This window comes from Pseudoalteromonas sp. SG44-17, from assembly GCF_014164235.1.
GTDB lineage: Bacteria > Pseudomonadota > Gammaproteobacteria > Enterobacterales > Alteromonadaceae > Pseudoalteromonas > Pseudoalteromonas rhizosphaerae.
In genome coordinates this window covers 1-57,671 of sequence record NZ_JACJEV010000027.1, presented here as the reverse complement: position 1 = coordinate 57,671, position 57,671 = coordinate 1, and the positions used below count along the sequence as shown (strand labels likewise).

At 40.2% G+C, this 57,671-nt stretch carries 52 protein-coding genes and 2 tRNA genes; 21 read left to right on the top strand and 33 right to left on the bottom strand.

Translation table 11 applies throughout. The features are described 5' to 3' along the window. Nucleotides 1–39: 39 nt before the first annotated feature. Nucleotides 40–124 (bottom strand) — tRNA-Tyr (locus H5182_RS16830). Between the two features lie 49 nt (nucleotides 125–173). Next, nucleotides 174–258, bottom strand: a tRNA-Tyr gene (locus H5182_RS16825). Between the two features lie 112 nt (nucleotides 259–370). Between H5182_RS16825 and H5182_RS16820 the strand changes: the two genes are divergently transcribed. The 3 genes from H5182_RS16820 (at nucleotide 371) to H5182_RS16810 (ending at nucleotide 2,505) form a co-directional block, all read left to right on the top strand. Next, complete coding sequence (locus H5182_RS16820; RefSeq protein WP_182760353.1) at nucleotides 371–892, top strand: VC2046/SO_2500 family protein; 522 nt, start codon at nucleotides 371–373, stop codon at nucleotides 890–892. A gap of 159 nt (nucleotides 893–1,051) precedes the next feature. After that, on the top strand, nucleotides 1,052–1,354 hold the full coding sequence (locus H5182_RS16815) for a DUF6172 family protein (RefSeq protein ID WP_145241408.1): 303 nt from the start codon (nucleotides 1,052–1,054) through the stop codon (nucleotides 1,352–1,354). Between the two features lie 206 nt (nucleotides 1,355–1,560). Beyond that, nucleotides 1,561–2,505, top strand: coding sequence for a general glycosylation pathway protein (locus H5182_RS16810; RefSeq protein ID WP_145241406.1), 945 nt, complete (start codon nucleotides 1,561–1,563; stop codon nucleotides 2,503–2,505). Nucleotides 2,506–2,550: 45 nt separating this feature from the next. Here the strand turns inward: H5182_RS16810 and H5182_RS16805 are convergent, their stop codons facing one another. Together H5182_RS16805 and H5182_RS16800 are read right to left on the bottom strand one after the other, a co-directional pair. Then, nucleotides 2,551–4,170 carry a M28 family metallopeptidase gene (locus tag H5182_RS16805; protein WP_182760352.1) on the bottom strand — a complete coding sequence of 540 codons (1,620 nt, stop codon included), beginning with the start codon at nucleotides 4,168–4,170 and terminating at the stop codon, nucleotides 2,551–2,553. A gap of 233 nt (nucleotides 4,171–4,403) precedes the next feature. Further along, nucleotides 4,404–4,643, bottom strand: a complete 240-nt coding sequence (locus tag H5182_RS16800) for an RNA-binding protein (protein WP_145241401.1) — start codon at nucleotides 4,641–4,643, stop codon at nucleotides 4,404–4,406. Nucleotides 4,644–4,776: 133 nt separating this feature from the next. Between H5182_RS16800 and H5182_RS16795 the strand changes: the two genes are divergently transcribed. From H5182_RS16795 to H5182_RS22190, 3 genes are all read left to right on the top strand, one after another. Beyond that, nucleotides 4,777–5,304 (top strand): YdcF family protein, encoded by a 528-nt coding sequence (locus tag H5182_RS16795; RefSeq protein ID WP_220497102.1) that lies wholly within the window; start codon nucleotides 4,777–4,779, stop codon nucleotides 5,302–5,304. A 187-nt stretch (nucleotides 5,305–5,491) separates the two neighbouring features. Continuing rightward, a complete protein-coding gene (locus H5182_RS16790; RefSeq protein WP_257325537.1) occupies nucleotides 5,492–7,156 on the top strand; it encodes an esterase-like activity of phytase family protein in 1,665 nt (554 codons plus the stop codon). Nucleotides 7,157–7,777: 621 nt separating this feature from the next. Next, entirely contained in the window at nucleotides 7,778–8,089 is a 312-nt protein-coding gene (locus tag H5182_RS22190; RefSeq protein ID WP_220493532.1) for a hypothetical protein, read from the top strand. Nucleotides 8,090–8,201: 112 nt separating this feature from the next. Here the strand turns inward: H5182_RS22190 and lipA are convergent, their stop codons facing one another. The 13 genes from lipA to leuS all read right to left on the bottom strand — a co-directional run bounded on the left by lipA (nucleotide 8,202) and on the right by leuS (nucleotide 20,958). Then, complete coding sequence (gene lipA, locus H5182_RS16780) at nucleotides 8,202–9,167, bottom strand: lipoyl synthase (protein WP_145240533.1); 966 nt, start codon at nucleotides 9,165–9,167, stop codon at nucleotides 8,202–8,204. Further along, nucleotides 9,164–9,817 carry a lipoyl(octanoyl) transferase LipB gene (gene lipB / locus H5182_RS16775; protein ID WP_145240535.1) on the bottom strand — a complete coding sequence of 218 codons (654 nt, stop codon included), beginning with the start codon at nucleotides 9,815–9,817 and terminating at the stop codon, nucleotides 9,164–9,166. The genes lipA and lipB overlap by 4 nt, the downstream gene beginning before the upstream one ends. 19 nt (nucleotides 9,818–9,836) lie before the next feature. After that, nucleotides 9,837–10,115 carry a DUF493 family protein YbeD gene (ybeD, locus tag H5182_RS16770; protein WP_145240537.1) on the bottom strand — a complete coding sequence of 93 codons (279 nt, stop codon included), beginning with the start codon at nucleotides 10,113–10,115 and terminating at the stop codon, nucleotides 9,837–9,839. Between the two features lie 221 nt (nucleotides 10,116–10,336). Further along, nucleotides 10,337–11,497: a serine hydrolase gene (locus H5182_RS16765; protein WP_145240539.1), complete on the bottom strand. Its 1,161-nt coding sequence runs from the start codon at nucleotides 11,495–11,497 to the stop codon at nucleotides 10,337–10,339. A 54-nt stretch (nucleotides 11,498–11,551) separates the two neighbouring features. Further along, complete coding sequence (locus H5182_RS16760) at nucleotides 11,552–12,325, bottom strand: septal ring lytic transglycosylase RlpA family protein (RefSeq protein WP_145240541.1); 774 nt, start codon at nucleotides 12,323–12,325, stop codon at nucleotides 11,552–11,554. Then, nucleotides 12,325–13,431 (bottom strand): rod shape-determining protein RodA, encoded by a 1,107-nt coding sequence (gene rodA, locus H5182_RS16755; RefSeq protein WP_145240543.1) that lies wholly within the window; start codon nucleotides 13,429–13,431, stop codon nucleotides 12,325–12,327. Before rodA ends, H5182_RS16760 begins: the two co-directional genes overlap by 1 nt. Then, nucleotides 13,428–15,296: a penicillin-binding protein 2 gene (gene mrdA / locus H5182_RS16750; protein WP_145240545.1), complete on the bottom strand. Its 1,869-nt coding sequence runs from the start codon at nucleotides 15,294–15,296 to the stop codon at nucleotides 13,428–13,430. Before mrdA ends, rodA begins: the two co-directional genes overlap by 4 nt. A gap of 9 nt (nucleotides 15,297–15,305) precedes the next feature. Next, nucleotides 15,306–15,776 carry a 23S rRNA (pseudouridine(1915)-N(3))-methyltransferase RlmH gene (rlmH, locus tag H5182_RS16745; protein WP_145240546.1) on the bottom strand — a complete coding sequence of 157 codons (471 nt, stop codon included), beginning with the start codon at nucleotides 15,774–15,776 and terminating at the stop codon, nucleotides 15,306–15,308. A 36-nt stretch (nucleotides 15,777–15,812) separates the two neighbouring features. Continuing rightward, nucleotides 15,813–16,130 (bottom strand): ribosome silencing factor, encoded by a 318-nt coding sequence (gene rsfS / locus H5182_RS16740; protein WP_145240548.1) that lies wholly within the window; start codon nucleotides 16,128–16,130, stop codon nucleotides 15,813–15,815. A gap of 53 nt (nucleotides 16,131–16,183) precedes the next feature. Continuing rightward, nucleotides 16,184–16,819: a nicotinate-nucleotide adenylyltransferase gene (gene nadD / locus H5182_RS16735; RefSeq protein WP_149980732.1), complete on the bottom strand. Its 636-nt coding sequence runs from the start codon at nucleotides 16,817–16,819 to the stop codon at nucleotides 16,184–16,186. A 16-nt stretch (nucleotides 16,820–16,835) separates the two neighbouring features. Then, nucleotides 16,836–17,873, bottom strand: a complete 1,038-nt coding sequence (holA, locus tag H5182_RS16730; RefSeq protein WP_145240552.1) for a DNA polymerase III subunit delta — start codon at nucleotides 17,871–17,873, stop codon at nucleotides 16,836–16,838. Next, entirely contained in the window at nucleotides 17,873–18,367 is a 495-nt protein-coding gene (gene lptE, locus H5182_RS16725; RefSeq protein WP_145240554.1) for an LPS assembly lipoprotein LptE, read from the bottom strand. The genes holA and lptE overlap by 1 nt, the downstream gene beginning before the upstream one ends. A gap of 2 nt (nucleotides 18,368–18,369) precedes the next feature. Next, on the bottom strand, nucleotides 18,370–20,958 hold the full coding sequence (gene leuS / locus H5182_RS16720; RefSeq protein ID WP_182760351.1) for a leucine--tRNA ligase: 2,589 nt from the start codon (nucleotides 20,956–20,958) through the stop codon (nucleotides 18,370–18,372). Nucleotides 20,959–21,133: 175 nt separating this feature from the next. Between leuS and H5182_RS16715 the strand changes: the two genes are divergently transcribed. From H5182_RS16715 to H5182_RS16705, 3 genes are all read left to right on the top strand, one after another. Next, entirely contained in the window at nucleotides 21,134–21,592 is a 459-nt protein-coding gene (locus H5182_RS16715; RefSeq protein ID WP_145240558.1) for a zinc ribbon-containing protein, read from the top strand. 81 nt (nucleotides 21,593–21,673) lie between these two features. Continuing rightward, complete coding sequence (locus H5182_RS16710) at nucleotides 21,674–24,082, top strand: Lon protease family protein (RefSeq protein ID WP_145240561.1); 2,409 nt, start codon at nucleotides 21,674–21,676, stop codon at nucleotides 24,080–24,082. A 2-nt stretch (nucleotides 24,083–24,084) separates the two neighbouring features. After that, a complete protein-coding gene (locus H5182_RS16705; protein ID WP_149980730.1) occupies nucleotides 24,085–24,561 on the top strand; it encodes an FKBP-type peptidyl-prolyl cis-trans isomerase in 477 nt (158 codons plus the stop codon). A 45-nt stretch (nucleotides 24,562–24,606) separates the two neighbouring features. Here H5182_RS16705 and H5182_RS16700 read toward each other — a convergent pair whose 3' ends face one another. The 3 genes from H5182_RS16700 to H5182_RS16690 are packed head-to-tail and all read right to left on the bottom strand — an operon-like array spanning nucleotide 24,607 to nucleotide 27,751. Beyond that, nucleotides 24,607–26,046 (bottom strand): sugar porter family MFS transporter, encoded by a 1,440-nt coding sequence (locus tag H5182_RS16700; RefSeq protein ID WP_220493069.1) that lies wholly within the window; start codon nucleotides 26,044–26,046, stop codon nucleotides 24,607–24,609. Between the two features lie 30 nt (nucleotides 26,047–26,076). Beyond that, nucleotides 26,077–27,186: a FecR family protein gene (locus H5182_RS16695; protein ID WP_145240565.1), complete on the bottom strand. Its 1,110-nt coding sequence runs from the start codon at nucleotides 27,184–27,186 to the stop codon at nucleotides 26,077–26,079. Next, nucleotides 27,179–27,751 (bottom strand): RNA polymerase sigma factor, encoded by a 573-nt coding sequence (locus H5182_RS16690; RefSeq protein ID WP_145240567.1) that lies wholly within the window; start codon nucleotides 27,749–27,751, stop codon nucleotides 27,179–27,181. Before H5182_RS16690 ends, H5182_RS16695 begins: the two co-directional genes overlap by 8 nt. Before the next feature lie 516 nt (nucleotides 27,752–28,267). Between H5182_RS16690 and H5182_RS16685 the strand changes: the two genes are divergently transcribed. The 4 genes from H5182_RS16685 to H5182_RS16670 all read left to right on the top strand — a co-directional run bounded on the left by H5182_RS16685 (nucleotide 28,268) and on the right by H5182_RS16670 (nucleotide 34,690). After that, nucleotides 28,268–31,558, top strand: coding sequence for a TonB-dependent receptor (locus tag H5182_RS16685; RefSeq protein WP_182758048.1), 3,291 nt, complete (start codon nucleotides 28,268–28,270; stop codon nucleotides 31,556–31,558). A gap of 78 nt (nucleotides 31,559–31,636) precedes the next feature. Then, entirely contained in the window at nucleotides 31,637–33,193 is a 1,557-nt protein-coding gene (locus H5182_RS16680) for a tryptophan halogenase family protein (RefSeq protein WP_145240572.1), read from the top strand. A 35-nt stretch (nucleotides 33,194–33,228) separates the two neighbouring features. Then, the gene (locus tag H5182_RS16675) at nucleotides 33,229–33,975 is read left to right on the top strand and encodes a SapC family protein (protein WP_145240574.1); all 747 of its coding nucleotides are present in this window, start codon (nucleotides 33,229–33,231) and stop codon (nucleotides 33,973–33,975) included. Next, nucleotides 33,968–34,690 carry a DUF6445 family protein gene (locus H5182_RS16670; protein ID WP_259398325.1) on the top strand — a complete coding sequence of 241 codons (723 nt, stop codon included), beginning with the start codon at nucleotides 33,968–33,970 and terminating at the stop codon, nucleotides 34,688–34,690. Before H5182_RS16675 ends, H5182_RS16670 begins: the two co-directional genes overlap by 8 nt. Nucleotides 34,691–34,855: 165 nt before the next feature. Here the strand turns inward: H5182_RS16670 and H5182_RS16665 are convergent, their stop codons facing one another. Together H5182_RS16665 and H5182_RS16660 are read right to left on the bottom strand one after the other, a co-directional pair. Further along, complete coding sequence (locus H5182_RS16665) at nucleotides 34,856–35,485, bottom strand: response regulator transcription factor (protein WP_182760350.1); 630 nt, start codon at nucleotides 35,483–35,485, stop codon at nucleotides 34,856–34,858. Next, nucleotides 35,482–36,645 (bottom strand): sensor histidine kinase, encoded by a 1,164-nt coding sequence (locus tag H5182_RS16660; RefSeq protein ID WP_182760349.1) that lies wholly within the window; start codon nucleotides 36,643–36,645, stop codon nucleotides 35,482–35,484. The genes H5182_RS16665 and H5182_RS16660 overlap by 4 nt, the downstream gene beginning before the upstream one ends. Nucleotides 36,646–36,880: 235 nt before the next feature. Here H5182_RS16660 and H5182_RS16655 point away from each other — a divergent pair, with 235 nt between their 5' ends. From H5182_RS16655 to H5182_RS16645, 3 genes are all read left to right on the top strand, one after another. Then, on the top strand, nucleotides 36,881–37,294 hold the full coding sequence (locus tag H5182_RS16655) for a DUF2141 domain-containing protein (RefSeq protein WP_145240580.1): 414 nt from the start codon (nucleotides 36,881–36,883) through the stop codon (nucleotides 37,292–37,294). 10 nt (nucleotides 37,295–37,304) lie between these two features. Further along, the gene (locus H5182_RS16650; RefSeq protein ID WP_182760348.1) at nucleotides 37,305–38,801 is read left to right on the top strand and encodes a carotenoid oxygenase family protein; all 1,497 of its coding nucleotides are present in this window, start codon (nucleotides 37,305–37,307) and stop codon (nucleotides 38,799–38,801) included. 224 nt (nucleotides 38,802–39,025) lie between these two features. Beyond that, nucleotides 39,026–39,484, top strand: a complete 459-nt coding sequence (locus H5182_RS16645) for a hypothetical protein (protein ID WP_182760347.1) — start codon at nucleotides 39,026–39,028, stop codon at nucleotides 39,482–39,484. A gap of 103 nt (nucleotides 39,485–39,587) precedes the next feature. Here H5182_RS16645 and H5182_RS16640 read toward each other — a convergent pair whose 3' ends face one another. Next, nucleotides 39,588–40,100: a CIA30 family protein gene (locus tag H5182_RS16640; RefSeq protein WP_182760346.1), complete on the bottom strand. Its 513-nt coding sequence runs from the start codon at nucleotides 40,098–40,100 to the stop codon at nucleotides 39,588–39,590. Nucleotides 40,101–40,187: 87 nt separating this feature from the next. Here H5182_RS16640 and H5182_RS16635 point away from each other — a divergent pair, with 87 nt between their 5' ends. Continuing rightward, nucleotides 40,188–40,925, top strand: a complete 738-nt coding sequence (locus H5182_RS16635) for a hypothetical protein (protein ID WP_145240588.1) — start codon at nucleotides 40,188–40,190, stop codon at nucleotides 40,923–40,925. A 174-nt stretch (nucleotides 40,926–41,099) separates the two neighbouring features. Further along, complete coding sequence (locus H5182_RS16630; RefSeq protein WP_404936221.1) at nucleotides 41,100–44,342, top strand: PDZ domain-containing protein; 3,243 nt, start codon at nucleotides 41,100–41,102, stop codon at nucleotides 44,340–44,342. 132 nt (nucleotides 44,343–44,474) lie between these two features. Here H5182_RS16630 and H5182_RS16625 read toward each other — a convergent pair whose 3' ends face one another. The 4 genes from H5182_RS16625 to H5182_RS16610 form a co-directional block, all read right to left on the bottom strand. Further along, nucleotides 44,475–45,128, bottom strand: coding sequence for an NAD-dependent epimerase/dehydratase family protein (locus H5182_RS16625; protein ID WP_182760344.1), 654 nt, complete (start codon nucleotides 45,126–45,128; stop codon nucleotides 44,475–44,477). Between the two features lie 111 nt (nucleotides 45,129–45,239). Further along, nucleotides 45,240–45,911, bottom strand: coding sequence for a hypothetical protein (locus tag H5182_RS16620; RefSeq protein ID WP_145240594.1), 672 nt, complete (start codon nucleotides 45,909–45,911; stop codon nucleotides 45,240–45,242). Beyond that, entirely contained in the window at nucleotides 45,908–46,651 is a 744-nt protein-coding gene (locus H5182_RS16615; protein WP_259397362.1) for a hypothetical protein, read from the bottom strand. The genes H5182_RS16620 and H5182_RS16615 overlap by 4 nt, the downstream gene beginning before the upstream one ends. 26 nt (nucleotides 46,652–46,677) lie before the next feature. Further along, nucleotides 46,678–47,262, bottom strand: a complete 585-nt coding sequence (locus tag H5182_RS16610) for a hypothetical protein (RefSeq protein WP_145240596.1) — start codon at nucleotides 47,260–47,262, stop codon at nucleotides 46,678–46,680. Between the two features lie 227 nt (nucleotides 47,263–47,489). Between H5182_RS16610 and H5182_RS16605 the strand changes: the two genes are divergently transcribed. Next, nucleotides 47,490–48,206, top strand: a complete 717-nt coding sequence (locus H5182_RS16605; RefSeq protein WP_145240598.1) for an enoyl-CoA hydratase/isomerase family protein — start codon at nucleotides 47,490–47,492, stop codon at nucleotides 48,204–48,206. 51 nt (nucleotides 48,207–48,257) lie between these two features. Further along, the gene (locus tag H5182_RS16600) at nucleotides 48,258–49,244 is read left to right on the top strand and encodes an RDD family protein (RefSeq protein WP_182760343.1); all 987 of its coding nucleotides are present in this window, start codon (nucleotides 48,258–48,260) and stop codon (nucleotides 49,242–49,244) included. Nucleotides 49,245–49,329: 85 nt separating this feature from the next. Here H5182_RS16600 and H5182_RS16595 read toward each other — a convergent pair whose 3' ends face one another. The 6 genes from H5182_RS16595 to miaB all read right to left on the bottom strand — a co-directional run bounded on the left by H5182_RS16595 (nucleotide 49,330) and on the right by miaB (nucleotide 56,123). After that, complete coding sequence (locus tag H5182_RS16595) at nucleotides 49,330–50,556, bottom strand: hypothetical protein (RefSeq protein ID WP_182732194.1); 1,227 nt, start codon at nucleotides 50,554–50,556, stop codon at nucleotides 49,330–49,332. Nucleotides 50,557–50,637: 81 nt separating this feature from the next. Continuing rightward, nucleotides 50,638–52,218: an apolipoprotein N-acyltransferase gene (gene lnt / locus H5182_RS16590; protein ID WP_145240604.1), complete on the bottom strand. Its 1,581-nt coding sequence runs from the start codon at nucleotides 52,216–52,218 to the stop codon at nucleotides 50,638–50,640. Then, the gene (corC, locus tag H5182_RS16585; RefSeq protein ID WP_149980717.1) at nucleotides 52,199–53,080 is read right to left on the bottom strand and encodes a CNNM family magnesium/cobalt transport protein CorC; all 882 of its coding nucleotides are present in this window, start codon (nucleotides 53,078–53,080) and stop codon (nucleotides 52,199–52,201) included. Before corC ends, lnt begins: the two co-directional genes overlap by 20 nt. Before the next feature lie 22 nt (nucleotides 53,081–53,102). After that, nucleotides 53,103–53,561 (bottom strand): rRNA maturation RNase YbeY, encoded by a 459-nt coding sequence (gene ybeY / locus H5182_RS16580; RefSeq protein WP_145240621.1) that lies wholly within the window; start codon nucleotides 53,559–53,561, stop codon nucleotides 53,103–53,105. A gap of 4 nt (nucleotides 53,562–53,565) precedes the next feature. After that, the gene (locus H5182_RS16575) at nucleotides 53,566–54,627 is read right to left on the bottom strand and encodes a PhoH family protein (RefSeq protein WP_182760342.1); all 1,062 of its coding nucleotides are present in this window, start codon (nucleotides 54,625–54,627) and stop codon (nucleotides 53,566–53,568) included. Nucleotides 54,628–54,677: 50 nt separating this feature from the next. Next, nucleotides 54,678–56,123, bottom strand: a complete 1,446-nt coding sequence (gene miaB, locus H5182_RS16570) for a tRNA (N6-isopentenyl adenosine(37)-C2)-methylthiotransferase MiaB (protein WP_145240625.1) — start codon at nucleotides 56,121–56,123, stop codon at nucleotides 54,678–54,680. A 253-nt stretch (nucleotides 56,124–56,376) separates the two neighbouring features. Here miaB and H5182_RS16565 point away from each other — a divergent pair, with 253 nt between their 5' ends. Beyond that, nucleotides 56,377–57,546, top strand: coding sequence for an FAD-dependent oxidoreductase (locus H5182_RS16565; RefSeq protein ID WP_182735560.1), 1,170 nt, complete (start codon nucleotides 56,377–56,379; stop codon nucleotides 57,544–57,546). Nucleotides 57,547–57,671 lie beyond the last annotated feature (125 nt).

Below are 57,671 nucleotides of genomic sequence, written 5' to 3'. Positions count from 1 at the left end.
AAGTTCGAAGAATGAAGTTTTGCTGATAGATAAGAAAAGTGGTGGAGGGAGCTGGATTCGAACCAGCGAAGGCTGAGCCGTCAGATTTACAGTCTGATCCCTTTGGCCGCTCGGGAACCCCTCCACACTAATTTTGTCGCATTTGGCCCCACTTAACTTAGCGGTAAGAAAAGTGGTGGAGGGAGCTGGATTCGAACCAGCGAAGGCTGAGCCGTCAGATTTACAGTCTGATCCCTTTGGCCGCTCGGGAACCCCTCCAATGCAACGGCGCTGATAATAGCAAAGTGAGCATTTAAGTAAAGAAAAAAGCTAAAGAAATATTAAATAAAGCCGATAAATATCTATTACTAACTGCAATCGGCTAAAGTCTATGCAAATCGATGATTTGTTAATCACAGAGAGTCAACTTAACAATCGTCTTGCCAAAAGTGTCTCAGAACACCGTCGTGGCGAGTTTGCATTATTATTGGCAATGCTTTCTCATGACGTGTTAGATTTTAGTCAATTTCATCTCCCTAAAACCCCATTTGATGCACATGCTTCAACACCAACTGAAGCGCAATTACGTGAACAATTAGGGGCAGGGCCTGAGCAAGCATTGGCTCCAGATGAATTTGATATGCTCATTGGCCAACATAATGCACAGCTATTACAACAAGGCAGCATGGCAGATATCCGTTTACGCTCGTGCCTTGCGCCGGAACCATTAGTGATCAGAGATGATAAAAACCATATTCCACTAATGGTGATTGATAATTGCGAACTTGTCGTGCGAAAGCGTCATTTAGATAAAGAAACACAGCTGGATCATCCGCAAATGGATGCGACTGCATTTTACGATAGCCTTAATAATGCTGATCTTCATCAACCCTTACACCTTGCCCAAGCGTGATATTAAGCTGTAATAATTATCGGTAAAAATATTTTATTTATTTTAGTGTAAAAAAAGCATCCACAAACTAAATGCAATTGCTATAATGACCCCAAATGGCATTTCCAATTTACTTGGTATTATTGCCATCATCATTAAATCAAGGTAATTAGGAACGTAATGAAGAAAACATTCACGCTGAATCACGAGAAAATCAAATACCCTCGCATGGTAGATGCTGCAAAGCATGAAGTAAAAAAGTATTTGAAAAGAGAGCGTAACAAAACGTTGCCAATTGATGCTGATTACTGGGCATTTGATTGTAAATTTGGTAACACAGCTGAAGATGCCCAAGTGGTGCACGTTGCTGAAATTAGCAACTCAATCAGCGAAATTGAAAAACAAGGCTTAGAGTCGTTTTATGTTGAAATCATTGCTAGAGCTGCACAACGTCAAGTGCAAGACTCTGATGATGAAATTTAAAAGTAATTGATTTAATGAAAGAATGGGCTAAGTAGCCCATTTTTTGTGCTTGCAAAAAAGTAAGTCCAGCAGTTTATTTTGCACCTGGTTGGTGCGAAATAGATTTTTTATTTTATTTAAATAATGCAACCAATTGATTTATAAGTTTTTGTAAAGTTGGTTCTGTAATTGCTATTACTTTTAATTATGCAGTTAGGAGCAAACACATGGCAAGAATGAGTTATATCAGTAGCGTCGAACGTTACCAAGAATATCAAACCGTGATCCACGACTTACTTGACTCAGTGCTAGCAAGCTTAGAAGACGGTGTTAAAAAACAACAAGATAATCGTTATTTAATCGCTCAATACCCATTTTTAGAATTACAATACTGTTTAGATAAAAATGGCGTGCAGCTAGGTAACAATGTCTGCTTTAAACGTCAGTATATGAAGACCTTAAATAATCGTGGCGATTCACAGGATTTGAGTGAACGGCCGTATTTTCAAGGTATCCAACAACAGCAACATACTCGTTTTACGCCGCCCTATATTTCGATCGCGACCAATCACTTATGTATTTCAGCAATAAAATCGTTACATGCTTCATATGGCGAAAATCGCTATTTAGTGATTGATGTATGTCTAACGCAATTAATCGAATTTATTATGGGGGATCGTACTCGCGCCACGATGACGCCATTTTTTAAAGCGGGTTATGGCATTATTGTCAGTTGCTTATTTATCTTAGTGTTATTTTTACTTGGTAGGGTGTTTGGTGATATTTATAGCTTACTGTTTGTCCGCTCTATAGAAAATGATCCGCTCGAACCGTTTACGATCATCATTTTTATCACCCTCGCGTTAGCAATATTTGATTTAGGTAAAACGATTCTCGAAGAAGAAATTTTAATGCATAAAGATATCTTTAGGCACAGTTCAACGCGGCGCACTATCACACGGTTTATTTCAACTATTTTAATTGCAGTGTCTATTGAAGCGTTATTAACGATGTTTAAGGCAGCGCTGGGGCAGTCGCAGTATTTATTACCGGCAATTTATATGATGTTGGCGGTTGTAGGGCTATTGATTGCGTTGGCTATTTATGTGTATTTAGGGGCAAAAGCCGAAACCTTATTATTGAGCGCACAACGCAATAAGAAAGGGCATTAATAAAAATGGGGTAGGCGATGAATGCCTACCCCAACTCAACTTAATTTATTCTGCGCGGTCTTGGGCGCGACGAGTTTTAAAATCTGAATCGGCTTGCCATTTTGGCCAATCACCGTTGTTTGCCAATTGTGATGCGATATCAACAATTAACTCGATGTCTTGTTTTACACCACCTAATGACCACTGAGCAGAGTAATCATCAGCTTCTTTATGGTATTTATGAGCAATATAATCTGGATCTGTATCACCTAAACTCATAAACAGTAAACCAGGTACGCCTTGTTTAGCTAGTGAGAAGTGATCTGATCGGAAGAATAGGCCGTTTTGTGGCACGGGATCCATTTTTACATGACGGCCTTGTTTGCTTGCGGCTTTGCTAAGGTAGTCTTCCATTTGTGATAAGCCTTTGCCGTATTGCAGTATGTAATCGGTGCCATCTAGCACATTCATACCATCAATATTTAACAGAGCGACCATCTGCTTGGTAGGGATAAGTTCGCCACTGGCAAATTGCTCTGAGCCAATTAACCCTGTTTCTTCGGCGGTAAAGTTCGCAAAAATAATCGAGCGCTTAAACGGTTTTTGTTTATGCATGTTACTTAATATACGAGCGATTTCAATTGTGGCAGCACTGCCTGAGGCATTATCAACTGCACCATTATAAATTTTTGGCCCGCTATCAGTTTGCTTAGTGCCAAAATGATCCCAATGTGCGCTGACCACAATATATTCATCAGGCGCTTCACTGCCCGTTAATTTTGCAACAACATTGTGTGATTTAGCGTGTGACACTTCGTTTTTAAATGCAAGGTTTGCTGTTAAATTAAGCGCAGTAGCTTTAAAGTCGTCGTTAAGTGCTTGTTGCTTTAATTGTTGATAGCTCAAGTTTGCTGATTTAAATAGCTGCTCGGTTGCATCGAGTGTTAGCCAACCCATAACCGGTAGTTCTGATGCGTTTAGGTTGTTATCCATCAAGGTATATTTTGTGCCTGTATTTGAGCTTTCAACTACGCCCCAAGGATATGCAGCTGGCGCTGTTTCGTGCACAATAAATACTGCGGCTGCGCCTTGGCGAGCGGCTTCTTCGTATTTGTAAGTCCAGCGACCGTAGTAGGTCATAGCGTTGCCGGTAAATAGCGCATCGTTTTGCGTAGCAAACCCAGGATCATTTACTAACACAACAACCGTTTTACCCGTTACATCAATATTCTTATAATCATTCCAATTATACTCGGGCGCATTAATGCCATAACCAACAAATACTACCTCTGAATCACGAACATCAATAAGTGGCTGTAATTGCTTCGTTCGCGCCGTAAAATCTTTACCAGCGGTAAAGCTCAAGTCGCCAATTTTTAATTGCATGTTTTGATCAGCGGTTACCATCGCCATTTTTACCGGCTGTAAAAACTTATCATTATATGCACCAGTTAATCCAAGCGCTTGGTATTGGTCACTTAAGTAACCCACAGTTTTTACTTCACCGCGCGTTAATGGACCGCGTCCTTCAAATTCGTCTGAGGCAAGGGTTTTAATATGTTGTTTAATATTGCTTAAATTTACACTGGTTGTATTGTCAAGCGTTGCCTGTTCTTGAGTAGGCTCTGAACAGCCAGTTAAGCCCAATAATAAAGTTATACTGAGTGATTTAAAAAGAGGAGACATAATTGCAGGTTTTTAAGGATACATACTGTGACTATATGGGGTGTCGGTTTTGCTGTCTAGTTTTTTGCCATGAAGCGCAGATATTTTTATAAAATACAATTAGTTGATTTTGGATACTATGATTTAGTGATTGAATTAAATTTCGTTGGGTGAAAGGGACTGGCGCAGAAGTTGTGTGGGGAAAAGCTAAAAGCCAGCGAAGAGTGCTGGCCTTTTGCAACAAAATAACACGTTTAAGCGTCAGCTTTCTTTACGCGGATCTTGCTTTTATCAACAGTACTTTGATTCAATGCTTTTATTGCTACAGCAGCTTCTGCATCGTTTGGCATTTCTACAAAGGCAAAGCCTTTCGATTGGCCGGTTTCTTTATCTAGTACTAAATTACAATCGGCTACTTTACCGTGTTCAGTAAAAAGTACGCGGATCTCATGTTCAGTGATAGTACGTGATAAGTTTCTAACTAATAGTTTCATAAAGAACCATGTTTTAAAAATAACAGTGTGGATTGTCTCAAGGAAAAGCCGTTTGACCTAATGATTAATTGCAAACCGCAAAAATAGTTTTAAGCTGATAGCCAAAGAATAAAAAACAATTGAGAATCGCGTAATGAGAGCAGCGACGAATAGCGAAATTAAAACGGCACTGATTGTTTTAGGTGGGCCAAATAACAACGATGGTAGTTTATCAGTAATAGCAAAAAGCCGTTGTCAGCGAGCTTATCAAATATACCAAGCAAACCCCTCTGTTAAGGTATTGTGCACCGGCGGGTTTGGCGCACATTTTAATACCACTAACCACGCCCATGGTGAATATACTAAAAGTTACTTAATTGAACTTGGCATACCCGAATCTGCTTTTTTACCGGTGGCACTAAGCCGCTTTACCTTTGAGGATGCGTTACTCACTAAGCCAATACTTATAGCGGAACATATAACCGCGGCCATTTTAGTCAGTTCAGAATTTCATATTGCGCGAGTTCATTATGTATTTAGTCATGTGCAGCCTAATTTAGAGCTAACTCTGGTAAGTGCTAAAACGCCATTGTCAGAGATTAAATTAGCGCAGTTGTATGCCCATGAACGTCAGGCAATGCAGCGTGAGGAAGCGAATGTGTTTAAGCTGCTCAGCGCTTAAATAAGTCCGTTAGTTACTTGTAATCGATTGAAGAGCCTCTTTATTTGATGTTTATTCATAATCAACTATGAATTTGTCATGCAAGTTTCATTGAAAGTTCAAGTTAGTAATTATTAGGCATTAATTGCTGTCATTTTTACTGCTTACTATGACCACTCTAATTATAAAAAGTATAAATGGAGTTGTTGTGAAAAAATTTAAACTAAACCTATCGTTCGTTTTAGTAACAGTATTACTAGGCGCATGCAGTGATGGTAAAGACGGTGCTAATGGGACAGATGGCACGAATGGTAATGGCGGTATAGACGGTGCTGTTGGATTAAACAGCTTAGTTATGCAAACAGAGTTGAATATGGGCGATAGCAACTGTTGGATGGGCGGCATAAAAATTGATTCGGGTTTGGATGCCGACCGCAATGGTGCTTTAGCCACAACAGAGGTTACAAGTACGTCCTTTCTTTGTAACCCTGATAATTTTGGGACTACCGGTGAGCGTCTATCTTATACCGTAATGCGCAACGAACTAGAAAATTATTATTACCCAGGATCTACTTTTGAGGTACGCAATGGTGGTTACGGCTCTGATATGGATGGTCACCCGATGAATACGACACAATTTTATGCTTTAACTGATCGTGGTCCTAATTCTAATTATCGAACCTCTCAAGAGGGCGCACCTCACGGTAATGGTAAGAAGTTCCCAACACCTGACTACACGCCGCGTATTGGTTTATTTGCAGTTCAGTCAACGGGTGATATCGCTAAGATTAAAGATATTTTGCTCAAAGATCGTGATGGTAACAATATTAGTGGCCTACCAAATTCAGCTGCATTAGGTGGAACAGGTGAAGTACCGTATACGACTGATGGCGAAGTTATTCGCGCAGATATGACGCAGCCGTATGACGAAGTTACTAACCCTGCAGTTTATGATGATTATGGTTTGGATGCCGAAGGTTTAGCTGCTTTAAAAGATGGTACTTTCTGGGTTAGCGATGAGTATGGTCCACACATGGTGCATTATGATGCTAACGGTAAAGAAATTGGCCGTATTAATGCATTTACCGCAGACATACGTACAGATGCTATTAATACTGATTACGGTTTGAAGATTAACTTACCAGCAGAGTTTGCTAATCGATGGGCTAACCGTGGTATGGAGGGGTTAGCGATCACACCTGATCAGAAAACATTAGTCGGCATTATGCAATCAAGCTTGGATAATCCGAGTAAAAACCGTACAGATTTAACTCGTATTGTCACTGTTGATTTAGAAACTGGCAATATTTCGCAATATTTGTATCGACAGGTTAAAGGGTCGAATTCTAACTCAGCAATTAAAGCGCTGAGCAACACGAGCTTCTTAGTACTTGAACGTGACGGTGCTTTTTATAACAAAGGTGATGAGACAGCACAAAAGCATGTTTATAAGATTGATATCAGCGGTGCGACCGATTTAGAAGCAGTTGCAGCAATGGGGGATATTGAACAAAATAGCAATTTAGGTTTAATCATTGCAGGTAAAACAATAGAGCAAGTTATAAATGATGCAGTTGATTATGATGCAGGTTGGGCTGAACTAGCTGCAAAGAATATCTTACCAGTGACAAAAAGCACATCGCCAGTTGTTGATATGGTTAACGAAGTTTCTTACCCACATGACAAGATGGAAGGTTTATGGCTTATCGATAATACGCGTTTGGGGGTGATTAATGATGATGACTTTGCTACTTGGTCTGAAGCCACTATTGGAGGGCCGTTAGGGCAAAAGTATTTAGATACTAATAATACTGTCGTTGATGGTAATACCTTGTATATAGTTGATGGTCTGGATTTATCACCTATTCAATAATCATAATGAATTCAAGCCGATTCACGTCGGCTTTTTTTATTACAATTTATAAAGGTTAGTGATGAAACATAAAAGCGAATGTCAGTGGTTTGTCATTATTATTAATTTGTAGCGCTGTTAGTGCCGATAATCCTGATGTGATTTCTCGATAGTATAAGGGTTTACTCGAGCCTAGCAAACTCACTTATAGTAATGAGTCGGCTAACGTAGACAGTTATTTTAGTGCATTTAAAGCCATAGTAGAGGCGGCAATCTTACGATGTAAATGGCTCATTATCACTTGATAAGAACCGTACAGTTAAGTTTTTCGATACTCTAGGTAGCTGTCAGCTGCAAAATTTAGGTTATTCGTTTCGTGAACGAATCGAAAATGGTAATTCAGAAGTGACATTGAAATTTCGCAGTCGGGATCGCTATATCGCTAATTTCGAAGATTTATCATCAGCGACTAACGGCACCAAGACTAAGCTAGAGGCTGACTGAGAAATAACCAATTCTGATTACCAAGTAGTTTATAGTCATTCAACTAAAGCACCAAATACTCGTACAATCAATGACTTTAAAGATATAAATACGCATGACTCTGGCTTTGAATCAGAGTTTAGTTTTAATGATAATTTGATGCTGGCACAAGTCGGCAACTTAACTATTTACGAGCGTGTTTATAAAGGAGCACAAATTGACTTAGGCTCAATTGATGCACAAGTCAGTGTAACACTATGGTACAGCGGTATTCCCTCGGCTGGTCAACAGCTAATCATCGCGCAGCCATCGTTTAAATATGAAGACTTCATGGCTAATTATACGCAAAAAGTAGTGCAACGAGCTTTGATTGCGTTCGATGGTATGAATAGTTTAAGTAGTTGGAACCTCACAGGGGGGCTGACTAAATCACAAGCCGTTTATCAATATAATCCTAGCTTTAGTAATTAAAGACATGCGAGATGAGTGTCGGTATCGATATAAATTGCACGTGATTAAGAAAACAAAAAGCCGTTAGTGATTTAATCCATTACTAACGGCTTTTTCAATTTTGTAAAAATGATTACTTCACTTCTTTACCCGCAGCTTGTTGATCAGCATGGTAGCTTGAACGAACAAATGGACCTGATGCGGCATGAGTAAAGCCAATTTCATCAGCGTACTCTTTAAGCGCGTCAAACTCTGCTGGTGGCACGTAGCGTTTTACAGGTAAGTGATGCTTTGATGGCTGTAGGTATTGGCCAACCGTTAGCATATCGACATTATGCGCGCGTAAATCACGCAGTACTTCTTCGATTTCGCTAATTTCTTCGCCAAGACCAACCATTAGACCTGATTTAGTTTTCACTTCAGGGTGTGCTTCTTTAAAGCGACGCAGTAATTCTAATGACCATTTGTAGTCAGCACCTGGGCGCGCAAGTTTATATAAACGCGGTGCAGTTTCAAGGTTATGATTGAATACATCTGGTGGCGTTTCTATTAAGATTTCAAGCGCTCGGTCCATGCGACCACGAAAATCAGGCACTAAAATTTCGATGGTGATTTTTGGGTTATACTTACGAATTTCACGAATACAATCAGCAAAATGTTGTGCGCCGCCATCACGTAAATCATCTCGATCCACTGAGGTGATCACTACATAGCTTAATTTCATATCGCGAATAGTAAGAGCCAACTTTTCAGGCTCTGCGGCGTCTGGTGTTAACGGACGGCCATGGGCAACATCACAAAATGGGCAACGACGAGTACAAATTGCGCCTAAAATCATAAAAGTTGCTGTACCGTGATTAAAGCATTCTGATAAGTTAGGGCAAGAGGCTTCTTCACACACTGAATGCAGTCCGTGCTTACGCATGGCTTGTTTAATGCCGTCGATCCGCTCGGTTGATTTAGGTAAGCGAATTTTTAGCCACTCTGGCTTGCGTAACATTTCGTTTTTTTCAGTGGGTAATACTTTTACTGGGATCAACGCCATTTTTTCAGCGTCGCGTAGTTTTACCCCTGGTTCCATCTTGACTGGTTTATTCATTCGTTTTCAAACCCTTCAGTATACTTAACCTGTGTCGCATTAAGTTTTTTAATCATATGTTTTACGAGCCCAGCACCTGCTTGCGCAAGGTTTTCTGGGCCGTTCAAGTCGGTTGTTTGCACCATGTTCATACCGGCGTAACCACATGGGTTGATACGTAAAAACGGGCTCATGTCCATGTTTACATTCAATGCTAGACCATGAAAAGAGCAGCCACGGCGAACACGAAGTCCTAATGATGCTATTTTGCTATCGTTAACATAAACCCCCGGGGCATCTGCTTTTGCGTAGGCTTTAATACCGTAATCATTGAGTGTATCGATAATACACTCTTCAAGCCATGTGACCAATTCTCGTACGCCAATTTTCAAGCGACGTAAGTTAAATAATACGTACATCATTTGCTGGCCCGGTCCGTGATAGGTTACTTGACCACCTCGGTCAACCTTGATCACTTCTATGTCGCCAGGGGCAAGTAGGTGTTCATCTTTACCTGCTTGGCCTTGCGTGAACACTGGCTCATGTTCAACGAGCCATATTTCATCCGCATCATGCTCAGTTCGAACATCAGTATAGTTTTGCATTTGTTGCCAAATTGGCATGTAACGCTGTTTACCAAGTTGACGGACGATTAAGGTATTTTCGCTCACAGCTTACTCCGCTTAGCGTTTAAAGCATGTGTCGTACGTCATCAATCGCACTTATCACGTTATAAATTTCTTCAATATGAGTGCCGCTGGTCACAGTAACGACTAAGCTAACTGACTCATAATTACCTTTGCTGCTAGGTTTAACTTTTGGCGCGTAATCGCCAGGGGCAATAGGTTGTAACTTAGTTAGAATTTGGTCAGTTAAGTTGACGTTTGCCAACCCCATTACTCTAAATGTAAAAGGGCAAGGGTATTCTAAATATTCATCAAATTTAGTATTTTTTACCGGTGTAGCCACGACGTTGACTCCTCATACTTATGTGCGTTTAGTACTATTTTACTAAACAATAAACCGATTAGATAACCTGTTCTCGACCTTTATAGCAATTGAATTAATCGCTTACGTAAGACAATTGGTATTCTGGCTATTTGCGGGTTAGATATGGGGCGCATTCTACCATCTTTAAAGCAAAAAAAAACGCCTTGCTTTGCAAGGCGCTTATATTATTTGGTAGCGTTTTACATTATTTGTAAACGTAGGTAATCATAAATTTTACTAAAGAAGCTACCTTCTTCAACTTCTTCAAGCGTTACCAGAGGATACTGAGCAATTACTTCGCCTTCAAGTTGTAAAGATAAAGTACCTACGGTAGAGCCTTTCGCTAATGGCGCCTCTAAAACTTTATCAAGTTTAAAGTCGGCTTTTAAATTTTTACGTTGGCCACGCGGAATAGTGATCGGCGTATCAACTAAAATGCCTAACGATACATTTTCTTTGTTACCCATCCAAATACGTTGCTCGGCAAAACTGTCGCCGGCTTTGTAAGGTGTGATTGTTTCAAAAAAACGAAAACCATAGTTAAGTAATTTTTTACTTTCTACTTTACGTGCACGTTCACTCGAAGTACCCATAACCACTGCGATTAAACGCATATCATCTTTAGTCGCTGAACTTACTAAGCTGTAACCGGCTTCCGATGTATGACCGGTTTTTATACCATCAACGTTTAGGCTTTCATCCCATAACAGTGAGTTACGGTTGTATTGCTTAATGCCGTTAAAAGTAAATGATTTTTGTGCGTAAACTGCATACTCGTCAGGCACATCACGAATAAGTGCTGCACCTAAGGTGGCCATATCTCGAGGGGTTGTGAAGTGTTCGTTGGTATCTAAGCCATGGCTGTTAATGAAGTGGCTGTTACTCATACCTAATTTCTCAGCATGGGCATTCATTAAGTCTGCAAATGCGCTTTCGCTACCGGCAATATGTTCTGCCATAGCCACACAGGCATCATTACCTGATTGAATAATTATACCGTGGTTTAAATCATCGACAGTGACCTGCTTACCGACTTCGATAAACATTTTTGATGATTCAGGAAAGTTTTTAGCCCACGCTTTTTCGCTCACTGTGACCATATCGGTTGGGGCAATGTTACCCGCTTTGATTTCGGTACCAATGACATAGCTGGTCATCATTTTAGTTAAACTGGCAGGTGCTAGGCGAGTATCAGGTTCACCTTCAGCTATAATTTTACCTGTAGTAAAATCAACAAGAAAATAACCTTTTGCATTAACTTGAGGTGGGGCTGGGATGATTTGGGCGGTCGCAGAAAAAACGGCAGCAGAGCAAACAACGCTACACACACCGCTAATAATTTTGGATTTAATAGATTTCATCATACTCATTAATGGTTAAAGTTAAAGATTCGCGTTTACCTCATTCTAAAGGTGTTATTCACTATAAAGCAAGAACGCGTTTTGAAATTGATCCTGTTTTAATTTTTCAAGTACTTGCTGAGCTTGCTCAGCATTTTTAATTGGCCCTAAACGCAGCCTATAAATAGCATCTTTTTCCACAATATTAGTGGGTAATTGATATTGCTGGCGTAGGGTGTACGCTAATGCTTCAATATTTTCTAAGGTACTGCCTGCAGCGACTTGAATATAACTCAAACGCGCAGTCGAATCGGGCATTGTGATAGCCTCAAGCTTAACCTTGGCTGTACCATGATGATAGTAACCAAGTTTATACGCTGCTGCATAGGATAAATCGATTAAGCGGTCATCATGAAATGGGCCACGATCATTTACACGGACAATCACAGACTTGCCATTACTGGTGTTGGTTACTTTTACAAAGCTTGGTAAGGGTAACGTTTTATGAGCGGCAGTCATCGCGAACATATCATATATTTCGCCATTTGAGGTGTGGTAACCATGAAATTTGCGCCCATACCATGAGGCGATACCTTCTTCGCTATAGCCAGTTTCATCCAGCATCGGAGTATAGTTTTTGCCATTAACGGTGTAAGCGCGGCCAGCACTGGCACTTTTGGTAACTTTAGTGACTATGGCATCTTGCATTTCTAATTCAGTTGGCGCGCGAAGTGGTGCAGAATCATGGCGCATACTATACCGGTCACTGTGATTTATGCCTGAGGAACTACAAGCGCTTAAAACAATCATTAACCATGAACAACTGAACAACTTTAGACAGTAACGCATTACTTTAATAGCATCCTTTTATCAGTTGCGATAGACATAATAATGCCAAATCCAGCCATTAAGGTAACCATCGATGTACCGCCATAACTTATTAATGGCAATGGTACACCCACTACAGGCAGTAACCCTGATACCATGCCAATATTTACAAATACATAAACAAAAAAAGTCAGGGTCAGTGCACCTGCCAGTAATTTACCAAATGCATCTTGGGCATTAACCGCGATATATAAACCGCGACCAATGATGAATAGATACATGCATAATAAAACACATACACCAAAAAGACCAAACTCCTCACTAAGTACAGAGAAGATAAAATCAGTATGGCGTTCGGGTAAAAATTCTAATTGTGATTGGGTGCCTTGCAACCAACCTTTACCTTCAATACCACCGGAGCCGATAGCTATTTTTGATTGAATAATATGGTAACCAGAGCCAAGAGGATCGCTTTCTGGATTGAACAAAGTTAGTACCCGCTGTTTTTGATAGTCATGCATACCGTAATGCCAAAAAGGCCACGCAGCTAAAGCAACCAAAGCGCTCAAAAAGCCGATTAATCGCCAGCTTAGACCAGACAAAAATAATACAAATATCCCTGAACTGGCGATTAAGATAGATGTGCCTAAGTCGGGCTGCTCTTTGATCAGGAGTGTGGGAACCATAACAATGGTAAAACCAACAACTAAGTGTAGTGCTCTAGGCGGTAAATGATTACGGCCAATATACCAAGCCACCATCATAGGCACGGCTATTTTCATTAATTCAGCAGGTTGAAAACGGGTAATACCTAAATCTAACCAGCGCTGAGCGCCTTTGGAGCTGACGCCAAATAACAGCACCGCAACTAGCATCAGTAATCCAGCACAATATAAAGGAATAACTAAACGCTTTAAGGTCGCTGGTGAAAATTGCGCCAAAATAAGCATGCCTAAAATTGCGCCGCCCATCCTGGTAATATGGCGGATCATCATTGCCGGGTCTTGACCACTGGCGCTATAAACAACGGTTACACTGCCTGCCATCATTAATAGCAATGCCAGTAGTAGCGGCAAGTCAAGATGCATACGCACCCAGATTGAACGACCATCATGTAGAGTAGTCATGGTGTGTTATTCCTGGCAAGATTAACGGGATTTGCAGCAAAGTAGTAATCCATTAGTTGGCGAGCAATTTGCACACCGCCATGATTGTTTTCTAGAACAACAGAAACAACGATTCTGGGATCCTCATAAGGTGCAAAGCCTACATAGATAGTGTTATCACGTTGACGCTCTTTGAGGGATTTTGCATCGTAGCGTTCACCTTGAGCAATACTGACTATTTGTGCGGTGCCTGTTTTACCTGCTGAATCGTAATTTGTTCCTTTAAATGCTTTGTGAGCGGTACCAGAGGCTTTTTGTACTGTGTTATGCATAGCATCTAAAGCGATTTGCCAATGGTGAGGTTCTTTTAAAAAAATCGGGGGTTTTTCTTCATTATTGATTTGTGTAACTTCATCGTCTTTTTTCACAACTTGTACTAAGTGTGGTGGGTGGTTAATTCCACGGTTCACTAATATATTCATCGCGTTTGCGATTTGTAGGGGGGTTGCGGTCCAATAACCTTGGCCAATGCCAACTGAGATTGTATCGCCACGCCACCATGATTCTTTAAAACGGCCTTCTTTCCATTCTTTTGAGGGCAAAATAGCCGTGGTTTCTTCATGAATATCAATGCCGGTTAAATCACCGTAGCCAAACTGTGCCATAAAATCACTGATTTTCGTGATCCCTAATCGATAAGAGACATCATAAAAGTAGGTATCGCACGACTCTTCAATGGCTTTGTAAACATCAACATGACCATGGCCCCAACGTTTCCAATCTCGCCATTTATGATCAACATTCGGAATTTGAAAGAAGCCAGGATCCCACATTGACGTTTGCTCGGTAACGAGACCTTCTTCAAGAGCAAGAACTGCCATGTGAGGTTTTACCGTCGATGCTGGTGCATAACGTCCTTGTGTGGTTCTATTTATAAGAGGTCGGTCAGGGTTTAATAGGGCTTTATAGTTTTTACTGCTAATACCGTGAACAAATAAGTTCGGATCATAACTGGGATTAGAATACAGTGCTAACACGCCACCGTCTTTAGCGTCCATGACGACTACAGCGCCACGCATATCTTTAAGTGCATGTTGGGCAATCTGCTGCAAGCCAACATCAAGGGTGAGCACTAAATCATTACCTGGTTGCGGAGGAGTCATGCTTAAGGTACGAATGACACGACCACGATTATTGACTTCAACCCGCTGCGAGCCTACTTGGCCATGCAGCAGTTGTTCATAATATTTCTCAATACCGAGTTTACCAATATCATGGGTTGCACGGTAATTAGTACCTTGCTCTTGTGATTCGAGCTGAGCCAGTTCTTTTTTATTGAGTTTAGCGACGTAACCTAACGCATGAGTTAGGGTGTCTGCAAACGGGTAGTAGCGTGCCAAACGTGCTTCGATACTAAACCCAGGGAATTTATACTGATTAACTGAAAAACGCGCTACTTCTTGTTCGTTTAAACGTGCTTTTAATACTTGGCTCTTAAAGCGACGGTTATGCTTTATATCATCAAGAAAATCGTTTTTTTGTTGCTCTGAGATATCAATAAATTGTGTCAGTGCTGACAGTGATGCATCAAGATCGTCAACTTCTTCAGGAATGACTTCTAAATTATAAACCGGTTTATTTTCAGCAAGCAACACACCATTGCGGTCATAAATAAGGCCTCGGTTAGGAGCAATAGGAATCACTTTAATGCGATTGTCGTTAGAACGTGTTTGATAATCTTGGTGATCATCAACTTGAATGGTATATAAATTGGAAAGTAAAACCGCGACTAAAATAGTAACAAATACAAACCCCACAAAGGCGCGACGAGCAAATAGGTTAGCTTCTGCTGAGTGGTCTCTAATTGTGGGTCTGTGTTTGCGCATGAGTAAATGTTACTCGCGATGATACGGGTGGTTATTGTTTAAGCTCCAGCCTCTATATAGACTTTCAGCAACAATAATACGCACCAATGGATGTGGTAGGGTCAAATTTGATAATGACCATTTTTGCTCTGAGGCAGCAATACATTCTGGTGCTAAGCCTTCAGGGCCGCCAATTAGCAAACTTACATCGCGGCCATCCAGTTGCCACTTCTCCATGTCTTTTGCTAATTGGTGAGTATCAAGCGCTTTGCCTGTTACCTCAAGCGTAACAATACGATTGCCTTTAGGGATAGCGGCTAAGGTTTTTTCGCCTTCAATATGCAAAATACGTTTAATATCTGCATTTTTACCACGTTTACCTGCGGGAATTTCAATTAACTCCAGCGCCATATCTTTTGGAAAGCGGCGCTGATATTGTGCAAAACCCGTTTCTACCCACGCTGGCATTTTGGTGCCAACGGCAATCATCTGTATTTTCACGTGTTACATCCAAGCTCTAGTAAAATTAGTGAGCAATTAGCTCCATAGTTTTTCGAGGTCGTAATAGCTACGTGCTTGATCTTGCATTACGTGTACGATTACATCGCCTAAATCAACCAGTGCCCATTCACCATCGCTTTGGCCTTCATAACCTAGAGGCTCTTGACCTGCGTGACGAGCTTCTTTTGCTAAATGATCAGCAATTGACAATACATGACGTTTCGAAGTACCAGAGCACACGACCATAAAATCGGTGATGTCTGAGCTTGCGCTTACATCAATATTAACCACATCACGTGCTTTCATATCGTCAATTTTGTCTATTGCAAAGGCGAGTAGTTGTTTCGTATCCAAGGTGTTATCTCATTTAAAAGTGAATAGCTGTTATTTTATCACGCAACTGGTATTTATTCATCACTTAGATAAAGTTGCTGTGATTGAATATACTGACTCACGCCAGTAGGAAGAAGTTCATTGTAATCTATGGCATTTTTAATCGCCTTGCGAATATCGCTTGAGGCAATAGCCATTTCTTCGCCAGCTAAAAAATATAATTTTCCACCAGCTTGCGTTGTAAGCTCTGCGCTATTACTACATTCTGCGGCTTGTTGGTATGCGAGTAACTCGCCATGGGCAGTGCATTTTAGGCCCGGGCGTTGAAATACCACAATATGACAAAGCTGAGTAATTGTTTGCCACTCAAACCATTTATCTAAGTTATTAAACGAATCCATGCCAATTAAAAATAATAATGGTTGATCTGGAAATTGTGTGCGGATCTCTTGCAGGCTTAATAATGAATATGACGGGCCACTGCGATTGAGTTCGCGTAAATCGAGTTGAAAATATGGGTAAGGTGCAATCGCTGCATTGAGCATTGCGATGCGATGCTGCGTACTTATCCCAGGTGCAGTCTTATGAGCTGGAATAGCACAAGGCATAAAGTATAAAGTCGCTAAATTAAAGTGTTTTACACAGTGCTTCGCCATATTTATATGGCCTAAGTGAACGGGGTCGAAGGTGCCACCAAACAGTGCAATCATTATAAACGCCTAATAATTAGTTAAGTGGGTGCGCAGGCAGTGGGATCACCAATGGCTGACAAAACACCAAACAAATATGTGCCAAAGCTTGATAAGGCTTGATTAAGTTACCTTGTTTATAGCTGGCATCAAATTGTGCGAGCAACTGGGTGATTTGCTCTAAAGTATGTATCGACAAACGATTAAGTGCTTGTTGAATCGGCCCTTGCTGATTTTTCCAGATGGCTTTTTGTTTAAATAGCGTTGCCAGTTGTTCACCTTGTTGTAAGCCTAATTGTAGGCTTAGTAAGGTATTTGCTTCTTTAGTAATGGTCCATAAGATACTCACAGCTTCAGTGTTATCGCCAGCGAGTTTATTTAATACTTTAATTGCTTGGCGACTATTACCTTGTAGCAGTGCATCACTTAAATCAAAAATATCAAACTTGGCTTGATTAAGTAGGCCTTGTAAAACCTGCTGTTGATCGATCATAGCAGTGCCATGCAATAACGACAGTTTTTCGAGCTCTTGAAAACACGCTAACAAATTACCTTCAGTAGCATCAATTAGGGTGCGTTTGGCATCTGCTTGCATATTGATTTTTAAGCGCTGGCACTGCTCATCAAGCCAACGGCTTAAATGATTGCCGGTCAGGGGGTAGCAGGGTACAAATACGCCCAGTTTATCTAACGACTTAAACCAAGCACTGCGCTGAATATCTTGACTGGCCTTGGCCCCTTTTACAATAAGTACGGTGTCGGGGTTGTTTAGTGCTACGAGCTGTTTAAACGTTTGGCTACCAACAATACCTGGCTTTTGAAAATTAAGGTCTAGCTCGATTAAAGTACGAGCACTAAATAACGACATACTTTGATATTGCGCTATTAGCTCTTGCCAATCAAAACCGGGCATTAAGGTAAATTTAACAACCTCATCAAAACCTTGCTGTTTCGCAATCTGACGAATTTGTTGAGCGCATTGTGCTACTTGAAAGGGTTCTTCACCAAATACTAAATAAAAAGGCTGTAAGCCTTTTTTTAATTCATTGGGTAATTGATTCGCATAACAGCGCATTATAGTTGCGACAGCTCTCTAACAATACGACGACTAGCTTGCATGCGAATTTCATTCAGTAGCAACTCTAACTCTTTTGCTTTTGCTAAAGCGTTATCTGGGTCGTCTTGATAATTACGATAAAGCTCAAAACGTTGTTCAATTGCTTCTTTGCCTGGGCGCTTGAGTAAGTAGCGAACACTATAAGCTAACTCGTACTCGGCAACCTGACCATTTTTAAATAATGATAAGGTTTGGCGTTCAAGACGATCTTTATATAAATACAGCTGAGCGACGTTTTTCTTAGGCGTGTCGAGTAACTCAACTTTGCTCAATGTGAGTTCTTTGCCAAGCATCGCAAATAACGCTGATTTTTCATCATCACCGTTTAAAGTTAAGGTGGCCAAGTCATCAGGCAGACTTGAGGCTTTTTTAAGGTGAAAGCCGCAGCTAGATAACAAAAAACAGACTAGCGCTAAGGCTAGTCCGTTTTTAATGGCATGAATAGCAGCCATAATTAGTTAGCAACCACGTTAAGTAGTTTACCTGGTACGTAAATAACCTTACGGATTGTTACGCCATCAGTGAACTTAGATACGTTAGGTTCAGCAAATGCTAGTGCTTCTACTTGCTCTTTAGTAGCATCAGCTGGCACCGTTAATTTTGCGCGTAGTTTACCGTTAACTTGCACGATGATCAGTTTTTCATCTTCAACAAGGGCAGACTCATCAACTACGGGCCAAGACGCATCTAAAATATCGCCTTCTTTACCCAATTCTTGCCACAATTGATGTGACAAATGCGGCGTAATTGGTGCAAGCATAATTAGCAGCGCTTCAAGCGCTTCGTTGGCAATCGCTACATCTTGTTTGTCAGCTAAAGGTGCTTTTAACAATTTGTTTGAGATTTCCATGATTGCCGCAATGGCAGTGTTGAATGTTTGACGACGTTCAACATCATCAGTCACTTTTGCAATTGCTTTGTGCAGCTCACGACGAAGCACTTTTTGCTCGTTATTTAATGCTGATTTGTCTAATGCTTGGAAACCAACAGTGTTTACATCAACCGCATATTTCCATACACGTTTAATGAAACGATGTGCCCCTTCAACACCTGAATCAGACCATTCAAGCGTTTGCTCTGGCGGTGCGGTAAACATCATAAATAAACGTACCGTATCAGCGCCGTATTGAGCGATAACTTGTTGCGGGTCGATACCGTTATTTTTTGATTTAGACATTTTGCTCATGCCTGATGAGAATACTGGCTCGCCGTCAACTTTATGCCATGCTTTAGTCACGCGGCCTTTGTCGTCTGTTTCAGTATTTACATCACTAGGGGAAATCCAAATGTCGCCACCTTTTTCATCTTTACGATAAAATGTTTCGGCAAGTACCATACCTTGGCATAGTAAGCGCTCAAATGGCTCATCTGAATTAACTAAGCCAAAATCACGTAATAATTTATGGAAAAAGCGCGAATACAATAAATGTAAAATAGCGTGCTCAATACCACCAATGTATTGGTTTACTGGTAACCAGTAGTTTGCCGCAGCTGGATCTAGCATACCTTTGTCATGGCGTGGACTACAGTAACGTGCGTAGTACCAAGATGATTCCATAAACGTATCAAAAGTGTCAGTTTCATGAAACGCAGGTGCGCCATTAACTGTGGTTTTAGCCCATTGTGGATCTGCTTTGATTGGCGATGTTACACCGTTCATTACCACGTCTTCTGGTAAGCGCACCGGCAGCATATCTTCAGTCGCAGCAAGTTCGTTACCGTTTTCATCGCTTAACATTGGGATTGGTGAACCCCAATAACGCTGACGGCTAACACCCCAATCACGTAAACGGAAGTTTACTTTACGCTCACCAACACCCAGAGCTTCAAGTTTGTCAGCAATAGCCTTAAATGCGCCATCAAAATCAAGGCCATCAAATTCAGCTGAATTTACCAGCACACCTTTTTCAGTGAATGCCGCTTCATTTAGGTTTACTTCAAGATCTGAACCTGCGACAGGTGCAATGACTTGTTTGATGTCTAAACCGTAAGCGGTAGCAAATTCAAAGTCCCGTTGGTCGTGCGCGGGTACGGCCATTACAGCACCTGAGCCATAATGCATTAATACAAAGTTGGCAACCCAAATTGGTACTTGCTCACCGGTAAGTGGGTGAGTAGCAAAAAAGCCCGTTGCGATGCCTTTTTTCTCCATCGTCGCCATATCAGCTTCAGCTACTTTGGTGTTTTTGCATTCATCAACAAAGCGTGCCACAGCGTCGCTATTTTTAGCTGCTTCTTGTGCGATAGGGTGTCCGCCTGCAACAGCAACATAAGTCACACCCATAAAGGTATCAGGGCGAGTGGTATAAACGCTGAATGTTTCGTTGTTATCGGTGCGTTTAAACTCAATATCTACCCCTTCAGAGCGACCAATCCAGTTGCGCTGCATGGTTTTAACTTGCTCTGGCCAATCTTCTAACTTGTCTAAGTCGTCAAGTAGCTCTTGCGCGTAGTCAGTGATTTTAATAAACCACTGTGGAATTTCTTTTTGTTCAACTACAGCACCTGAACGCCAACCGCGACCATCAATAACTTGCTCGTTAGCAAGTACTGTTTGGTCTACTGGATCCCAGTTTACCGTTGACATTTTTTTGTACACTAGGCCTTTTTCGTAAAGCTTAGTGAAGAACCACTGTTCCCATTTGTAATATTCTGGATGGCAAGTTGCGATCTCACGATCCCAGTCATAACCAAAACCTAATTGCTTAAGTTGGGTACGCATGTAATCGATGTTCTCGTAGGTCCATTTTGCTGGCGCAGTTTTATTTTTAATTGCCGCATTTTCAGCCGGTAGACCAAACGCGTCCCAACCCATAGGTTGCATTACGTTTTTGCCTTGCAAGCGTTGGAAACGAGAAACAACATCACCAATCGTGTAGTTACGCACATGACCCATGTGGAGTCGGCCGCTTGGGTAAGGGAACATAGAAAGGCAATAATACTTTTCTTTGCTCTCGTCTTCAGTGGCTTTAAATACTTGGTTTTCTTCCCAGTAGGCTTGGACTTTTGACTCTATGTCTTGCGGGTTATATTGCTCTTGCATCTACGGTTCCAGACTTCTTGCAAACTAATAAAAAATTGCCGTTAGGATACCCCAAAAAAAGCACTAATCACAGCGTCAAATCAGTGGATTTTATATGAAATTAGTTTTCAGGGCAGGTTAACCTATACTTGTGTAAGGTATAGGTTCGCTAAACACAGTTCTGAAGGAGTAAACAATGGCTGATTATAAGACGTGGTTAACAGATTTGAGCACATGGTTAAAAGACGTAAAAGATCATGAGCTAAAAGATGCGATGGATAAGTTTATTGAATCTGAACAAGCGCTAAAAGATTTAGGACAAGAAAAATTAACTTTATACAGTGAATATTTAAAGCGCGATATTGAACACATCCAAGAGCACGATCAACACTATGGTTCCCTTGCATGGCAAGAGCTTAAAGAGTCTTTGTGGTTTGAACTTTCACATATCGAAGACAAAACTCAACTTGAGTGGCAAGCATTAAATCAAGATTTTAAGCACAATGGGGTATATCACCAAGGCGAATGGATAGCCATGGGCACATTAGTATGTAAGAATTGCCAATATAGTTATGATATTTACCACGCTACGCAAATTACAGCGTGTTCGCAATGTGATGGTATCTACTTTAGCCGCAAGGCACTACAACCTTAAATAGTTAGTGAACAGTGCCTTTTAGTGCACTGATGCCACCTTACAAAATCAACGAATATGTTGGTATAAAAAGAAGTTAGAATGACGAAGAAACTGCTGCCTTTATCTGTGTCGGCCCTTGCGCCGACAATTTCACTTAATCATGTACAAACGTGCATGAACAATCCATATCCTGAAACCTTGACTTTCATCGGTCAACAGCGGGCGCAAAGTGCGCTTGATTTCTCGTTAGGGATGGAATTACCTGGTTACAATGTGTATGTAATGGGGGAGGCCGCGCATGGTCGGTTTACCTTAGTCAAAGATAAACTTCAAGCACACAGCAAAGGCCGGCCAACACCAAATGAGTGGTTATACGTTAATAATTATGACGACCACCGCGAGCCTATCGCAATGTTTTTACAAGCAGGTCAAAGTAAACAGTTAGCTGATGATATTGACTCATTTATTGATGAAGTACTCGACACCTTTCCTGCAGCGTTTGATAACCCAGCGTACCAGCGTAAAAAGAAAAAAATCGACCGTGAATTTAACGACGCTTACGATAGCGCAATTACTGCTGTGGAAATTGCCGCGCTTGAGCAAAGTGTTGCCTTAATTGAAGAAAAAAGTGTGGTTGGATTTGCCCCGCTGATTGATGGCAAACAACTAAGCGATGCTGAATTTGCTGAGCTTGATGATGAATTGCGTGAACAATTTTATGAAGTAATTGAAAAACTCGAAGATGCACTCATTGAGGCACTGATTGAGTTGCCTCGTTGGAAACGTGAATCATCTGAAAAACTCCGTAATTTAAAAAAATCCACCGCAGAGCTGGCTACTAAGCCATTACTAAAAGATCTTGAACATAAATATGCTGCGCACATTGGAGTATTACGCTATCTAAAAGACATCCGCGTGGAAATTATTGATGCGGTACTTGAGTGGCTCGATGATGAAGATGTTAGCGACGAAAACAAAGAAGATTTTGACCGTAAAGGGATGCTTACCGACTTTTTTGCACCTAATATATTAGTTGAATTTAAAGAAGGTGATGCTGCCCCTGTGGTGTATGAGCCAAATCCTACCTTTGGTAATATTTTTGGCAAAATTGAATATGCTACTTCACAAGGCTCATTGATCACCAGTTATCGATCGATTCAGCCGGGGGCACTGCATCGCGCTAACGGTGGTTATTTGATTATGGACGCTGAAAAAGTGATGGCTAATCCACAAGTGTGGGATGGTTTAAAGCTGTCATTAAAAACTCATCAAATCAAAAATGATTTACCGTATCAAGATAGTGCTGTTGGCAGTAGCTTTACCTTGCGTCCACAGTTGATCCCGCTTGATGTAAAAATTATTTTACTCGGCTCGCGTGAGTTGTATTACACCATCGGTGAATATGACGAAGAGTTTGCTGAGCTGTTTAGAGTGTTAGCCGATTTTGATTATTACCTGCCAAGCAGTGATAAATTACAGTATCAATTTATCACTAAAGTGATTGAGTACTGTGAGCAGACGCTAAAGTGTAGTCTAACTGAGTCAGCGATGGCACGATTACTGAAATTTAGCTACCGCCAAGCAGAACATCACAATAAGCTTTCAGCTCGTTTTGCTGATGTGTTAGAGCTAGTGGCAGAAGCCAGCTTTTATACCAAGCAAGATAACTTAACTTTAATTGATGCCCATCATATTGATGAAGCGATTGAAGGCAAGCAATATCGTACTGGGCAAATTAGCGAAAATATGCTCAGCGATATCAAAGAAGGGCATACCTTAATTGCCACCGACGGTCATGCTGTAGGTAAAGTAAACGGTTTAACAGTATTACACATTGGCGATACTTCTTTTGGTACTCCGGCACGGATCACCGCCACGGTTTACGCTGGTGCGGATGGGGTAATTGACGTTGAGCGCGAAGCTGAGCTGGGTAAAGCCATTCACTCCAAAGGTGTCATGCTACTGACTGGCTATTTAGGTAATAAATATGCGCAGCAATTTAGTTTAACGCTCAGTGCTAATATCGCCATTGAACAAAGTTATGGCTACATTGATGGCGACAGTGCGTCATTAGCTGAGTTGTGTGCGCTTATTTCTGCAATTACTAGCTTACCTATTAGCCAGTCAATTGCACTGACTGGTTCAATTAACCAGCACGGTGACGTGCAAGCCATTGGCGGTGTAAACGAAAAAATTGAAGGGTTTTTTAAGCTTTGCAAAATGCGTGGTTTAACGTCTGCGCAAGGAGTAATTATTCCTAAATCAAATCAAGTAAACTTAGTGCTTGATGACGAGATCCTCAATGCAGTAGAGCTTGGCAAGTTTCATATTTATGCAGTTGAAACGGTTGACCAAGCGCTTAATTTACTGATGGATATTGCAGCAGGCGAGTTGAGCGACGGGCAATATCCTGAAAACTCAGTTAACGGCATTGCCTTAGCCCGTTTAAGTGAAATTGCAGATATCGTTAATGGCGATAACGACGAAAAAGAACACGAGAAAGAATAATCATGATCAACATTATTTTGGCGATTATCATCGCCATTTTATGCTTTTTGATTTTTCAAAATAGCAAAAAAGTAAAGCAACAAGCGGTCGCTAATGCGCAAATCGAAGCCGACTTTTTAGTGGCAAACAGCAAGGTTGAAGGGGTTATTGAGACCGCATCTGGTCTGCAATATAAAGTTGTTAGCAGCAGTGGTAGTGAGGCAAGACCAAGCCCAACTAGCATGGTGAATGTGCATTATCACGGTACTTTGCTAGATGGCAGTGTATTTGACAGTTCTGTTGAGCGTAATAGCCCAATCAGTTTTGGTTTAAATCAGGTAATAAAAGGCTGGACTGAAGGCTTGCAACTGATGAGTGAAGGCGATAAATACACCTTTTATATCCCTCATCAATTAGCTTACGGTGAAAAACGTGTTGGCAGTATTCCTCCAGCCTCTTTACTTATATTTGAAGTTGAATTACTTAAAGTAGAGTCTTAGTTGAAAAAATGGCGAAATAAATACATTCGCCATTTTAAACAACTTTTACATGGCTTCTAGCTTGATACCACGTGTTTCTTTTATATATTTAACAATAAAAAATACGCTAATAAAGGCCGAAATAGCATAAAACCCATAGGCACCAGCTAAACCAATACTACCGAGCATAATCGGGAAGGTCATGGTAATTGTAAAGTTGGCAAGCCATTGCGCACTTGCTGCAACAGCTAAAGCAGCCCCTCGAATACGATTATTGAACATTTCGCCTAATAGTACCCATACAACAGGTCCCCAGCTTAAGCCAAAAAATACCACAAAGAGATTAGCCATGATAAGTGCAAACGTGCCCATACTGTCAGTTAATGCAAGTTTACCTGCCGCATCGAGGCCTGCGCTACCAAAGGTATAAGTTAATGCACTTAAACTAATAAACATACCAATACTACCTACTAGTAATAATGGTTTTCTGCCTACTTTATCGATAAGCGCAATTGCTATAAAAGTAGATAAAATATTGGTAGTACCCGCTAATACATTGATGAATAAAGATTGTGATTCATCAAAACCCGCTGCTTGCCAAAGCTCAGAGCCGTAATAAAAGACCACATTAATGCCTACAAATTGCTGAAAAACAGACAAAGCGATACCAACCCATACAATTGGGTGTATTTTCTTTTTACCGTCAATAAATAAGTCACGAATACTTGGTTTTTTATCGCCATGAAGTGACTGCTTAACATCGTTTATTTGTGATTGGGCATCATCATTAGATATTTTTTTAAATACAGCTTTGGCTTTTTCTAATTGGCCTTGGGCAACTAAATAACGCGGCGACTCTGGTATAAATAATACTCCCAACAGAAATAATCCTGCAGGTACAAGTTCTGCCCAAAACATCCAGCGCCAAGCCGCCAGCTCAAGAATAAAAATACCTTCAGCGCCGTTTGCCGCCGAAGCGATCAGGTAATTACTTAAAAAAGCAGCAAATAAGCCAAGTACAATCGCTAATTGTTGCAGTGTTGCTAATCGTCCACGCAAAGCCGCAGGTGCGACTTCAGCAATGTAAGCGGGTGCCAATACAGATGCAGCGCCAATACCGAGACCACCAAATAGACGATAAAAAATAAATTCAGCGGAGCTGTCTGCAATGCCTGAACCAAACGCGCTAATGGCAAATATTACTGCAGTGATGATCATAATTGAGCGGCGGCCAAATTTATCAGCAAGCGGGCCCGCAATCAGCGCACCAAGAGCACAACCCAGTAAAACCGACGCAACATTAAACCCTGTTGCGACGCTGCTTGAGTTAAATGTTTTGCCAAGCGCCGACACAGTTCCGTTGATAACCCCGGAGTCAAAGCCAAATAAAAAGCCACCAATTGCTGCAACGCCAGATATAAATATAACGTAAAGTAGAGAATGGGTGTTTGTTGATAAAGAGTGATTCGGGCTATTAATCTTGCCCGACGATAAAGGTGTTGTCATGGTGATATACCTGGTTATTGTTGTAACGAATTATATAGTAGTGTGAGGCGACGCATATTTTAACATGATTTTATCGGGGCTGACTCTTTCATAACTAATATTAAAGTTATTATTAAGCACTTCGAGTAGACCTTTAACGTCGCCAGTTTTGAACATGCCTGCAACGTGTACTTGCTTCAAACGTTCGTCATCAGCAAGCTCAAAGTTAATATTGGTATAGCGGCTAATTTCGGTCATTGCGTCGCTAAGTGATTCGCCTCTGAAAATGATACTCCCTTGACGCCAAGATAAGTTTGCTGCCACATCAATCGCGTCAATTTTTTCAACTTTTTTGGTAATTTCACCCTTAAAGTCTAAATTGAGTTTCTCACCCTTTGATACCGGCGTGGAATGCAGCGATACATCTTTTGCAACTCTAGAAGTGCCATTATTTGAGAGGTTAGGTACAGCGGTTGTATACTGCTGAGCAACTAATACTTTTCCATCGGTAACAATAAGTTCTATTTGTTTATTGTTTACCTCTACATTAAACGCAGTTCCAACGGCTTGGATTATTTTATTACCAGTGACGACACTCAAAGGCCGTGAGGTATCATGTGCGACATCAATATGGATCTCACCACGAAGAAGATTGATTACTCGGGCTGATGGAGTGTATTTAATATGGACAAAACTATTTGTATTGAGTGTTATTTTACTTTGGTCAGGCAAAATAATATCTTTACTTTCTCCAATCGCAGTTTGAAAGTTTAATTGTTTTGCTACTACCGCAGATTTATTCGCTTGGTTAAACAGCGAAAAATTAAATGTTTCTTGAAAAAAGCTAAGCGCAACAGCCAATAAAATGGATGCTGCTATTGCGCCTAACCACACAGGGAGTTTTTGTTGTTGTTTTGATGCTTGTGGAAATAAGTCTGATAAACGACTTAACTCACTCATTTTATCCCACAATTGTGCAACTTCTAGCAGAACCTCAACATTTTTGTAAGAATCTCCAAGCCAAGCTTTAAGTGCTTCTTTTTCATCGCTGCTAAGGTTTCGGTCAAGTTTGGCTAGCCACTCACTCGCTTGATCTAAGCGTTCATCTTCAACTTGATTACTATCTTGGGAAGATTGATGGATCTGATGAATGTTACTCATATTTGCCTCCTGCACTGAGGTTTGCTGAAGGGGCTGGCTCATTATAGGTGCTTTTATTTGATTGACGCATAAACAGCGTACATCTTTTCATGCCTGTTGCAATATGCTTTTCCACGGTACTTTCACTAAGCTCCAATTGTGCAGCTATTTCACGCTGCGAATAGCCATACACTTTTTTTAATACAAATACTTTTCGACACTGTATCGGAAGCAATCTTACTGCTTCACAAAAATTCGAAAATTCATTATCGGTAAGTGTGCTCTCATACATCTCATCTTTGTATTGTTCACACAGAAGTTGCTCAAGCGCTTCCATATTATCAATACCGTCGACCAAGCGTATATTGGCCTGTTTTTGATAATCTAATGCTAAATTACGCGCAGTTTTATAGATAAATGACTTGGGAGAGTTAATATTGTCGCTGTTTTCAATTTTGCATATACGCACATACGTTTCTTGCACAATATCTTCAATTTCATGAGGTGGCACAATTTTAGCCACAACTCGCGAAATGCTTTTTCTTGAGACTAAATAAGCCTTGTGAAGTAGTGTGTCTTTCGTCATTAACGTTTTCTCATCGGATTTAGCTCTGCTGTTATTATTTTTATGCCAATACTTAGTAAGACGATTGAGATAAAAAAATCCACTAGGCAAAAACCATTTAATCGCATTTTTTTAATATAACGTTACCCATTGCCCTTTACCGGTCCATTTCTCGTTTTGCTTAAAGCTTGTAATTACAGTGTTAATTGTACTACAGTTTTTAGCAATCAAGAGTTCGGGTCTAGGCGCTAAGCTACTTAGCATCGTATGGTGCTTCTTTGGTTGTTAAAAAAACAGCGTACAAATTATCTTAATTTACATCACTAAGTACTTAGATATTTACACCCAAATAGATACTTTAAATACGATTTAAACTTTTTAATTACTTGTTCTAATTGACGATATGCAGCAATTTTAGAAATGGGTTTAGCGGATAAAAACAGCAATTACTTTGCAAGCGAAACATTATTCAAAATTGAATATTTCGCCGTTGTATTTTAGTAATAATAAAAACAAAAAGGCTTAGCAATTTTCAGTATGACTAGTCAAAAATATATATTATTTGTAAATAATCGAAAATATTTATGGGGGAAAATAAAAACTCACTCGTCTTTGTTTTGTGTATGGCGAAAAACCATGCACATGAAATATCAAACATCTCAGCTTCATTTTTGTGTACTGGTTTTGGTTTTTACTTTGTTTAATACAGAGGCTCAAGCAAATACCAAAAATGGCAAGATTATGTTTGATATTCCAAGACAAAGGGCTGATCTATCGCTGATTAATTTTGCAGAGCAAGCTGATATTACCTTGTTGTTTCCGTTGGATAAAATCCAACAGTTGCAGACTAATAATATTACTGGTGAGTATTCAATAATAACTGCATTAAATAGTTTACTTGCAGGGACAGGCTTGCAATCACATGTCAGCGAAGATGGGCAAATATCTATTTCGATAGATCCACGCTTCGAGAGAAATGACAACATGACTAATTATAAAAAAAACGGGGTGGCGAGTGCCGTACTCGCAGTGCTTAGTAGCGTTACACTACCTGCAGTAGCCGATACCGCAGAACAAGGACCTGAAATAATTGAAGTAAGAGGAATAAGAGGATCACTTGGACGCGCAATGGATGCTAAACGTGAAGCGGGTGGAGTCGTCGATTCTATTTCAGCAGAAGATATTGGTAAATTCCCAGATACTAACTTAGCTGAGTCATTGCAACGTATCACCGGTGTTTCGATTGACCGTTCCGGCGGGGAAGGGCAATTAATCACGGTACGGGGATTCGGCCCGCAATTTAATACCGTGTTAGTCAATGGCCGCCAAATGGCATCTGAAAACCAAAGCCGAGCATTTAGTTTTGATACTATCGCGTCGGAGCTGGTAAAGAGTTTAGATGTATTTAAAACATCAACCGCAACAAAGCAGTCAGGCGGTATAGGCTCAACAATCAATGTAAATACCGCTCGTCCATTTGCTATTAATGGCTTTAAAGTAGCCGGCAGCATAAAAGGTATTTATGACGACAATAGTGAAGAAACAACGCCAGAGGTATCAGGATTAATTAGTAATACATTTAATGACGATACCCTAGGTTTGTTATTCGCTGTTTCACGTCAAGAACGTAGAACCCGGTTAAATCAAGCACAAGTAGATGGCTGGTTAGAAAATGTTGGCGTGCCTAAGCCGCAAACACAAAGCGGACAAGCTTATACTGGCAATATTTTTTCTCCCCGTAATTATGATCATAAAGTAACCACAGAGACGCGCACTCGCACCAATGCTAATTTAGTTATTCAATATGCCCCGTCTGATGATGTAGTGATTACTGGCGATGCACTGTATTCTGATTTTGATGTTGAAGCCGATACAACGTCTTATGGACACTGGTTTACTGCACCCAATTTAGAAGGGTTTGGTAATGCTGATGGACCAACTGTTGACGAAAATGGCACGGTGATTGATCTTTATCAAGAAGTCGGGCTTGCAACGGATATGCACGCTAAAAAATTCGATCGTTTAACAAACTCCAGTGCGCTTGGGCTTAATTTACAATGGCACGTAAACGATAATTTAAAAATGAATTTTGATTTAAGCCATTCAAAGGCTGAGCGTGAAGCAAATAATGGCCGAGGTGATCAGTTATCTTTGATTGGTTATGCAAACCGTGTGCGCTTTCAAGTTGATCAAGGGATCTTACCTTATGCGAGTGAGTTTGCATCGGCTGATGACAGTATTTACAGTGGTCAACAGGAGCTAGATGGCAGCGCATATAACCCGGCAATTAGCCCTGATGGGGTCTCAAATCATTTAGATCCGGCAAATAGCCGAGCTCATGTTATGTTGCGTCGTGGCTGGGCGGTCGAAGATACCGTTGATCAATTTCGTTGGGATAGTACATGGTACAACGATGGTTATACGGGTCTTGTAGCCGTAAAATTTGGCGCAATGTATTCATCCGAAACTAAAAGTCTTGAACGTTGGGATAATGAAGGTGTAGGTATACATTGTACTTTCTGTGGTTACCCAGATATGCCTAGTATGGACGGACTCGCACAGTTTGTATTTGATGCCGGCGATGACTTTTTAGATAACGTCAGTGGCAGTGGTCGTATGCCAACATCTTGGCTTGCACATGATGGTGAAGCAAACTTTGCTTATCTTGAGCAATATGCCGCTGCAAATGGGCAGCCAATTAGCTTTGATGCAGTAAAGCGTAATAAGTCATTTGAAATAACAGAAGACACAATTGCTTTATATAGCGAATTTGATTTTGAATCAGAGCTTGCGGGTATGCCCTTGTTTGCCTCAGCTGGGTTTAGGTATGAAACGACTGATGTTGAAGTGAACGGAAGCGATGAACCAGTTAACTCATTGTCAATTTTAGATAAAACAGAAATGTTAGCTAATTATGGCAATGTTCAATCTATTTCAGCTAATTCTGACTATGAAGCCATTTTACCTAATTTTAGTCTTAAGCTCGAAATCAATGATGACTTAATTGCCCGTGCTGCGGTATCACAAACAATCACTCGACCGACGCTCGATAGTATGTCACCGGTAACAGTGATAGAAACAACGCGGCAAGGTGGCAATTTAACATCCAGCTCTGGTAATCCAGCGTTAGCTCCTTTTACTTCTGATAACTTAGATCTATCTCTTGAATGGTACTACGGCAATGCAAGTTATGTATCGGCAGGTTATTTTAGAAAAAATGTTGCTAATTTTATTATCAATACCACTGAAGACTTAACCTTTGAACTGCCCGGTGGCGGTCTACTTACTGATCCTTCCACAGGTAATGATGTTGATAGTCCAGATCCAGCAGACACCACGGCGGTGTTTACCAATACCATACCAAATAACAGTGAATCAGCAATTGTTGATGGGTGGGAGGTTGCTCTACAGCATACTTTCGACAGTGGCTTTGGTTTTATGGTTAATGCCACTATTGTAGATAGTAACAAAGAGTTAGATGCTGCAGATATTACTCAAGTGTTTGCTCTTACAGGCTTAAGTGATTCATATAATGTGGTAGGTTTTTATGAAAATGATTCTTTTCAAGCTCGCTTAGCTTACAACTGGCGAGACAGCTTTGTGCAATCGTTAAGTCAACTTAATGGTGATGGTGTAACTATTGTAGAAGACTATGCACAGCTTGATGCGAACATTAGTTATGATTTAACAGAACACGTCACAGTCTTTATTGAAGGCATTAATCTAACTCAAGAGTATGTTCACAAACGAGGTCGTTTTGCTAATCAAATGCTACAAATTGAAGACAGCGGTCGACGTTTCATGTTCGGTATTCGCGGTAATTTCTAGGCATTAATCGGGTAAATAAAGTGACTTTTATGTATTGATTAAAAGTCACTTTTAATTGTAATCCACGCGAGTATTAAAATGAAACAACAAGAAAAAAGCATAAACACAGTGATTGTCGTGGGTGGTGGTATTGCGGGTTGGTTAACTGCGGGGCGATTGGCTGCAGAGCATAAGAGTAATACGGACGTTGGCGTCAAGGTCACGTTAGTCGAATCGCCAAACGTACCAATTATTGGCGTTGGTGAAGGTACTTGGCCAACAATGCGCAGCACTTTAATCGCTTTGGGTATTAGTGAAACCGACTTTATCCGTGAGTGTGACGCTAGTTTTAAACAAGGTGCTAAGTTTGCACAATGGGTGGATGGTGGCGAAGATGATTATTATTATCACCCATTGGTTTTACCGCAAGGATTCACTAAAACAGATATGGCAGGATATTGGTTAAACGATGGCGAGCAATCATCATCGTTTTCTAATGCGGTATGTTTTCAAGAAGCACTTTGCGAGCAAGGTCTTGCGCCAAAGACGATCAGAACGCCTGAATATGGCGCTGTCGCCAATTACGCTTATCATCTAGATTCAGCTAAATTTGCAGTGTTTTTACAAAAACACTGCATCGAAAATTTAGGTGTAACCCATATTTTAGCTGATGTTACTAAAGTTAACAGCATCGAAAATGGTGATATAGGTAGTTTAACAACAAAGCAGGCCGGAAATATAAGTGGCGATTTATTTGTTGATTGCAGTGGTTTTTCATCGTTATTGCTCGGAGGTCATTATCAAGTGCCGTTCAAATCCTATCGTGATGTTTTATTCATAGATACGGCTTTAGCAGTACAGGTACCCTATGAAAATGACAGTAGCCCAATCGCTTCACATACCATCTCGACGGCGCAAGAAGCAGGTTGGATCTGGGACATAGGTTTACAACATCGCCGTGGTGTTGGTTATGTGTATTCGAGCAAACACAGTACTGAATCGCAAGCAAGGGCAAGACTTGCCGACTATATAGGCGATAAGATTGATTCACTGACAATCAGAAAAATTCCGATAGAAAGTGGCCATCGCAGTCACTTTTGGCAAAATAATTGTGTTGCTGTTGGATTGTCTGCTGGCTTTTTAGAGCCACTTGAAGCGTCTGCTCTTGTGTTAGTTGAGATGTCAGCGCAAATGATTAGCGAGCAATTGCCACCGACTCGCGAGGTAATGGATATTACAGCGAAACGCTTTAACGATACATTTCTCTACCGCTGGGGGAAAATAATCGACTTTTTAAAGCTGCACTATATTTTGAGTAAGCGCACCGATAATGCGTTTTGGATAGATAATCGCGATCCACAAACGATCCCACAAAGCTTGCAAGATTTAATGCAACTTTGGCAATATCGCGCTCCTGCTGATTATGATTTTGCGAGTAATAATGAAGTGTTTCCTGCTGCAAGCTATCAGTATGTCTTGTATGGAATGGGCTTTAAAAGTGATTACAGCAACTCACCTCACTTATTAAATGATAAAACATTTGCACAGAGTCAATTTGCTAAAAATAAACATATGATTCAGCAAGCAGTTTCAACATTACCTAGTAACAGAGAGTTACTTGATAAAATTAAGCTGCATGGGCTTAGTGCAATTTAATTGTGCTGTGAAATATAAAGAATAAAGAGAACAATATGACTAATTTAGTTGCAATTAATTACAGTGCTCACAAACATTTAAAAATTGATATCGCGAAAACTCAAGAACACAGTGCCACGCAAAATATGCTTCCCGTTGTGGTTGCTGAATTTAGCCAAGTATCTGTGCAACATCCGATCGTACTTGCTAAGAGTGGTGAAACAGGCGAATTTACCTTAACGGCATTATTAGGTTTTGAGCAACATGAAAATTTATTTTCGAAAGACGGTCAATGGCAAGGAGTTTACATACCATTACAGTTACAAAGGCAGCCATTTTTTGTCGGTGATATACAAGCTGAAGAAGCGGGAGATTATGCGGTTTGTATAAACTTAGACAGCCCATCGATAGTTCGCGACTCAGCGCAAAATAACGTCAATGACATCCAGGTATTATTTACTGACAGCGGTGAAGATAGTGATTATTTTGTTAAAATGAAACAATGCTTAGGGTATTTATTGCAAGGCGAAATAGAAAATAAAGCACTGATCGACACATTGTTAGCACTTAATTTAGTGCAGCCTCTTTCCCTTGACGTTACCTTTTGCAATAAGCAAAGTTCACGTTTAAACGGTCTATATACGGTAAGTGAAGAGAAAGTTGTGGCACTAGATCCTGAACAAATAGGGCGTTTACATAAAGCCCAACAGCTTAAACCAATCTACACGATGATCAATTCATTGGGTCAACTGTATCCACTTATTGAACGTAAAAATCAGCAGTTAGTTAGTGTACATGACTAGTGCTACTTTTTTAAACCCGGCAATGAAAGTTACACGCTTAGTTGTTGGTAATGAGCGCATACCTGTTTTAGTGATTGATGATTTAAGTTTAAACTATAATGAACTCATCGCCTGTGCTTGTAAAAACGTTAATCATAGCTCGGCATTTACTGCATCTAATGGAGATTTATACCCAGGGGTTCGCAAACCATCACCGGCTAACTATAGTGAGCAACTTAAAGAGTTACTCCCTATCTTAAAGTCGTCGTTCAATTTTATCGATAGCAATGACATGAAAGTGGTTTTTTCTGCGTTTTCAATTGCCACAACACCGGTAACAAAATTAAGGCCCATTCAAATGTTGCCTCACTTTGATACTCCTAGTGTTAACCAGCTTGCTGCTGTGCATTTTTTATGTGCAAAAGCATATGGTGGAACGTCCTTGTATCGGCATAAAGCATCTGGCTTTGAACGTATAACACAGCAGCGACTCGCACCGTATCGTGCAATGATCAAACAGCAAGCCATTGCTCAAAGGCTCCACGAACGTCCTAGTTATATTTCCAGTGATACAACATTGTTTGAGCAAATAGCCTCACTAGAGGCGAAACCGAATAGGCTTATTGTATATCCAAGTAATGCCTTGCATTCTGGTAATATTAATCCTGATTTAGGACTATCTAGTAATCCATCAACAGGCCGTTTAACCATTAGTAGCTTCCTAGCCTTTGGGTAATAACAAAGGCTAGGAAGCTAAAGTAACCTGAGCGCAGATTTAGTATTTTGATTGAATGGCTGAGTTTGTAGATGTTATATCTAAAGTAGAAATATAAGTTATATCGTTTGTTTATTGGTAATACTGTAAAATAAACATGTACTTAAAAAGCTTGTGTAAGATAATTCATATAATTTTCGCGCTCAATGCTTTAAGTACTGCGCGGGTTCTATCGCGGGTATTGAGCTTTGCCAGTAAGCTTGATACATGATTCTTAACGGTTCCTTCGGCTAAAAAAATGGCTTGAGCTATTTCTTTATTAGATAGTCCAGCTGCGATCAGTTTTAAAATACCAGTTTCGCGTTCACTCAGCGGTTCAATTTCATTATCCCCAAAGGTCGACAGCTGTGCTGCATTTAGCTGATTTAATAACACTGGCTCTGCTAAGGTTTGTCCGTTGTACACACGATGGACTGCATGATGAAGCTTTTCGGTGTCGACATCCTTGAGTAAGAATCCATTAGCTCCTGCTTGCATTGCATCGACAAATAACTGCGGATCATCAAAAGTTGTTAAGATAATTACCTTGCAATCAAAATGCTGTTTGCGAAGTTGGGTTAGTGCTTCGATACCATTGACGCCAGGCATCCTAATATCCATTAATAGTACATCAATGGGATCAGAGGATAGCTGCTCGCATACTTTGATGCCTGAGTCGAGTTGCCAACAGACGGTAAATTCGTCCGCTAAAGAGAGTAAATTGGCGATCCCCTCGCGGATCAGTGCTTGGTCGTCGACAATGGCTAGTCTGATCATAATGTGTCCTTAAGGGGGAGGGTGACATGTAAGCAAAAACGCTCTGGCGTTTGCTTGATTTCCATACAGCCTTGATATTCACTTACCCGCTCTTTGATTGAGTTTAAACCACAGCCGAAATTCAAATCACTTTGTTGGGATTGCTGATTAATAATATCTAAGGCTAACATTTTGTTGGTCTGTGATAGTCGCACTTCAATGTGTTTAAATTGGCTATGCTTAATCGCATTGGTAATTGCTTCTTGACACACTCTTAATATACATTCGGCTTGCTTATGGGAATGGATCTGCAGCGCATTGTCGATGCTAACAGCAAAATTGTAACCAGGTAACCGATCTGCAATTTCATTGAGTGCTGTTTTTATATCAATATCACCGTCGGTACGAATACTGCGAACCATGTTGCGGATCTCACTCAGTAATGCTTTTGCTAAGTCGCGTGATTGGATCAATGTCGCATGAGAAGAGTCATCTTTTGAGTTGGCTGTTTGCTGTGCGGCAAACTCTAAATTTAAAATTAATGCGGTAAGTTGATGGCCACAAATATCATGCAGGTCACGACTAATCTCAAGGCGCTCACCATGACGAATACTATCGGTTAGTAAACTTCGTGTAGAAGCAAGGTGTGCATTCATCAGTGTTAATGCTTTATTTGTTGCAGCTTCTTTGACGGCAACTTTACTGGCGGCAAACGAAAAAATCTCAAAAGCCAAGTAGACACTACTTAGTGTTAATTCATGCCACAGAGAAATAGCATTTTCTTTACTAAAAAAGAGCACCAGCACAAGTGAGCTATGAGCAGCAACCATCGGGACTAAAGCGTATCTCGAGCTAAAAATGAAAGGCAGTTGCCCTGCTATAATCACCAATAAAATATAAATTAATGGGGTGTGTAATATCCAGCCTAATATTAAAGTTGCCAGTATTTGTAAAAATATAAAACAGCTTAAACTGCGAGGATTTTGGTTTACACCATTTGTCAGTGTAATCACTAAAAAGCTTAGTATATACAGCATATAAGCGAGAAAACTGCTTAATAGCGATGTGGCTTGACTAGTTACTAAAGTAAGCGCCATAACTGTGGCGCAGCCTAGTAAGCCCGCTAATGTTAGTTGCCAGTTAATAGGTTTTTTTAGTGTCAATAAAGAGGGCGACTGCATTTCGCTTCCAGCAAAAAAACAAAGTGCTTTAGTTTACGTTAGCTTGTCTTTAAATAGCAATAAAACAGTATGCGGGTTTTTAAACGCGATGTTAATAAATTTGCTTAATACTAAGACATAAACAAACTAATTTCAAAAAACATGACTTTTGGCACCTGTATTATATGTGGGACTTTTCTACAGTAGCTACATCAGCTTAGCAATAGGTGTTAAGCCACATTAGAAAGAGCTTGTTATGTTTAAAAAATTAGTTTTTACCAGTGCATTTGCAATCAGTAGCTTAGCTGCACAAGCTGCCGAATTAACGGTCGATATTGCGGGGATCACACAGCTTGAAGGTGATATATATGTGGTGCTTTATGACTCAGTCTCTGCTATGGAGTCAAATAAAGCCACGCTAGCATATAAAGGGGCCGTGACTAAGTTACAGACTACAGTAACATTTAGCGATTTAAGCGCCGGTGATTACGCCATTTTGGCTTACCAAGATTTAGATAATAATCAAAAGCTCAATCGTAATATGATTGGTATTCCTAATGAGCCATATGGTTTTAGTAATAATCCTCGTTTAATGGGGCCGCCAAGTTTTGACAAATTACGCTTTGCTGTCGGTGATGTTGATCACACTATTCAAATTTCGATTGATTAAGGATATTGCTATGTTACGTCGTGAATTTTTAAAAAAATCAACATACTTAGGCACATGCGCAATTATCGCTAGCCAATGCCCTGCGGTATTTGGAGCAAATGCAAAGCCACAGCCAAGTCATTCTTCTGCTATACAGTCTTCTTTTTTAGGTTGGCAAGGGGTAACGGATAATATTGATCCACATTTTGAACCTTGGCAAGGTGAGCTACCCGTTCAGTTACAAGGTATGACATTTTTCCGCAATGGCCCGGGTATGCAAGAGCGGGCAGGGCAGCGTTACAGCCATTGGTTTGATGGCGATGGGTTTGTTAATCAATTTAAATTTTCACAGCACGGTGTCACTCATCAAGGAAAATTTACACAAACACAGAAGTTTGTCGAAGAGAGTAAAGCAGGAAGGTTTCTATATAATGGTGCAGGCTCAATAATTACTAATGCAAAACCGGCAAAAAATACCCAAGTATTCAATACTGCAAATACGGCATTGTTACCAATGGCCGGTGAGCTTTGGGCTATGTGGGAAGCGGGTACGCCGTATCGCCTTGATCAAGAAACACTCGCAACCAAAGGACAGGTTGATTTTGGGTCTGAATTAAATGGGGTTCCTTTTTCAGCTCATCCTCATGCTGATAGCGATGGTACGATTTGGAACTTTGGTGATATTTCTTTTACAGGTAAACCTTGCATTGTAGTGTATCAACTGACGGCGCAAGGAGGCATAAAACGCTATAAACTTTTACCACTGCCACATCATAGTTATATTCATGATTTTGCAGTGACAGAGCAGTATTTAATATTTTATTTGCCGCCCATGTTACAGCAACTGGGAGAAACTTATATAGAACGATTTAAATGGCAAAAACAATTAGGCAGTCGGGTATTAGTGGTTGATAAGCATAGTTTGCAAGTAGTTAACCAGATGGAGCTTGAAGCTGGATTTGTTTTTCATTTTGGAAATAGTTGGCAACAAAATAATGAACTAGTTGTTAACTTATGTCTGTATCCAGATGCAACTGTAATGACTGATGTAATGGCTAATATAGACAATAACCAAAATCGTATTGCGCATGAACCAGCTAAAGCAGCCCAGCTTAGGCTTAATCTTGTTACTAACAAGGTATCGATTAACTGGGCTGAACCATATATGGAATTTTTGCAATTTGATAAGCGTTTCGCTGCTAAGTCATCGGCTTTGCAGTATGGCGTAGGAATAAGCAAAAATAATCCAAATAAAGAGTTTGATGCAATCACAAGATTGAACACGCAATCAGGCCAAAGTCAAAGTTATAGTTTTGGTGATACTGCCCATGTTGAAGAGCCTTTATTTATAGCCAAAACAAATAGTAATAGAGAAGGGCAAGGTTATATCATTAATACGTGGTTGGATTATGGATCGGCTAAAAGTGGTGTTGCTGTTTTTGATGCGGAGAAAATAGGTCAAGGGCCGTTGGCTTCAATGCAATTACCCTATCATTTACCGCTGGGTTTTCATGGAGCAATAGTATAGCAAAAGCTAATTTACAGTTTGCAAAGCAAGTGTGTTTAATTGTTGCTTGGAATCTAACGGTAAAACTCCTTTGCCAGTGAGTTTAATACCGGCGCTTAGGTGCTTAACCATTAGTAGCTTCCTAGCCTTTGGGTAATAACCAAGGGTAATGTTTTTGCAAAAGAAAGCTAAAGTCTTATTATTTTGTGCCGATATTATTACCAGGATAGTTTTAAGGATGAAATATGAAGATCTTACCTGTTATTACTATTCCTGAAGCTCATGGGTTTCAAAGTAAATACGAAAAACGACTTGAAGAACAAGCAGCGCAAACAGAACAGCCTGAATATATTTTGTCTGAGTTTTTAGATGCTAAAGCGCAAGAGTATAGCGAAGATGATGTGAATTTTGCTGAACAGTATAACAATTTACAAAAAGTGTATGAAGATTTCGCTCAAAAGATCATCGTGCTACAAGAACAAATTAATAAATTAAAACAAGATCCAATTCAGCGAAATCTCAAGCTTGAAAGCCACAATAGCAACTTTATACAGCTGGAAAAAAATACCGAAGCGCAAAATTTAAAAATAGATCCTGAGCATACTGGTGCGAAAAAATACCGAGATTCTCAACAGCAAGAGCAAATTGATATATTAGTTCAGCAACTTAATGAGCTAAAGTCCAACCACGCAGAAATAAAGTAACAGATGATAGAAATGGTTATCACAGAACTTAAAAAGCGAGATAACGAAGAATATGATTTTAAAAAATAATTTTAATATTTCCAATATAGCCGCTTAATTTACGCTATTTAAGCTCAAAGTTAATATGCGCTAATTTAAGTTTAAAATTACCTTGCTGCTTTTTGGCGATCATAAGGCCCAATTGTTGTACATCTTTGAACGTTAACTCTGGTTGCTGCTCTAAGGTTTTACCACGGTAAGTGAGACTAAAGTCAGTTGGTGAGAATGTAACGACTTGCCATTGATCTTTTAATGTTGCAAACGAAGCAGTAAACGCTGGCCCATCTAGGTACTGACTCGTTCTTAAGCGAAGTTGATACGTTTTACCATCTCCTTTGAACCGTAAATATATGAGATTGGCGTTTTCTTTATTAGTGTTTATTGTTGTGCGTATTGAAGCAAAGCCTCCATTATTTTCAAGAGAAACGTTGCCTGTAAAAATTAAGCTATTGTCCTTCTCATAAGCTTGGCTGGTCGATAAACCGCCCATTACTGAGTCATTAACTATTTGCCAGTGCAGAATTAAATCGCCGGAACCTGATAGTAATGGCAAACTAGTTGTAGGGTTTGTTTTCATTTTTTATCGCAAAGCTTTGTGTTATAGATAAGTTCAATAATACGTATGTTCAGATAAATTGATCACTTTTTTTAAAATAGGGAAAGCATGAATTCAGATAAATTTTTTAAATGGGTATGGAACTTAAATGGAATTATTTTATTAGTCGGGGTTTTAATTGCTACTGCGTTAATTTCAGTCCAACTTGTTACAACAGTATTTAATGATAACGACGTTGAGCCACCGGCATTAAATTTAGCAGATGACAAGAACGAAGAAGAAAAGTGGCGTTTGGGCTACCCGCGAAGAGTAGGAGAAACGGACTTTTATTATATAGAGCTTGAGTCTGAAAAGTTAACGGTTGAAGCCGATACCGAACGTGGGTTAGGGCAAGTTGTAGAAAATTTTAGTGGTTCCTCTTATTATAAACATAGGCCAACACGGTCAAAAAATGTGATGTTTATCAATGGTAAAACAAACTATGCAAATTGGCTTTTTGATACGACAGATCAGTTGATCACTGATATTTCTCCATTGTATTTATCTGAATTTGATTCGCAGTCAAAAGCGGCGGGTATTGCCTATCATGTTATTAAAAACGACACAAATAACGACGGCCTTTTAAGCAACGAAGATAAAAGCACTTTTGCGTTAAGTAAAATTGATGGCAGTGGTTATAGCGAGGTTCTCACAGGCTTCGACCGCATTCTTGAGCATGCTGTTAATGAGCAAGGCAATTTGTTTATGTTGTTTATAGACAATGCTGAAGTGTTTTCAATGCTTGTTGATTTAACTACTTTTAAAGTGATTGATAAAAGGCAGCTACCTAAAGTCGGAGGACTATAACTATTACTCATGATTATTATTTAACCTGACCTCTGATTAAGAGAATTACTAAGACACTGATTATAAATATTGTTCAGGTTATTTACACTCTGTTACAGTTATTCGCCGAACAAAGCTGCAATCCATTTTTATGTTGTTATGATGATATAAAATAACAACATAAGGATGGTTAAGTTGAAATTACGTACTTTTTTAACCGCAATAGCGATTGCGGTTGCGCCTACATTCTCACCCATAGCCGCGGCTTATGATACTCAAGATACGCGATTATTACGTTTTCCTGATATTCATAAAGAGTCGGTTACTTTTGTTTATGCCGGTGATATTTATATAGCAAATATCAAAACGGGTAAAAGCACGCGCTTAACAGATCACATTGGTTTTGAAACATTCCCTAAGTTTTCTCCAGATGGGAAAAGAATCGCTTTTTCAGCACAGTACAATGGTAGCCGCCAAATATATGTAATGAATCGCGATGGCAGTGATCTAAAGCAACTGACTTACTATAACGATGTTGGTGTGATGCCGCCTCGTGGTGGCTATGATTATCGTGTCCTTGATTGGACGCCTGATGGTAAACATATAGTGTTTCGAGCAAACCGTACACCTTATGGTAAGCGTGTGGGACGTCCTTACATGGTGCCTGCCGATGGTGGCTTAGAGCAGCCATTGGCCATACCTGAAACGGGTGGCGGCATGTTATCGCCTGATGGTAAGCAATACGTATATACACCAATTGATCGCGAGTTTCGTACCTGGAAGCGCACGCGAGGGGGGCGTGCACAAGATGTATGGATCTATGATTTAGAGCACAACAAGTCTACGCAGTTAACTACTGATAGAGCCACAGATCAGCAGCCTACTTGGGTGCATGATAATATTTATTATGTCTCAGACAGAGCATACACCTTAAACTTATACAAGCATCAAGACGGCAAAGCACCAGTAAAAGTGACCAATCACACGGATTTTGATGTGCTTTGGCCATCGGCAGGCCCAGATGCCATAGTGTATGAGAATGGTGGTTATTTATACCGTTTTGACGATGCAACGCAGCGTGAAGAAAAGCTGACTATTAACGTACAGGGAAATCGTGAATATACCATGCCTTATAGCAAAAATGTGGCTGGCTTTATTGATTCGATGGATGTATCCCATGATGGTAAGCGCGTGGTTTTTAGTGCCCGCGGAGAGCTGTTCTCAGTACCCGTTAAAAATGGCCCAACACGCAATTTAAGCCATACGCCTAAAGGGCGTGAAATTGCCGCTTCGTGGTCACCAAATGGCCGTTATATTGCCTATATGAGTGATGAAAGTGGTGAGTACGAAATTTATATCCAAGACCGAGCTAATAACAACAAGGTTAAACAACTGACAACTAATGGCACTATTTGGCGTTTTGACCCTGTTTGGTCTCCGGACAATAAAAAGCTATTGTTTGCAGATCTAAATCACACCTTATGGTGGCTTGATATAAAAACCGGCAAGCAGCATAAAATTGATACCGCTAAGTATGAAGAAGACGGCTTAACTACGTATATTTGGTCACCTAATAGTGAAGATGTTGTATTTGTTAAAAATAACGAAAATCGTTATGCCTCATTATGGCATTATAATTTAAAAGATAAACAAGTTACACGTCTGACCGACGATATGAGCAGTGAACGAAATCCGGCGTTTTCTCCTGATGGTCAGCAATTGTATTTTACTTCAGAGCGCGACTTTAACTTAACTTTTAGTAGTTATGAATTTGACTACATGTTTAATAATGCCACGCGAATTTATGCTGTTGCTGTCAATAGCAAAATCAAACCGCTGAATACGCCACTGACTGATGAAATAAGTATTGTTGACTCGAAAGCGAATAAAGACGATGACAAGTCAGCTAAACCGCTAAGCACTTATATTGAAAGTGACGGTTTTATGGACCGCGTTGTCGCTCTAAGTGCCCCGGCCGGAAATTACAGTGCTTTAACTGCTGTAAAAGATGGCGTATTAACACTCTCTGCGGGTGAGCTGAAATTAATACCTATTGCCGTCGATGGCGAAATTGCCACCGTAGCGAAGGGGGTTAATAGCTATAAAATATCAGCGAATGCGCAGCATATTATTGCTCGCTCAGGTGATAATTACAGTGTAATTAAGCCAGCCGCTGAGCAAGATTTAAAAGCCACCCAGTTAGACTTGCAAAATATGATACTAAAAATTGACCCGCAAATAGAGTGGGCGCAAATGTATCGTGAAGGCTGGCGGACATTACGTGATTGGTTCTACGATGAAAATCATCACGGCCAAGATTGGGATGCTATTTTAAAACGCTACCAACCAATGGCTGATGCAATCGCACATCGCGCCGACCTTGACTATGTGCTAAGCGAAATTGCCGGCGAGATTAACTCCGGGCATATTTATGTCAACTCTGGCGATATGCCAACTGCAACACGTTTACAGCATGGTTTATTAGGCGTAGAAATTAGCGCGCATAAATCCGGTTTTGTAAAAATCGAAAATATCTTTAAAGGCGAAAACTGGCACGAGAACTTCCGCTCACCACTCAACGAGCCGGGCGTTAACGCAAGCGTTGGTGATTATATTGTTGAGGTAAATGGTCGTTCAGTAAAAGATGTGGTTAACTTTTATGAATTACTTGAAAACACCCAAGGTAAATCGGTTGAGTTATTGCTTAGTAAATCCCCGAGCCTGAAAAAAAGTTGGAAGGTAACAGTTAAACCAATCGCAAGTGAAACCGGCTTACGTTATTTACAATGGACGCATAGCCGTGCTGAATATGTAAATAAACTATCCGACGGTCGTATTGGTTATGTACATTTGCCAAACACACATTACGAAGGTAATCGTTCGTTATTTAAAAACTTTTTACCGCAAACTAGCAAAGAAGCAATGATCATAGATGATCGCTACAATGGCGGTGGTTTTATCCCTGAGCATATGATCACTTGGCTGGCACGTAAACCGCTTAACTACTGGAAGCGTCGTGGCGTTGAGCCAACTAAAACACCACAGTTTGCCCATGATGGACCAAAAGCCATGCTGATCAACGGCTACTCAAGTTCAGGTGGTGACGCACTACCGTATTACTTCCGCCAAGCAGGTTTAGGTAAACTAATTGGCACTCGCACTTGGGGTGGGTTAATAGGTATCTCTGGTAACCCAGGGCTTGTGGATGGTGGTTCAGTTATTGCTGCCACCTTTAGAATACTCGACAATGACGGTAACTGGATCATCGAAAATGAAGGCGTAAGCCCAGATATCGAAGTGATTGACCGTCCAGAGCTTATTCAAGCTGGGCAAGATCCGTCGATTGAGCGTGCCGTACAAGAGCTGTTAAAAGAGCTTAAGGCAAACCCGAAAAAAACCTTGATTGTGCCGCCAGCTCCAACAGAGTTTGGTAAGTAGTAAGGTTAATAGGTATTAAAAACTGAGCCAGCATTTGCTGGCTTTTTTATAGCTTTTTGCGCTGAAGTTCGTATTTAAATTTGTCGGTCGCCATTTATGGTGAAAAGGAACGTATAAGATACGTACTGAAGTTTAACTGTTAAATAGTTCATCTAATCTAAAATATTCAACACCATCACCTGATTGTTTACTGATATTACACATTTTTATGGCGACTTGTTTGCCCGTGATAGGGCGATACTTTCTTAAACCAGTCAGCATACATAAAATTGGTAACAATACACTGCCAAGCTTTTCACCAATACGAAATTCGTTATTACGCTCGCCAAGTAATAACGATGGCTGAATAATACTAATGCGTTTAAATAGCAGTTCTTTGACAGTATTTTCAAGTTCACCTTTCATTTGTAAATATGCGTTACCACTATTGGCATTTGCACCACTGGAGGATACTAGCAAGTAATGGTGTACTTCGTGTTTTGCAGCAAGTTCAGCGACTTTTAACTGATAATAAAAATCAACCTTACGCTGAGCGGCTATAGAGCCAGCTGCTTTTTTTGTCGTGCCTAAACATGAAAATAATATATCCGCTTTAAAAAGCGCAGCGTGTTGAGCTAAATGGTTAAAGTCCACTACATGATTAACGACTTTGTCACTGTTATAACTAATAGGGCGACGCGTTAGGGTGATAACTTTACTGATATGAGTTGCCACAATTAATTCTTCAACTAAGTGACTGCCCACTAAGCCAGTTGCACCGACAACAATAGCGACTTTATTAAGCATAAGTATCCTCAAGTATTAATTTTATTTGTGAGAACTGGGGGTGATTATAATATCACTTATCAAAAGTCTAATAGTGGCTAAAGTTATAGCTTACTATTAGACTGATAACTATTAGATTTCTTTTTTTAACAAGACGATAGGGGATAAAATATGTTTTATCACTTGTTCATATTTACTGTCATCGGTTAAATCTGGGGCATGAAGATCTAGACCAATTTCAAAGTCATAATTTTTGCCATCAGGAATGTAGTACTGTACGGCAAGGCTTATTACCGGCCTAAATTCGACTGACTTTTGAGGTATTGTTACGATATGTTGCTCAACACCATTCCAATTAGCAGTGCCATCAATAACTTTTATTGAGGTTTCTTGCGGCTGAATAACTAACAGAGTATTAATATTTGGATATGCGCTTTTAACGTTATTAAACGTGTATTGCATTGCTGTTTGTATTAGTTCTAAGTTAAGTTTACCTGTTTTTGTGTTGAAAGCACCGCCTTGTTTCATAATAAAACTATCAAAAAATCTTTGTGCCTGCGGATTTAGGTTAGTTAAATTATATTTTTTTGAGAAGTTGACCACGTTATTGTCAAATGCTTCTCGGTATAATACTTTGCTACCGGTATTGGAGGTTGGCAACCATATATAGGCAAGATCGCTATGGGTAGGTGCGTTGACTAATGTGATTGCACTAATCCTCACTTCAGGATCGCTATTATATTGAATCAGTTTACACCCGACTAAATTTAGTAAAGTCATGATGATTAAAAAAAGCTTCATCATTTTTTTGTTTTCCAAGTGTCAATTGTCTTTAGTGCAAATTGTAACGCGTTGTCTAATTTTGTAGGATCTTTAAATAATTTATCAGCATCTTTAACAATAATTTCTTCATCGCTGTTAAATTGTGCAACTAATTCAATACCCCCAGAACCTGTTGTTAACAGTGTATCGTGTTCATCTCTAATACGGATATATAGTCGGCTCCCAGGAACATAACCTTCTTCGTTCTGAAATAACGATACAAATATATCTCCACCATCAGCGCCGCCTTCAAGGTAAGACTCTTCCTGACCATACCATTTTGCCACATGTCCTAATAGAATACTGTTAGTAAATTCTGCTCTAACAGTATCTACGCCCGCAAATACAAACGCACTTATACCTAATTTAGCTTTTGTTTTAGCAAGCGCTTTTTTCCAGATTTCATTACGTAGGTTTTCATTTTCCTGACCTGTAAGAGGGTCGTACAAATTATCAGCATTGTCTAATAACTGATAATAAAGATCATAAACCTCGCTGGCATCGACTACTTGAAATCCGCGATCTTCAAGTGCTTTTTTTATAGGTGTTTTATAATGATCTGCTAACTGTTGTTCAAAATAACTGAGCTCTTCTTCAACATAAAAACCACCAAGCCCAAGTATCTGATGGTTTGATTTTAGTTGTGCAGTATTCATGTAATTGGGTGAAGAGTTACACCCACTTAATGTTATAAGGATAAAAATAGTATAAATATATCTCATAATAATTCCTGAAAATGAGTGTTAAGTTAAAGTAATTTGATTCCGATTTTAGCGAACGAGGTGAGGGTCAGGTATCTATATTCGCTACCTCCAACTTGCGAACGCCAGTTGATCGTAGTTTTTTTATTATTCAAACCGCTATCAGTATAAAAAATTAGGTATTTTGCCTCGCTTGGCAGAGTAAACTGTGTTTTGTAGTACAGCTTACCGTCCAAACCTAAGATTGTTGGTAAACCATTTTGCCATGCTTCATAGGGTTTGAGGTGTTGAATAATCTGTTTTGACTTATCCAAAAGCAATAACTGAGGATAGACAAGCGTTGCATTTTGAATAAATACGCCATTAGCGTAGCTAAAAACTTGGGCAAAACGACTATCGCTAGGTTTTTCAATTGCAATAAATGGACTTTTCGCATCGCCAAAAAGTCTTACAGGCTGCTTTTTCAAATCAAAATGAATAAACTGCTTTGTTTGTTGCGCTACGAATGTAATATCGTTTAAGTTAATACAACATACCGTGTGATTCTTTAATATTGCGAGATCATTTTTAGCCGAATTCGCGCAGCCTGATAACAATAGAAGTAAGAGCAATACAATTGTTAACTTTTTCATAAGTATTTTAATTATTATTAGTATATAGATAGTATCTAATATGCAATAAGACTGAAATATATAAATTGCTAATATGTGACACAATGTAAATGAAATGAAAGGTGATGAATTTAAACTGGTTTATTACAGGCTCAATGGTTTGTAATTAAACAGATAAACTAAACATCGGTCTGCGTTTAAACGAGCAATAATCTTTTTAAAAAACTATAAAATTGAAGAGGGACTTTATGAGTATCATCTCCTTAACCACTCAACATAACGTTGCGGTGTTAACCTTAACAAACGGCGAAAACCGCCAAAATCCACATTTTGCACATCAACTAAAACAAGCGTTAGCAGAGGTTGTTGAAAACCAAAACCACAAAGCGCTAGTCATCACCTCAAATGATGATAAGTGTTGGAGTTTAGGCATTGATACTGATTGGTTGTTACCTGCTATGCAAGCAAAAAAGGCCGATGAAATACGTGGTTTTATGTACGACATGGACGATGTATTTAAAACCTTACTGCTTTTTCCTATGCCAGTGATCGCTGCCATTAATGGTCATGCTTTTGGTAACGGTGCAATTTTAGCGTGCGCGTGTGACTTTAGATTTATGCGCGGCGATCGCGGCTTTTTTTGCTTCCCTGAAGTGGATTTATCAATCCCATTTTTACCTGGCATGATCGCCTTTGTGAAAAAAGCGATCCCTTACTATCGCTTTAACGAAATGAAACTGACAGGGCGTCGCGTTTCTGGATCAGAGCTTGCAATTGATCACGTTATAGAAAAAGCCTCAACAGACCAAGATAGCCTATTAGCGGACGCAATGGCGTTTGCCGCTGCATTTGATAAAAAGCGCGCCATTTTTGCTGAGCACAAAAAACGTTTACACAAAGAAATAATTCGTGTGATAGATGAAGAAAATAAACCATTTATAGATAATCTAGCCTTGATGGTTTGAAATAACAATCTAAATAAAGATGCTTATTTAATTTTAAGGATAAAGGCGTAAATGAAAGCGAAACAAATAGAACAATTAGCATTAACAGCTGCTGAAACTAAGGAAGTTATTACGCCCTATGCATTTAAAATAGATCAAGCGTTATTGGGACTACCACTTGCTTCACCGACTCGCCGCGCGCTCGCGATGGTAATCGATGTAGCGCTAATTTTTCTCGCGGCTAAGATCAGTGCTGCTGTAATCGCATTTGTAGCTGCAATGGCTTTTTATAAAGGCACAGCGCAAAAATACTTACCAACAATGTCGACTGTTTGGCGAAGAGTATTAAAAATAACAGCTACTAGTATATTATTTATAAGTTCACTCTCAGTGCTTTCAATCGCAATCGATTTTTTTGAGGATGATACTGCGATTCAAGGGATAAGAATTAAACGAGAAACACCATTAAATGCAGAGGAAAAACAACAGATAAATACTTATTTAACGCAAACAGCACAAAGTCAAAATTGCAATCAGACTTGTCAAAGCAATGCACTTGCCAATTTAGTTGCTCAAGTGCCACAACTGGCTGAAATAGATGAGTTTGATAATGCTCAGGTTGCCCGGTTGTTATTGAAAGTAATGGTTGAAGCTGATGAGCAGACGGCTGAACCTGAAGACGCACCGGTTAAAGCTGCACCTGTGAATAGTATTTTACAGTGGGGCAAAGGAATCATTCAAGATTTAGGTCTTGGCTTTGGTTGGGCCGCGGTGTACTTCACTTTATTTTCGCTTTTGTGGCGTGGCCAAACACCGGGTAAAAAACTATGCAATATCCGAGTTGTCGCACTTAGTGGCGAAGATTTAAGTTTATGGGATGCGTTTGGCCGATACGGCGGCTACGGCGCAGGGTTTGCAACTGGTTTACTAGGTTTTTTACAAGTTTATTGGGATCCGAACCGCCAAGCCATTCAAGATAAAATATCAGCAACTGTGGTTATTAAAGGCAGTATAAATCAGCTAATAACTGAAGAGACAGTTAAAGCGATTGTTAAATAGATAGTTAGACTCTAAGCAAGTTTTATAGAAAGGATTAATATACAGAAAATGCCCTATTTATGAAAAATAGGGCATTTAGGGAGGTTCACAGTCCTAAAAACTCTAAATAAGGCATAATAACATCGATATTTGATTTTATGAGTGCGCTAATACCGGCAAAAAACAGCGCGAATAGTGTACACGCTGAAACATAGCTAACATGTTTATAAATCAGACGATAAAACTTGTCCAAGAAGTTCCACATCAAAAATAATGCGGCTATCCAAAACATGGTATCAAGTTTATATAACAGCGCAATTGTGACTACCGCTATTTCACTAATTAAACCGATAAGCTCAGCGCTAAAACGTAGCCAAGGTTTTTCTTTCAATAAGAAAAAGCTAAGTTGGGAGATCCCTGAAAAATAAGCAAGTGGCAGTAAGGTGAGCATACCAAGTTCAAAAGATTGCAGAGGCTGTCTTAATTCGAGTAAAGGTGCGAACCAATCGGTATAAAATACTAACCAAGCTAATAGAGTTAACGTAAAACTAAGCGCCGTTAAATAAACAGATTGTGCAACGCGTTCATCTTGGCTGCCGACGGTTACTCTGCCTGGAGCAACTAATATCATAAAACCAAAAGTTGATAACAAAGCTAATACACTGCAAAACCCAAATATGCTGTTATCAAATATTAAGGTTAGCGCAGCAAATGTAATTGCTAAGGGCCATCCTACCCATTTAATTTCTTCTTTTTCGTCACTAATACGACTTAGCACTGAATAGCTAATAACGCTGCCTAAAGAGAATCCTGCAACCAGTAACCAATATTCGTAATGTAAAAAAATGAGTGAAAAAATAGACGCGCCGTAAATCAAAAGTTCGTTGAGTAATGGTGGGAAATGTGACATCACTTTGCCAATTAAGGCCAATAATAACAAAGCTGAAATAGCATATAGCGCGGTGGTGAAACTATCAATACGCTGCTCGGTGTCAGATATTGGTGAAGGTTGTTTGCTAATTTGATGGGCATTACCAATCGGTATGTCGGAGGTGTATGTTCCACTGTCTAAGTCAAAATGAAAGTTCGTTTGCGCTTGTTGATGTAAAAAAGTAGATTTTTCAGTATACACATTCTCTGAAACAGCATTTTCAGCTTTTAACTCTAGTAATAATTGATATTGAGCTTGTAACTCATTCTTTGAACTGACTTCATATTGAGCGGCTAAACCCAAGGAGGGGATAATAAGCATCAATACGAACAGAATAAAATGCCTGATTCTGACCATGTGCTGTGTAATTGATTGTTTGCATTGGGTGTTAATTAACAACATACAACTTCCTTGTTATTATGTTTACGACAATTGATGTAGATGAAATATATCAATTGTGTGATTACTTTTTAGTGAATATATTTAACGGTGATTATCTTTATATTTAAATTTTACGATTAATGCTGCGATTGTAATGCTAAAAATAAATAACCACACAGGCAAGTTACCGTATTGACTATAGATGCTGTCGCCTTGGATTAGCTTGATATTAACTTTAAGGGTGTCGGCTTTAAATTGTGGCATGCGGACTTGAATTTGACTGATTGGGTCGTATACGCCGCTGATGCCATTGTTGGTCACACGAATAAGCGGGCGTTGTAATTCAAGGGCACGCATACGGGCTATTTGCATGTGCTGGTGGGGACCGTGGGAGGCACCAAACCAGGCATCATTACTTACAGTAAATAAAATATCCGAATCATTGTGGTAATTACCACGCACTAAATCAGCAAAAGCGATTTCGTAGCAAATGGCCGGTAATATATTTAAGCCATTAGCACGTAAGTTATTTTGAACTTGGTCGCCGCGAGTGAACGATGACATGGGTAGGTCAAATAATGGCGCGATTGGGCGCAATATATCTTCGAATGGCACAAACTCACCAATGGGTAGTAATTGATGTTTTTGATAACGATTTTTACCTAAGTATTGATAATGACCGTGCTCGTCGCTGTGCTCTTTATTGCCAAGTACAATAAGGGTGTTAAAAATAGTTTTGGTGTCGAGTTGGTAATCAACAATACCGGTGATAAGTGCGGTGTTGTTAAATGACGCTGCACTATCGAGGCCGGCCAAAAAGCTGTCGGCAAGGGCTTCAATTTCAGGAATAGCTGCCTCGGGCCAGACGATCAAGTCTGCATCCCAGTGGGGGCGAGTCATGTCTTGATATTTACTCATAGTGGTCCAAAACTCACTAGGCTCAAAACGCAGGCTTTGTTTGATATTACCTTGCACTAATAAAGCACTAATGGTTGTTTCGCTGTATTGATTGCTGCGGCTAACAACACCCATACCGCTGATAACAGCGATGATAGCTGCGGTTGCTATCGTTAGTTTAAAGTCTTTTGCAATAATAAGCCTATAGAGTGCAAATGCGATGGCTATGCACACTAACGTTAAGCCAAATTCACCGATCAGCGGCGCTAAAAAGTTAAGTGGGCTATCGGTTTGAGTATAACCAAAGCTTAGCCAAGGGAAGCCGGTGAGTACCACACCGCGTAAGTATTCGGTGACAGCAAAGCCTGAGAGTAATAATAAACCGTAGCTACTAGGGCCGCTGGCAAAGCGTGTGGCAAACATAAAGGCTAAAGCCGGGTAGATAGCTAAATAAGCACATAACAGCACCATCAGTAACACTGAGGCTACCAGTGGCATACCGCCGAAGGTGGCAATGGAGACATGCACCCAACTGATACCTGCGCCAAACCAACCGAGGCCAAATATAAAACCATATTTGGCGGCGCGTTTACTGGCTAGTTTGCCATATTGCTGCCCAGAATTATGTGTGTGGGTACTGTATATCGCTAATGCTAAACAGGCGAACGTGAGGGGCCAAATCTCAAAAGGGGCATAACACAAGGTTAAAAAGAGGCCCGCAACCAGTGCGAGCCATGCTTTTTTATCTTTTGCTAAATGCAGGCAGTTAGTCAGAAGTGTCTTCACTGTCGTTATCATCAGCCTTTGGCACTGTAACCTGTAATTGCAATAATCGACGATTATCGGCATTGGTTACTTTAAATTGTAAGCCATCTATATCAATTATTTCACCACGGCCAGGCATATGCCCAAAGGCGTGTAAAACAGTACCACCGATGGTATCAGCGTCTTGCGTGCTGTAGCCAGTTTTAAAATATTCGTTAAAATCATCAACAGGAGTAAGTGCTTGAACAACAAACACATGCTTTGCAAGTTGACGAATATCTAGTTGCTCTTCTTCGTCGTGTTCATCTTCAATTTCACCGACGATGAGCTCAAGAATATCTTCTATGGTTACTAAACCAGATACACCGCCGTATTCATCAATTACTAACGCCATATGGTAACGCTGTTGGCGAAACTCATTAAGTAGCGTATCAACACGCTTACTTTCAGGCACAACAACGGCTGGGCGTAAATAATCACGTAATGATGGCAGTAGATCATCTTTATTGAGGATCAGTGGTAATAGATCTTTTGCTAGTAAAATGCCTTCAATGTGGTCTTTATCTTCACACACCACTGGAAAACGTGAATGCGTTGAATCGACCATCATTGGAATGAGTTCTTCTAGTGGCGCTTCCACTTCGAGCGTGATCATTTGTGAGCGCGGGATCATAATATCTCGCACTTTTAACTCTGACACACCGAGCACACCTTCGATCATCTCTTTGGTTTCAGGATCAATGACATCCCGAACTTGCGCATCGGCAATTACTTCAGCCAGCTCTTCTCTATTCTGGGGTTCCCCTTGCAACATTTGGGTAATTCTACCCAACCAGGTCTTGCCAGAAGAACCCTGGCTAGTCTGCGAGTTATCGTCGCTCATTGCGTCTACTTGCTCCGTAAATTTAAATATCGTCCCGATATGGGTCTGCTATGCCTAATTCGGCAAGCAATTGCTTTTCAATGCTTTCCATTTCTGTCGCATCTTCATCCTTTATATGGTCAAATCCAAGTAAATGCAAGCATCCGTGGATCACCATATGGGCAAAATGGTCATGAAATGACTTTTCTTGCTCTATTGATTCAGCTAACACTATGGCTGGGCAAATAACTAAATCACCCACCAAAGGTAGCTCTATACCTGCTGGCGCTTCAAATTCAAACGACAACACATTGGTTGGTTTATCTTTACCACGGTAGTCATTATTGAGTTGTTGGCTTTGCTCTTCATCAGCAATAACAATACTCAGCTCTGATTCATCACGGTATTGACTAAGCACTTTATTAGCCCACAGCGCAAACTGCTCAAGACTAGGCAAGTTATCAAACTCGCAGGCTATTTGTAAATCAAGTTCAGTGTTCACGGCATCACTCTTTAGTCGAAGGTTGCGCTTGCTCTTGGTTTGCGAGCAAGTCTTTAGCACGTTGTTTTTCCGCGCGTTTGAGTCGTTCTGCTTCATCGTTACGTTCGTAGGCTTCAACAATACGTGCCACGACAGGGTGGCGTACCACGTCCTGTGATTGGAAGAAGTTAAAGCTTATTTCGTCTACATCGCTAAGTACTTCAATGGCGTGACGAAGCCCTGAGCGCGCACCACGGGGTAAATCTACTTGGGTAATGTCGCCAGTGATCACTGCTTTTGAATTAAAACCAATTCGGGTTAAGAACATTTTCATTTGTTCAACCGTGGTATTTTGGCTTTCATCTAAAATAATAAAGGCATCGTTAAGTGTGCGACCACGCATAAAGGCAAGTGGAGCGACTTCAATGACATTTTGTTCCATCAGCTTTTCGACTTTTTCAAAGCCGAGCATTTCAAATAAGGCATCGTACAATGGGCGCAGGTATGGGTCGATTTTCTGACTTAAATCACCTGGTAAAAAACCCAGTTTTTCACCGGCTTCAACAGCAGGGCGGGTCAATAAAATACGCCGTATTTCTTGACGCTCTAAAGCATCAACTGCTGCGGCGACAGCTAGGTAGGTTTTACCTGTGCCAGCAGGCCCTATACCAAAGGTGATATCGTGACGAAATATATTCGATACATAATGACCTTGATTGTCGTTACGTGGTTTTATTACGCCACGACGAGTTTTGATCATCACCTCTTTGCCATATTCGTTTAGCTCATCTTGCTCTAATGCATTTGACTCACTAATGGCTAAATGTACGGTATTTGCTTCAATTTCAGTAATAAGACCGCGTACTGGCTGAGTTTCGACATATAAGTCTTTGAGGATTTCCATCGCTGCAAACGCGCTGGTGGTTTTACCGGTGATTTTAAAATAGTTATCGCGATGAGTAATTTCAACACCTAAGCGGCGTTCAATGTGTTTGATGTTTTCGTCAAACGGGCCACATAAAGATGAAAGACGTTTGTTGTCGGAGGGTTCTAAATAAATCTCTAATTTTTTTAATTGATTACTCAAAATTGCTTCCTGTTTTGATGTGCCAGCGAGGCTGGCACAGTAAGTTTCGCCTAAGGAACGAAAGTTGCAACACCTAATTCATCAGGGGTGGCTTGCGGCTCTGGTTGTGCTGCTTTACTTAAAATATCAGCAGGAGCAACCGCACGGCGTAAGTTCATTTGGGATTCTGTACGAATTAAGTCACCGCGTAAAGAGTTTGGCAGTGCCTCAGTTATACGTACATCAACAAACTGACCGATCACTGTGTGTGGGCCAATAAAGTTTACTACGCGGTTGTTTTCAGTACGGCCACGTAGCTCCATCGGATTTTTCTTGGATGGACCTTCAACTAGGATGCGTTGTTCAGTATCAAACATTTGACGACTGATCTGTTGCGCCATTTGAGTAATACGGTTTTGTAGTAGGTATAAACGCTCTTTCTTTTCTTGCTCGCTGACATCATCAGGCAAATCAGCCGCTGGCGTACCCGGGCGTGCGCTGTAGATAAAGCTAAAGCTCATATCAAAACCAATATCATTGATAAGGTTCATCGTCGCTTCAAAGTCAGCGGCGCTTTCACCTGGGAAACCAATAATAAAATCTGACGACATACTTAAATTAGGGCGAATTTTACGTAATTTACGAATCGTTGATTTGTACTCAATAGCAGTGTGACCACGTTTCATTAAATTAAGAATACGATCCGAACCGCTTTGTACAGGTAAATGTAAGTGATCGACTAATTCAGGTACGTCGGCATAAGCGTCAATGATGTCTGGTGTAAACTCTACCGGGTGCGACGTGGTGTAGCGAATACGGTCAATCCCGTCGATAGCTGCAACATAACGAATTAAATCTGAGAAGTAACAAATTTCACCATCGTGAGTTTCGCCGCGATAAGCATTTACGTTTTGACCTAGTAGGTTTACTTCACGAACATTTTGCTCTGCAAGTTGAGCAATTTCTAATAATACATCATCAAGCGGGCGGCTGACTTCTTCACCGCGCGTGTAAGGTACTACGCAGAAGGTACAGTATTTAGAGCACCCTTCCATAATAGATACAAATGCAGAAGGACCGTCTGCTTTTGGCTCTGGTAAACGGTCAAACTTTTCAATCTCTGGGAATGAAATATCAACCACAGAGCTGCCTTTGTTACCTTGCACTTGTTTGATCATTTCAGGTAAACGGTGCAATGTTTGAGGGCCAAAAATAACGTCAACAAATGGTGCGCGTTGGCGAATTGAATCGCCCTCTTGTGACGCAACACAGCCACCAACACCGATGATCAGATCGGGTTTGTCATCTTTGAGTAATTTCCAACGGCCTAGTTGATGGAATACTTTTTCCTGCGCTTTTTCGCGAATTGAACAGGTATTGAGTAGGATAACATCTGCATCCCCAGCTTCATCAGTTAACTGGTAGCCGTTGGTTGCATCGAGAAGATCAGCCATTTTCTGAGAGTCGTATTCATTCATCTGACAACCCCAGGTTTTAATATGCAGCTTTTTACTCATTGAAATATAGCCTCGTTTTCAATTCGGTAGTGGCACGGTTGTGCGCTAAACAGGATAAGCGGCACTTTCGCTTACTTAAAGGACGCGTATTTTAGCTGGATACCCGTCTAGATCCAAGTATAGTTTTTATGTTTGTGAATTGAAGTCAAACAAAGTGCGTTTTATGGTTGATTAAGATGAAACTCACTCGCACTTGTAAACAGAAGTACGATACAATCAAGCGCACTGAAAATAACCAAATTAGTGACTAAAAATGATGAAAAACAAGGTTATTGTTGTTGGCGGCGGCATGGTTGGTGCAGCCACAGCAGTTAAACTCGCTAAACAAGGATGCCAAGTAACAGTGATTGAGCAGCAGATAATTGATGCTGATGCTGTATTGGCAAGTGAAAAAGTTGATATTCGTGTATCTGCTATCAATCGTTTTTCAGAAAACTTATTAGATGACTTAGGCGCTATGCCTATTTTACGAGTGCATCGACATGCCCCATATCAACAGCTCGAAGCGTTTGAACGAACGGGCGATAACCTTTTGTTTGATTGTCACGATATTAATACCACTCATTTAGGCCACTTAATTGAAAATAATTTAATTCAAGCGAGTATCTGGCAACAGTTTGCACAGCACAATATCGAAGTGATTGAAACACCTCAATCATTGTCCGCAATTGAGCAAAGCGAACAGCAAGTGACATTGCATTATGGTGAGCAGCAATATACAGCTGATTTAGTTGTTGCTGCAGATGGTGGGCAATCGTTATTACGTCAACAGGCAGGTATTGGTGTTACGGGTTGGCAATATGGCCAGCATTGTATGGGAGTATTAATAAAACTAGACGCTGCGCAACAAGTAAAAACATGGCAGCAGTTTAAGCCCACAGGTCCGGTAGCTTTTTTACCTATGCAGGCGCCATACGCCAATTTAATTTGTTACCACGATGCAAAGCAGTTAAAGCAATGGCAGCAACTCTCAGCAAGCGAATTAAAACAGCAACTGCTTGCACATTTCCCGCCCTTAGCTGGGGACTTTGATATCATAGAGCATGCTGTTTTTCCGTTAGCCCGCCAACATGCCAACAGCTATTCAGATGGCCGTATCGTGTTGGTTGGTGATGCAGCGCATACGATTAATCCGCTCGCTGGGCAAGGGGTTAACTTAGGTTTTCAAGATGTCGTAGCGCTTGCTGATATATTAAAAAATGCAGACGATATAGGTGCTGCACAATATCTTAAACAATATGAGCAAACTAGACGCAAAGCAAATTTGTTAATGATGAGTATGATGGACGCTTGTTATTTTGGTTTTTCTAATCAACTAACTCCATTGCAGTGGGCACGCAGTCAGTTTTTGAAAATGGCAAATAAAACCGGACCGGTAAAGCATTGGGTATTAAAATATGCGATTAGCGGTGAAATCAGTTAAGAATTCTCATTTTATTAAAAATATGATTATCATAGCGAATTAAATAGCTAACTAATTTAATGTAATTGGTATTAATAGAATGGCTAGGGTGGGCGAAAGCTCACTCATATAATTTTTTGATAAAA

Excerpts from the sequence above, each read along its gene's own strand:
- H5182_RS16635 (WP_145240588.1), top strand. The coding sequence starts at position 40,188 with ATGAATTCAGATAAATTTTTTAAATGGGTATGGAACTTAAATGGAATT.
- H5182_RS16685 (WP_182758048.1), top strand. The coding sequence starts at position 28,268 with ATGACTAGTCAAAAATATATATTATTTGTAAATAATCGAAAATATTTA.
- H5182_RS16695 (WP_145240565.1), bottom strand. The coding sequence starts at position 27,186 with ATGAGTAACATTCATCAGATCCATCAATCTTCCCAAGATAGTAATCAA.
- H5182_RS16800 (WP_145241401.1), bottom strand. The coding sequence starts at position 4,643 with ATGAAACTATTAGTTAGAAACTTATCACGTACTATCACTGAACATGAG.
- H5182_RS16820 (WP_182760353.1), top strand. The coding sequence starts at position 371 with ATGCAAATCGATGATTTGTTAATCACAGAGAGTCAACTTAACAATCGT.
- H5182_RS16815 (WP_145241408.1), top strand. The coding sequence starts at position 1,052 with ATGAAGAAAACATTCACGCTGAATCACGAGAAAATCAAATACCCTCGC.
- H5182_RS16680 (WP_145240572.1), top strand. The coding sequence starts at position 31,637 with ATGAAACAACAAGAAAAAAGCATAAACACAGTGATTGTCGTGGGTGGT.
- H5182_RS16705 (WP_149980730.1), top strand. The coding sequence starts at position 24,085 with ATGATCAACATTATTTTGGCGATTATCATCGCCATTTTATGCTTTTTG.
- nadD (WP_149980732.1), bottom strand. The coding sequence starts at position 16,819 with ATGATTGCACTGTTTGGTGGCACCTTCGACCCCGTTCACTTAGGCCAT.
- H5182_RS16655 (WP_145240580.1), top strand. The coding sequence starts at position 36,881 with ATGTTTAAAAAATTAGTTTTTACCAGTGCATTTGCAATCAGTAGCTTA.
- H5182_RS16665 (WP_182760350.1), bottom strand. The coding sequence starts at position 35,485 with ATGATCAGACTAGCCATTGTCGACGACCAAGCACTGATCCGCGAGGGG.
- lptE (WP_145240554.1), bottom strand. The coding sequence starts at position 18,367 with ATGGCTGCTATTCATGCCATTAAAAACGGACTAGCCTTAGCGCTAGTC.
- rodA (WP_145240543.1), bottom strand. The coding sequence starts at position 13,431 with ATGACTACTCTACATGATGGTCGTTCAATCTGGGTGCGTATGCATCTT.
- H5182_RS16625 (WP_182760344.1), bottom strand. The coding sequence starts at position 45,128 with ATGCTTAATAAAGTCGCTATTGTTGTCGGTGCAACTGGCTTAGTGGGC.
- H5182_RS22190 (WP_220493532.1), top strand. The coding sequence starts at position 7,778 with ATGCTGGCACAAGTCGGCAACTTAACTATTTACGAGCGTGTTTATAAA.
- H5182_RS16610 (WP_145240596.1), bottom strand. The coding sequence starts at position 47,262 with ATGAAAAAGTTAACAATTGTATTGCTCTTACTTCTATTGTTATCAGGC.
- H5182_RS16660 (WP_182760349.1), bottom strand. The coding sequence starts at position 36,645 with ATGCAGTCGCCCTCTTTATTGACACTAAAAAAACCTATTAACTGGCAA.
- corC (WP_149980717.1), bottom strand. The coding sequence starts at position 53,080 with ATGAGCGACGATAACTCGCAGACTAGCCAGGGTTCTTCTGGCAAGACC.
- H5182_RS16710 (WP_145240561.1), top strand. The coding sequence starts at position 21,674 with ATGACGAAGAAACTGCTGCCTTTATCTGTGTCGGCCCTTGCGCCGACA.
- H5182_RS16715 (WP_145240558.1), top strand. The coding sequence starts at position 21,134 with ATGGCTGATTATAAGACGTGGTTAACAGATTTGAGCACATGGTTAAAA.
- holA (WP_145240552.1), bottom strand. The coding sequence starts at position 17,873 with ATGCGCTGTTATGCGAATCAATTACCCAATGAATTAAAAAAAGGCTTA.
- H5182_RS16640 (WP_182760346.1), bottom strand. The coding sequence starts at position 40,100 with ATGAAAACAAACCCTACAACTAGTTTGCCATTACTATCAGGTTCCGGC.
- leuS (WP_182760351.1), bottom strand. The coding sequence starts at position 20,958 with ATGCAAGAGCAATATAACCCGCAAGACATAGAGTCAAAAGTCCAAGCC.
- H5182_RS16690 (WP_145240567.1), bottom strand. The coding sequence starts at position 27,751 with ATGACGAAAGACACACTACTTCACAAGGCTTATTTAGTCTCAAGAAAA.
- H5182_RS16670 (WP_259398325.1), top strand. The coding sequence starts at position 33,968 with ATGACTAGTGCTACTTTTTTAAACCCGGCAATGAAAGTTACACGCTTA.
- H5182_RS16810 (WP_145241406.1), top strand. The coding sequence starts at position 1,561 with ATGGCAAGAATGAGTTATATCAGTAGCGTCGAACGTTACCAAGAATAT.
- H5182_RS16795 (WP_220497102.1), top strand. The coding sequence starts at position 4,777 with ATGAGAGCAGCGACGAATAGCGAAATTAAAACGGCACTGATTGTTTTA.
- lipA (WP_145240533.1), bottom strand. The coding sequence starts at position 9,167 with ATGAATAAACCAGTCAAGATGGAACCAGGGGTAAAACTACGCGACGCT.
- mrdA (WP_145240545.1), bottom strand. The coding sequence starts at position 15,296 with ATGCGCAAACACAGACCCACAATTAGAGACCACTCAGCAGAAGCTAAC.
- H5182_RS16675 (WP_145240574.1), top strand. The coding sequence starts at position 33,229 with ATGACTAATTTAGTTGCAATTAATTACAGTGCTCACAAACATTTAAAA.
- H5182_RS16615 (WP_259397362.1), bottom strand. The coding sequence starts at position 46,651 with ATGAGATATATTTATACTATTTTTATCCTTATAACATTAAGTGGGTGT.
- H5182_RS16645 (WP_182760347.1), top strand. The coding sequence starts at position 39,026 with ATGAAGATCTTACCTGTTATTACTATTCCTGAAGCTCATGGGTTTCAA.
- H5182_RS16600 (WP_182760343.1), top strand. The coding sequence starts at position 48,258 with ATGAAAGCGAAACAAATAGAACAATTAGCATTAACAGCTGCTGAAACT.
- H5182_RS16650 (WP_182760348.1), top strand. The coding sequence starts at position 37,305 with ATGTTACGTCGTGAATTTTTAAAAAAATCAACATACTTAGGCACATGC.
- H5182_RS16605 (WP_145240598.1), top strand. The coding sequence starts at position 47,490 with ATGAGTATCATCTCCTTAACCACTCAACATAACGTTGCGGTGTTAACC.
- H5182_RS16760 (WP_145240541.1), bottom strand. The coding sequence starts at position 12,325 with ATGCGTTACTGTCTAAAGTTGTTCAGTTGTTCATGGTTAATGATTGTT.
- H5182_RS16805 (WP_182760352.1), bottom strand. The coding sequence starts at position 4,170 with ATGTCTCCTCTTTTTAAATCACTCAGTATAACTTTATTATTGGGCTTA.
- miaB (WP_145240625.1), bottom strand. The coding sequence starts at position 56,123 with ATGAGTAAAAAGCTGCATATTAAAACCTGGGGTTGTCAGATGAATGAA.
- H5182_RS16595 (WP_182732194.1), bottom strand. The coding sequence starts at position 50,556 with ATGTTGTTAATTAACACCCAATGCAAACAATCAATTACACAGCACATG.
- H5182_RS16700 (WP_220493069.1), bottom strand. The coding sequence starts at position 26,046 with ATGACAACACCTTTATCGTCGGGCAAGATTAATAGCCCGAATCACTCT.
- H5182_RS16565 (WP_182735560.1), top strand. The coding sequence starts at position 56,377 with ATGATGAAAAACAAGGTTATTGTTGTTGGCGGCGGCATGGTTGGTGCA.
- H5182_RS16765 (WP_145240539.1), bottom strand. The coding sequence starts at position 11,497 with ATGAAATCTATTAAATCCAAAATTATTAGCGGTGTGTGTAGCGTTGTT.
- H5182_RS16620 (WP_145240594.1), bottom strand. The coding sequence starts at position 45,911 with ATGATGAAGCTTTTTTTAATCATCATGACTTTACTAAATTTAGTCGGG.